This window comes from Hymenobacter telluris, from assembly GCF_017313265.1.
GTDB classification, from domain to species: Bacteria; Bacteroidota; Bacteroidia; order Cytophagales; family Hymenobacteraceae; genus Hymenobacter; species Hymenobacter telluris.
In genome coordinates, this window is record NZ_JAFLQZ010000004.1 from 172,829 (window position 1) to 229,516 (window position 56,688).

At 58.5% G+C, this 56,688-nt stretch carries 48 protein-coding genes and 1 pseudogene (2 of these 49 only partly in view); 31 read left to right on the forward strand and 18 right to left on the reverse strand.

From position 1 onward, the window contains the following. Positions 1 to 1,100: the 5' portion of an alpha/beta hydrolase-fold protein gene (locus J0X19_RS24775; RefSeq protein WP_242582291.1), read on the reverse strand. Its footprint begins 412 nt before the window's first position; 1,100 of the gene's 1,512 nt are visible here — the first part of the coding sequence; it begins with the start codon at positions 1,098 to 1,100; the stop codon falls past the left edge of the window. Positions 1,101 to 1,246: 146 nt separating this feature from the next. On the opposite strand from J0X19_RS24775, the gene J0X19_RS08135 reads away from it, so the two are divergent. The 7 genes from J0X19_RS08135 (at position 1,247) to J0X19_RS08165 (ending at position 7,920) form a co-directional block, all read left to right on the forward strand. Then, positions 1,247 to 1,948 carry an alpha/beta hydrolase-fold protein gene (locus J0X19_RS08135; RefSeq protein WP_206983728.1) on the forward strand — a complete coding sequence of 234 codons (702 nt, stop codon included), beginning with the start codon at positions 1,247 to 1,249 and terminating at the stop codon, positions 1,946 to 1,948. A gap of 163 nt (positions 1,949 to 2,111) precedes the next feature. Then, positions 2,112 to 3,146, forward strand: coding sequence for an ATP-grasp domain-containing protein (locus J0X19_RS08140; RefSeq protein WP_206983730.1), 1,035 nt, complete (start codon positions 2,112 to 2,114; stop codon positions 3,144 to 3,146). Between the two features lie 137 nt (positions 3,147 to 3,283). Continuing rightward, positions 3,284 to 4,381, forward strand: coding sequence for a carboxylate-amine ligase (locus tag J0X19_RS08145; RefSeq protein WP_206983732.1), 1,098 nt, complete (start codon positions 3,284 to 3,286; stop codon positions 4,379 to 4,381). A gap of 218 nt (positions 4,382 to 4,599) precedes the next feature. After that, positions 4,600 to 5,448: a type 1 glutamine amidotransferase gene (locus J0X19_RS08150; RefSeq protein ID WP_206983734.1), complete on the forward strand. Its 849-nt coding sequence runs from the start codon at positions 4,600 to 4,602 to the stop codon at positions 5,446 to 5,448. A gap of 115 nt (positions 5,449 to 5,563) precedes the next feature. Then, entirely contained in the window at positions 5,564 to 6,757 is a 1,194-nt protein-coding gene (locus tag J0X19_RS08155; RefSeq protein ID WP_206983736.1) for a hypothetical protein, read from the forward strand. 24 nt (positions 6,758 to 6,781) lie between these two features. After that, entirely contained in the window at positions 6,782 to 7,216 is a 435-nt protein-coding gene (locus tag J0X19_RS25235) for a contact-dependent growth inhibition system immunity protein (RefSeq protein ID WP_206983738.1), read from the forward strand. 176 nt (positions 7,217 to 7,392) lie between these two features. Beyond that, entirely contained in the window at positions 7,393 to 7,920 is a 528-nt protein-coding gene (locus J0X19_RS08165; protein ID WP_206983740.1) for a YkvA family protein, read from the forward strand. Positions 7,921 to 8,180: 260 nt separating this feature from the next. On the opposite strand, the gene J0X19_RS08170 is transcribed toward J0X19_RS08165, so the two are convergent. Further along, on the reverse strand, positions 8,181 to 8,921 hold the full coding sequence (locus J0X19_RS08170) for a ferredoxin reductase (RefSeq protein ID WP_206983741.1): 741 nt from the start codon (positions 8,919 to 8,921) through the stop codon (positions 8,181 to 8,183). Then, positions 8,918 to 9,565, reverse strand: coding sequence for a sulfite oxidase-like oxidoreductase (locus J0X19_RS08175; protein ID WP_206983744.1), 648 nt, complete (start codon positions 9,563 to 9,565; stop codon positions 8,918 to 8,920). Before J0X19_RS08175 ends, J0X19_RS08170 begins: the two co-directional genes overlap by 4 nt. 615 nt (positions 9,566 to 10,180) lie before the next feature. Between J0X19_RS08175 and J0X19_RS08180 the strand changes: the two genes are divergently transcribed. The 3 genes from J0X19_RS08180 to J0X19_RS08190 all read left to right on the forward strand — a co-directional run bounded on the left by J0X19_RS08180 (position 10,181) and on the right by J0X19_RS08190 (position 14,460). Then, positions 10,181 to 12,439: a S46 family peptidase gene (locus J0X19_RS08180; RefSeq protein WP_206983746.1), complete on the forward strand. Its 2,259-nt coding sequence runs from the start codon at positions 10,181 to 10,183 to the stop codon at positions 12,437 to 12,439. A 62-nt stretch (positions 12,440 to 12,501) separates the two neighbouring features. Continuing rightward, positions 12,502 to 13,107, forward strand: coding sequence for a hypothetical protein (locus J0X19_RS08185; RefSeq protein ID WP_206983748.1), 606 nt, complete (start codon positions 12,502 to 12,504; stop codon positions 13,105 to 13,107). A gap of 63 nt (positions 13,108 to 13,170) precedes the next feature. Beyond that, positions 13,171 to 14,460 carry a metal-dependent hydrolase family protein gene (locus J0X19_RS08190; RefSeq protein WP_206983750.1) on the forward strand — a complete coding sequence of 430 codons (1,290 nt, stop codon included), beginning with the start codon at positions 13,171 to 13,173 and terminating at the stop codon, positions 14,458 to 14,460. Positions 14,461 to 14,563: 103 nt separating this feature from the next. Here J0X19_RS08190 and J0X19_RS08195 read toward each other — a convergent pair whose 3' ends face one another. After that, a complete protein-coding gene (locus J0X19_RS08195) occupies positions 14,564 to 15,319 on the reverse strand; it encodes a glycosyltransferase family 2 protein (RefSeq protein ID WP_206983751.1) in 756 nt (251 codons plus the stop codon). Positions 15,320 to 15,487: 168 nt separating this feature from the next. Between J0X19_RS08195 and J0X19_RS08200 the strand changes: the two genes are divergently transcribed. Beyond that, entirely contained in the window at positions 15,488 to 15,787 is a 300-nt protein-coding gene (locus J0X19_RS08200) for a hypothetical protein (RefSeq protein WP_206983753.1), read from the forward strand. A 147-nt stretch (positions 15,788 to 15,934) separates the two neighbouring features. Then, positions 15,935 to 16,804: a DUF1571 domain-containing protein gene (locus J0X19_RS08205; protein ID WP_206983755.1), complete on the forward strand. Its 870-nt coding sequence runs from the start codon at positions 15,935 to 15,937 to the stop codon at positions 16,802 to 16,804. 157 nt (positions 16,805 to 16,961) lie between these two features. Here the strand turns inward: J0X19_RS08205 and J0X19_RS08210 are convergent, their stop codons facing one another. Continuing rightward, entirely contained in the window at positions 16,962 to 17,837 is an 876-nt protein-coding gene (locus J0X19_RS08210; protein ID WP_242582294.1) for an SDR family oxidoreductase, read from the reverse strand. A gap of 390 nt (positions 17,838 to 18,227) precedes the next feature. Here J0X19_RS08210 and J0X19_RS08215 point away from each other — a divergent pair, with 390 nt between their 5' ends. Together J0X19_RS08215 and J0X19_RS08220 are read left to right on the forward strand one after the other, a co-directional pair. After that, positions 18,228 to 19,097, forward strand: a complete 870-nt coding sequence (locus tag J0X19_RS08215; RefSeq protein WP_206983756.1) for a Rossmann-fold NAD(P)-binding domain-containing protein — start codon at positions 18,228 to 18,230, stop codon at positions 19,095 to 19,097. Positions 19,098 to 19,210: 113 nt separating this feature from the next. Then, positions 19,211 to 20,476 carry a BaiN/RdsA family NAD(P)/FAD-dependent oxidoreductase gene (locus J0X19_RS08220; RefSeq protein ID WP_317194759.1) on the forward strand — a complete coding sequence of 422 codons (1,266 nt, stop codon included), beginning with the start codon at positions 19,211 to 19,213 and terminating at the stop codon, positions 20,474 to 20,476. A 58-nt stretch (positions 20,477 to 20,534) separates the two neighbouring features. Here J0X19_RS08220 and J0X19_RS08225 read toward each other — a convergent pair whose 3' ends face one another. Then, positions 20,535 to 21,953 (reverse strand): hypothetical protein, encoded by a 1,419-nt coding sequence (locus tag J0X19_RS08225; protein ID WP_206983757.1) that lies wholly within the window; start codon positions 21,951 to 21,953, stop codon positions 20,535 to 20,537. Positions 21,954 to 22,325: 372 nt separating this feature from the next. Between J0X19_RS08225 and J0X19_RS08230 the strand changes: the two genes are divergently transcribed. Continuing rightward, entirely contained in the window at positions 22,326 to 22,772 is a 447-nt protein-coding gene (locus tag J0X19_RS08230; protein ID WP_206983758.1) for a PA2169 family four-helix-bundle protein, read from the forward strand. Positions 22,773 to 22,968: 196 nt separating this feature from the next. Here the strand turns inward: J0X19_RS08230 and J0X19_RS08235 are convergent, their stop codons facing one another. Both J0X19_RS08235 and J0X19_RS08240 read right to left on the reverse strand, forming a co-directional pair. Further along, entirely contained in the window at positions 22,969 to 24,846 is a 1,878-nt protein-coding gene (locus tag J0X19_RS08235; protein ID WP_242582297.1) for a DEAD/DEAH box helicase, read from the reverse strand. A gap of 375 nt (positions 24,847 to 25,221) precedes the next feature. Beyond that, a complete protein-coding gene (locus J0X19_RS08240; protein WP_022824769.1) occupies positions 25,222 to 25,413 on the reverse strand; it encodes a cold-shock protein in 192 nt (63 codons plus the stop codon). A gap of 245 nt (positions 25,414 to 25,658) precedes the next feature. On the opposite strand from J0X19_RS08240, the gene J0X19_RS08245 reads away from it, so the two are divergent. Continuing rightward, entirely contained in the window at positions 25,659 to 26,069 is a 411-nt protein-coding gene (locus tag J0X19_RS08245) for an acyl-CoA thioesterase (protein WP_206983760.1), read from the forward strand. Positions 26,070 to 26,093: 24 nt separating this feature from the next. Here J0X19_RS08245 and J0X19_RS08250 read toward each other — a convergent pair whose 3' ends face one another. Then, a complete protein-coding gene (locus J0X19_RS08250) occupies positions 26,094 to 26,483 on the reverse strand; it encodes a hypothetical protein (RefSeq protein ID WP_206983761.1) in 390 nt (129 codons plus the stop codon). Between the two features lie 164 nt (positions 26,484 to 26,647). On the opposite strand from J0X19_RS08250, the gene J0X19_RS08255 reads away from it, so the two are divergent. After that, on the forward strand, positions 26,648 to 30,277 hold the full coding sequence (locus tag J0X19_RS08255) for a UvrD-helicase domain-containing protein (protein ID WP_206983762.1): 3,630 nt from the start codon (positions 26,648 to 26,650) through the stop codon (positions 30,275 to 30,277). A gap of 214 nt (positions 30,278 to 30,491) precedes the next feature. Here the strand turns inward: J0X19_RS08255 and J0X19_RS08260 are convergent, their stop codons facing one another. Then, a complete protein-coding gene (locus J0X19_RS08260; RefSeq protein ID WP_206983764.1) occupies positions 30,492 to 31,172 on the reverse strand; it encodes a zinc-ribbon domain-containing protein in 681 nt (226 codons plus the stop codon). Between the two features lie 169 nt (positions 31,173 to 31,341). Here J0X19_RS08260 and J0X19_RS08265 point away from each other — a divergent pair, with 169 nt between their 5' ends. From J0X19_RS08265 to J0X19_RS08275, 3 genes are all read left to right on the forward strand, one after another. Further along, positions 31,342 to 32,601, forward strand: a complete 1,260-nt coding sequence (locus tag J0X19_RS08265) for a TCR/Tet family MFS transporter (RefSeq protein WP_206983766.1) — start codon at positions 31,342 to 31,344, stop codon at positions 32,599 to 32,601. A gap of 200 nt (positions 32,602 to 32,801) precedes the next feature. After that, positions 32,802 to 33,269, forward strand: a complete 468-nt coding sequence (locus J0X19_RS08270; protein ID WP_206983769.1) for a (2Fe-2S)-binding protein — start codon at positions 32,802 to 32,804, stop codon at positions 33,267 to 33,269. A 102-nt stretch (positions 33,270 to 33,371) separates the two neighbouring features. After that, a complete protein-coding gene (locus J0X19_RS08275; protein WP_206983771.1) occupies positions 33,372 to 35,579 on the forward strand; it encodes a xanthine dehydrogenase family protein molybdopterin-binding subunit in 2,208 nt (735 codons plus the stop codon). Positions 35,580 to 35,740: 161 nt separating this feature from the next. Here J0X19_RS08275 and J0X19_RS08280 read toward each other — a convergent pair whose 3' ends face one another. The 3 genes from J0X19_RS08280 to J0X19_RS08290 form a co-directional block, all read right to left on the reverse strand. Further along, the gene (locus J0X19_RS08280; protein ID WP_206983773.1) at positions 35,741 to 36,244 is read right to left on the reverse strand and encodes a vitamin K epoxide reductase family protein; all 504 of its coding nucleotides are present in this window, start codon (positions 36,242 to 36,244) and stop codon (positions 35,741 to 35,743) included. A gap of 86 nt (positions 36,245 to 36,330) precedes the next feature. Next, positions 36,331 to 37,089: a YwqG family protein gene (locus J0X19_RS08285; RefSeq protein ID WP_206983775.1), complete on the reverse strand. Its 759-nt coding sequence runs from the start codon at positions 37,087 to 37,089 to the stop codon at positions 36,331 to 36,333. 47 nt (positions 37,090 to 37,136) lie between these two features. Continuing rightward, positions 37,137 to 38,330 (reverse strand): hypothetical protein, encoded by a 1,194-nt coding sequence (locus tag J0X19_RS08290; protein ID WP_206983776.1) that lies wholly within the window; start codon positions 38,328 to 38,330, stop codon positions 37,137 to 37,139. Between the two features lie 69 nt (positions 38,331 to 38,399). Between J0X19_RS08290 and J0X19_RS08295 the strand changes: the two genes are divergently transcribed. The 6 genes from J0X19_RS08295 to J0X19_RS08320 all read left to right on the forward strand — a co-directional run bounded on the left by J0X19_RS08295 (position 38,400) and on the right by J0X19_RS08320 (position 46,086). Then, complete coding sequence (locus J0X19_RS08295) at positions 38,400 to 41,909, forward strand: PD-(D/E)XK nuclease family protein (protein WP_206983778.1); 3,510 nt, start codon at positions 38,400 to 38,402, stop codon at positions 41,907 to 41,909. Between the two features lie 96 nt (positions 41,910 to 42,005). Further along, positions 42,006 to 42,440, forward strand: a complete 435-nt coding sequence (locus J0X19_RS08300) for a nucleoside deaminase (protein ID WP_206983780.1) — start codon at positions 42,006 to 42,008, stop codon at positions 42,438 to 42,440. A 112-nt stretch (positions 42,441 to 42,552) separates the two neighbouring features. Further along, complete coding sequence (locus J0X19_RS08305) at positions 42,553 to 42,858, forward strand: hypothetical protein (RefSeq protein ID WP_206983782.1); 306 nt, start codon at positions 42,553 to 42,555, stop codon at positions 42,856 to 42,858. Continuing rightward, positions 42,831 to 43,235 carry a hypothetical protein gene (locus J0X19_RS08310; RefSeq protein ID WP_206983783.1) on the forward strand — a complete coding sequence of 135 codons (405 nt, stop codon included), beginning with the start codon at positions 42,831 to 42,833 and terminating at the stop codon, positions 43,233 to 43,235. The genes J0X19_RS08305 and J0X19_RS08310 overlap by 28 nt, the downstream gene beginning before the upstream one ends. A 95-nt stretch (positions 43,236 to 43,330) precedes the next feature. Next, positions 43,331 to 44,158: a mechanosensitive ion channel family protein gene (locus J0X19_RS08315; protein ID WP_206983786.1), complete on the forward strand. Its 828-nt coding sequence runs from the start codon at positions 43,331 to 43,333 to the stop codon at positions 44,156 to 44,158. A gap of 149 nt (positions 44,159 to 44,307) precedes the next feature. Beyond that, positions 44,308 to 46,086, forward strand: a complete 1,779-nt coding sequence (locus J0X19_RS08320; protein ID WP_206983788.1) for a chloride channel protein — start codon at positions 44,308 to 44,310, stop codon at positions 46,084 to 46,086. Between the two features lie 114 nt (positions 46,087 to 46,200). Here the strand turns inward: J0X19_RS08320 and J0X19_RS08325 are convergent, their stop codons facing one another. Further along, entirely contained in the window at positions 46,201 to 47,391 is a 1,191-nt protein-coding gene (locus tag J0X19_RS08325; protein ID WP_206983790.1) for a cation:proton antiporter, read from the reverse strand. A gap of 190 nt (positions 47,392 to 47,581) precedes the next feature. Here J0X19_RS08325 and J0X19_RS08330 point away from each other — a divergent pair, with 190 nt between their 5' ends. Further along, a complete protein-coding gene (locus tag J0X19_RS08330; protein WP_206983792.1) occupies positions 47,582 to 48,805 on the forward strand; it encodes a BaiN/RdsA family NAD(P)/FAD-dependent oxidoreductase in 1,224 nt (407 codons plus the stop codon). Between the two features lie 177 nt (positions 48,806 to 48,982). Then, positions 48,983 to 50,017: a LacI family DNA-binding transcriptional regulator gene (locus tag J0X19_RS08335; protein ID WP_206983794.1), complete on the forward strand. Its 1,035-nt coding sequence runs from the start codon at positions 48,983 to 48,985 to the stop codon at positions 50,015 to 50,017. Between the two features lie 148 nt (positions 50,018 to 50,165). On the opposite strand, the gene J0X19_RS08340 is transcribed toward J0X19_RS08335, so the two are convergent. Next, positions 50,166 to 50,423, reverse strand: a complete 258-nt coding sequence (locus J0X19_RS08340; RefSeq protein WP_206983795.1) for a hypothetical protein — start codon at positions 50,421 to 50,423, stop codon at positions 50,166 to 50,168. A gap of 229 nt (positions 50,424 to 50,652) precedes the next feature. Between J0X19_RS08340 and J0X19_RS08345 the strand changes: the two genes are divergently transcribed. The 3 genes from J0X19_RS08345 (at position 50,653) to J0X19_RS08355 (ending at position 53,399) form a co-directional block, all read left to right on the forward strand. Further along, on the forward strand, positions 50,653 to 52,104 hold the full coding sequence (locus tag J0X19_RS08345) for a DNA integrity scanning protein DisA nucleotide-binding domain protein (RefSeq protein WP_206983797.1): 1,452 nt from the start codon (positions 50,653 to 50,655) through the stop codon (positions 52,102 to 52,104). 129 nt (positions 52,105 to 52,233) lie between these two features. After that, complete coding sequence (locus J0X19_RS08350) at positions 52,234 to 52,728, forward strand: DUF4112 domain-containing protein (protein WP_206983799.1); 495 nt, start codon at positions 52,234 to 52,236, stop codon at positions 52,726 to 52,728. Between the two features lie 116 nt (positions 52,729 to 52,844). After that, positions 52,845 to 53,399, forward strand: a complete 555-nt coding sequence (locus J0X19_RS08355) for a hypothetical protein (RefSeq protein ID WP_206983801.1) — start codon at positions 52,845 to 52,847, stop codon at positions 53,397 to 53,399. Between the two features lie 158 nt (positions 53,400 to 53,557). On the opposite strand, the gene J0X19_RS08360 is transcribed toward J0X19_RS08355, so the two are convergent. The 3 genes and pseudogenes from J0X19_RS08360 to J0X19_RS08370 all read right to left on the reverse strand — a co-directional run. Further along, positions 53,558 to 54,352: a glycoside hydrolase family 16 protein gene (locus J0X19_RS08360; RefSeq protein WP_317194764.1), complete on the reverse strand. Its 795-nt coding sequence runs from the start codon at positions 54,350 to 54,352 to the stop codon at positions 53,558 to 53,560. Positions 54,353 to 54,748: 396 nt separating this feature from the next. Beyond that, positions 54,749 to 55,681: pseudogene (locus J0X19_RS24780) on the reverse strand (BNR repeat-containing protein); the annotation flags it as partial. Between the two features lie 92 nt (positions 55,682 to 55,773). After that, on the reverse strand, positions 55,774 to 56,688 hold the 3' portion of the coding sequence (locus J0X19_RS08370) for an acyltransferase family protein (RefSeq protein WP_242582300.1). The gene runs 225 nt beyond the window's last position; the window shows 915 of its 1,140 coding nt (coding positions 226–1,140); its start codon lies beyond the right edge, outside the window; its stop codon occupies positions 55,774 to 55,776.

Sequence of the window (56,688 nt, forward strand, 5' to 3'; positions counted from 1 at the left end):
TGGCGCAGCTGCTCGGGCTGATGCTGAAGTTGGGCCAGCGGGTCGGTACCCTCAGGAACCAGGCTGATATAGGTGTCGTAGTAGGCGTTGTATTGGTCGGCGGTGGGGCGCGCTAGGGGGAGCATAGGCGGAAGCGGGAAGGTGAATGGCGCTAGATACTGCGAAAAAACCGCACTGCCCCGATGCCGCCGCTGCTGAAGCCGCTGGCGGCTACTCCAGGGGCTGGTGAAACCACTGATTTCCGCCTGCACGGCCACTCGGGGCGGCTGGGTACCTGGCACGCCGAAAGCCCAGTGCAGAAAATCGGGCAGGATTCGGCCCCAGGTGTGCTGATTGTGTTGCCCGCCTACCACTTCCAGATACCGGATGCGGGCATCGGGCAGGCCCTGGCGGACGAGGGCAGCCATCAAATCCAGGGTGTCTTCAATGGCGTCGATGATGCCGTTGTGGTTTCGGTCGTTGGTTTCGTCGAGGGTGCCGGTTTGCAGCCAGAACTCATGGTCGGGGTGCGCTTCCCGCTCCCGCACCAGGCGGTGCATGATGCGGTCGGCGTCGGTGTAGCCGTCGGTGAGGGCGCGGCGGCGCCACCAGAACGAGCCGGAAAAGGCCCCCGCGCGAGTGGCAATTTCGGGGTGGTGCCACGCAAAGTCGAACGCCGTGAGGCCGCCCAAGGAGCAGCCAGCCGTTACTACCTCGTGCGGGTTGGCGCTGACCCGAAACTGCTGCTGTACGTACGGCATCAGTTCCTGCACCAGAAACTCGGTGTACTGCCCGGCCCGGCTGCCCCGCGCCAGATAGTCGGACTGGGCGGCGGTACCATACTCCTGAATCCGCTCGTGGGCATGAATGGCTACCAGCACGAAGGGTTGCAACAGTTGCTGCCGGTACAGTTGGCGGAGCGTAGCGGGTAGGCGCAGACGCCGCAAATCCTGACCGTCGTTGAGGTAGAGCACGGGGTAGGGCGTGTCGGCGGCTGGGTCGTGGCCGGGCGGCAGCACCACATCCAGTTGAACGTTCCGCCCCAGAAACCGGGAAGGCAATGGGGAAACCCGCACTACCCTACTGGAGCCGGCGCGCTGAGGGGCATTTGGCAAATACATGCACAAAAGTAAAATTGTTGACGGTTACCCTACTCTGCTTCGTATAATTAGCCAAGAAAACCGAAACGGAATAGCGGCGAGATTTTTAGTAGTTTCAATTTATTCTCGTCTTATTGCCATTATCAATCACCTAAACCAGAGCCGCTTTGCAGGAAGTCTACCGCCCTTTTTATTCCCGTACCCTCGGCCACGACGTTGAAATGCTGGTTTTCGGCGACATGGGCTACCCCATTGTGATTTTCCCAACCTCGCGGGGTCGCTACTACGAAGCCAAAGATTTCAAGCTGACCGAAGCGGCCCGTTGGTTTGTTGAAAATCACAAAGTGAAGCTCTACTGCATCGACAGCGTAGACGCGCACACCTGGTACGCCAAGCACCTGCACCCCGCCGAACGGGTGCAGAACCACATGCGCTACGACCAGATGATCGGCCAGGAGCTGGTGCCGATGCTCCAGCGGGAGTGCCACGTGGATAAGATTGGCGTGGCCGGGTGCAGTTTTGGCGGCTACCAGGCCCTCAACTTCGCGTTTCGGCACCCCGAGCAGGTGGCCTACCTATTTGCCATGGGCGCGGCCTACGATATGAGCCAGTTCGTAGACGGGTACTACGACGAGAACTTCTACTACAACAACCCACCCAGCTACATGCCCGACGCCCAGAACGAGCACTTCTACCAAATGAAGATTGTGCTGGGCACCGCCGAAGACGACTTCTGCAAGCCTTCCACCCTTCAGATGTCGGACATTCTCAACCGCAAGGGCATCCGGCACTGGCTGGATATCCGGCCCGGCACCCACGACTGGCCGGTGTGGCGCGACATGTTTCCGCATTATCTGTCACAGATGTGAGAGCTTGGATTTTAGAGTATAGAACGTAGACTGTTAGTTGTCAGCAGATTCTGCTCCGTGAAAGACTCGCTCATTCTAAGTTCTTGATTCTCTTATCTTGGCTCTAAAACCTTACCTCTTTCCACTTTAATCTTGCCCGGTTTCTTCCGACCGGGTCCCGCTTATGAAAAAAATTGGCATCCTCTTCGGACAGGAAAACACCTTCCCGCAGGCTTTCGTCGACCGGGTAAACCAGAAAACCGGCGGCAACGGCATCATGGCCGAATTCGTCAAAATTGGACAGGTGGAGCAGGCCGTGCCAACGGATTACGCCGTTATCATCGACCGGATTTCGCAGGACGTGCCGTTTTACCGGGCCTACCTCAAGAATGCCGCGCTGGGCGGCACAGCCGTTATCAACAACCCGTTCTGGTGGTCGGCCGATGAGAAGTTCTTCAACAACGCCTTGGCTGTGCAGCTCGGCGTACCAGTGCCCAAAACGTTGCTGCTGCCTTCCAAGGAGCGCCCCACCGACACCAGCCACAACTCGTTCCGCAACCTGGAATGGACCAACTGGGATGAGGCGTTTGCCAAAATCGGCTTCCCGGCCTACATGAAGCCTCACTCCGGCGGCGGCTGGAAGAGCGTGTACAAGCTCGACAACATCCACGATTTCCACCGTGCCTACGACGAAACCGGCCAGCTGGTAATGCTGCTCCAGGAAGCCGTAGACTTCACCGACTACTTCCGCTGCTACTGCATCGGGGGCAAGGAAGTGCTGATTATGCCCTACGAGCCCCGCAACCAGCCGCACCTGCGCTACGACACCGAAATGAAAACAACGGGCGCCGCCGGTAAGAAGCTGCTGGCCACCATGAAAGACTACGTGCTCAAGCTCAACCAGGGCCTGGGCTACGACTTCAACACCGTGGAATTTGCCGTGCGCGACGGTATTCCGCTGGCTATCGACTTCGGCAACCCCGCCCCCGATGCCGACGTGCATTCGGTGGGTCAGCAGAACTTCGAGTGGGTGGTGGAAGCGGCGGCCAACCTGGCCATCAGCCGCGCCAAGGCGCAGAAGCCCGGCCAGGATAACCTGACCTGGGGCACGTTTGTGCGCAACGGGGCCGGTGGGGCCGCTGCTCCGGCCAAGAAGGCGCCGGCCGCTGCCGCCAAGAAAGCTCCCGCTAAAAAAGCCACTGAGGCCAAGCCCGAGTAGTGTAAGTCACTGCCATCTAATTCATTATATCTGTCATTCCGACGAAAAAGGAATCTGAGAATAATCGTTTACCGATTTCATTCAGATTCCTTTTTCGTCGGAATGGTAGTTCCTGACCACTCATCCACCACGTAGCTATGCCTGAATTCACGCTCGGAATAGAAGAAGAATTTCAAACAATCGACCCGGAAAGCCGCGACCTACGCTCCCACATGTCGGAGATTGTGGAGGGCGGCAAAGTGGTGTTGCAGGAGCAGGTAAAGGCCGAAATGCACCAGTCGGTGGTGGAAGTCGGCACCACTATCTGCCACAACATTACGGAGGCGCGGGAGCAGGTCACGCACCTGCGCCGGATGGTGATTGAGCTGGCCGATAAAGTGGGGCTTAAAATTGCTGCCGCCGGCACGCACCCCTTTTCGCGTTGGCAGGACCAGCCCATCACGCCGGATGCCCGCTACGACAAGATTGTGGAAGAATTGCAGGAAGCCGCCCGCTCCAACCTCGTTTTTGGGATGCACGTGCACATCGGGCTGGAAAACCGGGACCTGGGCGTGTATGTGATGAATACGCTCCGGTATTTTCTGCCGCACTTGTTTGCGTTGTCCACCAACTCGCCGTTCTGGGAAGGCCGCGAAACGGGCTATAAGTCGTTCCGGACCAAGGTGTTCGAGCGGTTTCCTCGCACGGGTATTCCCGAGCATTTCGGCAGTGCCAGCGAATACGACGAGTACATTGCGCTGCTGGTAAAAACGGGCTGTATTGACAACGGCAAGAAAATTTGGTGGGACTTGCGCCTCCACCCCTTCTTCGACACCATCGAGTACCGCATCTGCGACATGCCGTTGCGCGTGGACGAAACCGTGGCCATAGCCGCCGTGATGCAGGCACTGGTAGCCAAAATCTACAAGCTGAAAAGCCAGAACCTCAACTTCCGGCTTTACCGCAAAGTCCTCATCAACGAAAATAAATGGCGCGCCGCCCGCTACGGCCTCGACGGTAAAATGATTGACTTCGGCAAGGAAACGGAAGTGCCAACCCGGGAGCTGATACTGGAGCTACTGGACTTTGTAGACGACGTGCTCGACGAGCTAGGCAGCCGCCATGAGGTGGAGTACATCCATACCATGCTGGCTATGGGCACCGGTGCCGACCGGCAGTTGAAGGTGTTCCGCGAAACCAACGACCTCAAAAAAGTAGTGGATTTCATTGTTGGTGAAACCAGCTACGGCTTGTAGTCAGGCGGTCATTCCGCCGCCCGAGGAATTTGAGCACAAACCGTTGAACGGAATAACTCAATTCCTTCGGAGCCGGAATGACCGCCTGATTATTACCACTATAGCTCCTTGCCACCTGACTTCTTCGTACTTTTGCCTTTTCCTACCCAGCCTCGTTGCTGGGCGAAAAGTTGATTGTTGTTTTTGAAAAACCCCGTTTTTGCAGCGGGTGTCCTTGTATGAAGTCTTTAAAAATTGCCATTCTCGACATGTACAACAATTTCCCCAACGAGGGAATGCGCTGTATTCTCCAACTGGTGCGCCGGGCCCAGGAAACCAGCCACGTTAGCCTGGCTTACGACGTGTTCAACGTGCGGGCCAACACCGAGCTACCCGATTTAAGCTACGATATCTACATTTCCAGTGGCGGCCCCGGCAGCCCCTTGCCTACCGATGAAGCCTGGGAAAAACCTTACTTCGCGCTTATTGACGGGTTGTTTGCCTGGAATCAGGCGCAGGCCCGCAAGAAGCACGTTTTCCTGATTTGCCACTCCTTCCAGCTGGTAAGCCGGCACCTGGAAGTTGGCCTGCTCAGCAAGCGCAAATCCACGTCGTTCGGCATCTTCCCCATGCACCGCACCGAAGCCGGCCAGAAGGACCCGCTACTGCATACGCTACCGGAGCCGTTTTTCTCAGTCGACTCGCGCGACTACCAGATTACCGAGCCGAACGAAGCCCGCTTGCGGGAGCTAGGCATCGAAATTCTGGCCATGGAGAAAGAACGGCCCCACGTTCCCCTCGACCGGGCGCTGATGGCGCTGCGCTTCACTCCTGAAATTTTTGGTACCCAGTTCCACCCCGAGGCCGACGGCGAAGGCATGCTGCGCCACTTCCAAACCGACGAGAAGCGCGAGCAAATCATTGCCAACCACGGCGAGGCGAAGTACGAGGAAATGGTGCGCCTGCTCCAGGACCCCAACACCATCGAGCTAACCGAATCCATCATCGTCCCGACCTTCTTACAGCAAGCCGTAGCCGCCCTAGAGCCACTGGCGGCAGAGCAGCAACCCGCTGGCGTTACGTTTTAACTTAGGTTTGTCATTCCGACGCAGGAGGAATCTGAGTATAATTCGTTGGTCAGCTTAAGCCAGATTCCTCCTGCGTCGGAATGACAACCTTTTTCATTAACCTCCTCTCTCCACTATGATTCCGGAATACCGAGCCCGCTACAACCAGACTTTTACGCCGGAACGCTACCAGGAAATGCTGGCCGATGTGGAACGGCAGTTGCCGGGCCAACTGGAATTCCGGCTGGCTGAAACCCCGATTTTCGTGCCGGCTCAGCTGCGCGACAAGCTGGTGCAGGCCGGCGACGACATCATTCGGGTGATTCAGCGGCCCGACTTCAAGCAGCTAACCGAGGCGGCTATTCCGCCCCATCAGCGGGTACCCAACGAGGATGCGCACCCCACCTTTCTCACTTTCGACTTTGCTGTCTGCCGCGACGCGCAGGGCGAATTGGAGCCGCAGCTCATTGAAATGCAGGGCTTTCCGTCGCTCTACGCCTTCCAGACCTGGCAGCCCGGCCTGTACGCCGACCACTTCGACGTAGCTGAAGAAGTAACGCCCTACTTCAACGTAACGACGGATGCCGAGTACAAGGCCGAAATGCGCGAATTGCTGCTCGGCGACGGGCCCGCGGAGGAAACCATTCTGCTGGAGCTGTTTCCAGAGAAGCAGAAAACCCGCGTTGATTTCGCCCTGACCAAGCAGTTTTGGGGCATTGAAGCGGTGTGTATCACCAAGATTCGGAAGCGTGGCCGGCAGCTGTTCTACGAGAAAGACGGCCGCGAAATCCAGATTAAGCGCATCTACAACCGCATCATCTTCGATGAGTTGGAGCGCTACCCCGACCTGCAAAGCGAATACCATCTCACCGACGACGTGGACGTAACCTGGGTAGGCCATCCCAACTGGTTTTTCCGCATCAGCAAGTACACACTGCCGCTCATCCAAAGCGCCTACTCGCCGCCCAGCTACTACCTGCACGAGCTTAGCACCTACCCCGCCGACCTGGAAAACTACGTGCTGAAGCCCCTCTTCTCCTTTGCCGGCGCGGGCGTGCGCCTGCACGTCACCGCCGCCGACCTCGACGCCCTCCCCGACAAGCAGAACTATCTGTTGCAACGCAAAGTGACCTACGAGCCCGCCATCCAGTCACCGGATGGGCTGGTGAAGTGCGAAATTCGGCTGCTCTACGTCTGGTTTCCCGATGCTGCGCAGCCCCGCCTACTCACCGGCCTAGGCCGCATGAGCCGCGGCGAAATGATTGGCGTCAATTTCAACAAGGACAAGGATTGGGTCGGCGGTACCTCACCGTTGTTTGAGCGGGGATGAGGTTATAAGAGTAAAAATTATCCTATGCAGGTAGACACAGAACAATCACTTGAACAAATAGAAAATGAGTATTGGGACGAGCCGACCTATGACTCATATTTAGTAAATACATGCCATGGTCTAAGGAAAAAGCCTCTCCAAGATTTTACCGTCGAAGACTTGCGCATAATGATAGGTCAAAACATTAGCCTCGATATACTTATACCAATAGCCTTCGACCAACTGAAACAAAATATAATGGCTGAAGGCAACTTTTATCCGGGGGATTTGCTTCAAAATATTCTACGAGTTGACAGATCTTACTGGCTGAGAAATCCCATTATTCATCGCAGATTGAATAAACTCTATAGAAACAACTTTCCTTCAATTGAGAAAAGAGTAGGCAAGTCGATTACTAAAACTGTTTTTAAAGAAATCATAGACAGTTTCGAAAAATTCAACAGGCTGAATGTGAGCTAATAACCACTCTGTAGAATAGAAACATTAGTTTTTAACTATAAACAGCAAGTAAGACACCAATGCTAAGGCGCGGCTGAAGTTTGCTCAATATCTACCCTCGCAAAGCACTTTACTGTTATTACAGCAGTATAACCCCCTTCACCCTACCCGCGTAAGCCCGAAGAAAACTTCATCATATGAATTCTCTCTTCGAAAAAGGGCTTTCCATCTCTAAAAACGCACTCTTCAGTGTATTTCTCAACCGCGCCGGCAAGCTGCTGGGGCGTCCGTTTCGGGCGGTGCTGGTGCTGAACGAGGTAGCCAACAAGCTCGCCAGCAAAGAAAGTGGCGACAACAAGTTTAAGCAGGTTTTCGACGTGGCCCGCACCCTTATTCGGCTGGTGCGCAACTACATCAGCGGCAGCTACCGCGAAGTGGAAACCGGCACTATCGTGTCGGGGCTGGCGGTGCTGCTCTACACCCTCTCGCCGATTGACTTAGTGCCGGATTTCGTGCCCGTAGTAGGCTTCCTAGATGATTTGGCGCTGATTAGCTGGTTTGTGGAGAAATTCCAGGGCGAAATCAGCCGCTTCCGCGAGTGGGAGAAAACCCACGCCACCGACGAAACCGACGACATTCCGGCCGCCTCCGCGCAACCCGCTTACGCCGCCTCCAACACCAACGCCGAAAATGCGCCGGCCGTAGCCGAAATGGGTCACTCGTAAACCCTGTCGATTCCTTTCCTTATTACCAAAAATGCCCAACCGTAGCTGGTTGGGCATTTTTGCTTATCAGAACTTTTTATAAAGCCCGTCATGCTGAGCTTGCCGAAGCATCTCTACCGCTTCGAACCAACCACGTTCTTCTTTCTGCCTCGACCTTCTCGAGCTTGCCGAAGCATCTCTACCGCTTCGTTGCAATAGCATTGTTCGGTAGAGATGCTTCGACTTCGCTCAGCATGACAGCCTGGAAAACACGCTGCCTTCTAGCTTCCCGTTGGGCCGAACCGTTCGGTACGGATGGCATCGTCGGGGAGGCCCTGGGCTTGGAGTAGGGTGGCGGCGCTTTCAACCAGGCCAGTTGGGCCGCAGATATAGCACTGGGGTGGGCCGGGCAGATGCGCTACGGCTTCGGTGAGCATGGCAGCATCGAGGCGGCGCTGGTAGCCGGTCCAGTTGGCGGGGGCTTGGCGGGTGTAGGTGAGCAGTAGCGTGAAGGCTGGGTCCGTTTGGGCCTGGGCTTCCAGCTCGTTCTGGTAAATCACCTCCTCGGGGCTACGCACGCTGAACAGCAAAACCACCGGATTGCGTAGCCCGGCGCGTTGGCGGTGGCGCAGCATAGCCATCAGCGGCACCACGCCCGAGCCGCCGCCTACCAGTAGCAACGGGGCATCAGGCGCCTTGGCCGGCCACACAAAGTAGCCACCAATCGGCCCCCGCACTTCCAGCTGGTCGCCCACTGCCACTCCTTCAAACAGGTAGCCCGATACCTCGCCTTCCTCGATTAGCTCGACGGTGAGTTCAATTTCGCCGGTTTGCTCCGGGGGCGAGGCAATGGAGTAGCTCCGCTCGGTTTGGTAGCCGTCGGGGGCGGTGAGGCGCAGGTCGTAGTGCTGGCCGGCGCGGTGGGGCGTCCAGTGGGGCAGGCGCAGCGTATAGGTTTTGACGCGCGGCGTTTCGGGCTTGATGGCTACTACGGTGCCTATTTGCCAATCCAGCCGGCTCACAGGCGGAAGCTGGTGGTGGAAGTTTCGGGTTCGTCGTCGTCGGTGCCGTAGCGCTGCTCCTTCCACGGGTCGCCGTACATGCTGTAGCCGGCGTCCTCCCAGAAACCAGGCTCGTCCTGGGCCATAAAGCGCAGCCCCTGCACCCATTTGGCGCTTTTCCAGAAGTAGAGATGCGGCACCACCAGCCGGGCCGGGCCACCGTGTTCGGCCGTTAGCGGCTTGCCTTCATATTCCAGCCCGATGAAAGCTTTGCCGTCGCGCAAATCGGCGAGGGGCAGGTTGGTGGTGTAGCCGCCGTAGGAAAACGCCATGACGAACTGTGCTTCCGGCTTGAGCTGCACGTGTTCCAGCAGCGTATCGAGGCTGACGCCGCGCCATTTGGTGTCGAACTTCGACCACTTCGTAACACAGTGAATATCGGGGTTGAAGCTCTGCTGCGGCAGCGCATTGAACTCGTTCCAGCTCCATTTCACTGGATTCTCCACCGCTCCTTCCAGCCGAAACTCCCAATTGGCCAGATTGATACGCGGTGTGGGGCCGGCCGTGAGTACCGGAAAATCCTTGGTTTCGTATTGGCCCGGTGGCAGCTTGTGCGCGCCATCGGTGGGCCGCTTGGCTTGGAAGCCTTTGTTGATGAATGCCATGCGTGAAGGAAGTTATAAGAGAACAAGCTAGGCCGTTGTGGGCGCACTTTACCTATGAAAAGCAGCGGCAATGTGCTGCCCGGCAAAGTACATAGCAATCAGGTAAGGATACTAATCCAACTTATGAAGCCGTAGCTAGCTTCCTCTTGACAAGCAATAGGAAAAATCGAAGTCTATAGCTGTAAAGAGAACACCAAGCCAAAACCCGTCATGCTGAGCGCAGTCGAAGCATCTCTACCGCTTCGTCTTCACGACAGAGAATTAGTTTGGCGGTAGAGATGCTTCGACTGCGCTCAGCATGACGTTCTGAGTAAGCAATGATTCTCAACTACCTCCTCTCCTAATTTGAGGAAAATTAGACCATTAGCATTTTGCTCTAACCTGCTCGGCTTCTTTCACATTGTGCGGGGCAAACAATAATTACAGGTAATACTCCTATCAGGGCCGTCAGATTCGAAAAATCAGTGAGTAGCTTTGTGTAGCCTTAGCCTGCGGCGAGGCGTTTACTTGGCGGCTGGCTCACGGGCAGGCGCTTATTTACTTCATGGGAGGCGGGATGCAGCTATGCGGCCCGGATTGGTGTTAGCTGCTTACTACTTCCAAAATTCACGCTCTATGCACACCCTTTCCCGGCTGGCGCTGCTGGTCCTTGCCTTTCTTACCCTAACGCCCCAAGCCCGCGCCGACGAAGGCATGTGGCTGCCGTTGCTGCTCAAGCAGCTCAACGAGGCCGACATGCAGAAAAAAGGCCTCAAACTCACCGCCGAACAGATTTACAGCGTCAACCAAGGCAGCCTCAAGGATGCAGTGGTACAGTTTGGCGGCGGCTGTACCGGCGAAATCATCAGCGCCGAGGGGCTGCTGCTCACCAACCACCATTGCGGTTACAGCCAGATTCAGCAGCATTCGTCGGTGGAGAATGACTACCTCACCAAGGGCTACTGGGCCATGAACCGGGAGCAGGAACTACCCAATCCGGGCCTGACGGCTACGTTTATTGTGCGCATGGAGGACGTAACCAGCCAGGTGCTGATGGGCGTACCGAAAACCAACGTGCAGGAAGTGGACCGCGAGAAACTGGTGCAAACCAACATCCAGCGCGTGGCGCAGGCCGCCGTGCAAGGCACGCACTACCAAGCGTTTATCCGGCCGTTCTACAACGGCAACGAATACTATATGTTTGTAACCGAGGTGTTTCAGGACATCCGGCTGGTGGGCGCGCCGCCGAGCAGCATCGGTAAATTCGGTGGCGACACCGACAACTGGGCCTGGCCCCGCCACACCGGCGACTTCAGCATTTTCCGCATCTACGCCGGCCCCGACAACAAGCCCGCGGCGTACTCCAAAGACAACGTGCCTTTTAAGCCGCGTCATCACCTGCCCATCTCGCTGGCTGGTGTGCAGCCCGGCGACTTCACGCTGGTGTTCGGCTTTCCGGGCCGCACCAACGAGTACCTGACCAGCTGGGGCGTGGAGGAAACCTACTCGGTATCGAACCCCGCCAAAATCAAGGTGCGCGACGCTAAGCTGAAGGTGCTGAATACTGACATGGCGGCTTCCGACAAAGTGCGGATTCAGTACGCGGCCAAGTACGCCAGCATTGCCAATTACTGGAAAAAGTGGATTGGCGAGAACCGGGGCCTGAAAAAGCTGGACGCCGTAACCCGCAAGCAGCAGCAGGAGACGGTGTTTCAGCAGTGGGCCAACAGCGGCGACGAAGCCCGCAAAGCCGCCTATGGCACCCTCCTGCCGCAGCTTCAGCGCAGCTACACCGCCGCCCGCGACTACACCCTGGCCCGCGACTACGTAACCGAAGCCGCCCTCGGCATCGAACTGATTGCTGTGACCAACAGCTTGTTGCCGCTGGCCGAAATGGTGGAAAACAAGGTACCCGCCGCCGAGCTGGCCACGGCCGTGGAGAAAGCCAAGAAAGGCACCGCCAATTTCTTCCGCAACTACAGCGCCCCCACCGACCGGAAAGTAGCCGTCGCGCTGCTGCCGCTCTACGCCACCGGCACGCCCACCGCACTGCTTCCAGCCTACGTGAAGGCGCTGCCCAAGCAATTTCCGGGCGCCGCAGGCTGGGCCACCTACGTGAACCAGCTGTATTCTACCTCGCGCCTGACCAGCAACGAAAGCGCCCAGGCCCTGCTCGATGAAGTGGCCAACGGCAACGCCCGTGCCTTGCTCGACGACCCGGCTGCCAAGCTGGCCTCCGCCATCACCAGCAACTACCGCACGGCCATTCTGCCCACCTACACCGCCGCCACCGACAACATTGCGCTACTCCAGCGTACCTACGTGGCCGGTTTGCGCCAGCAGCAGCCCGAGCGCACCTTCTACCCCGATGCTAACTCCACCCTGCGCGTCGCTTACGGCCAGGTGCAGCCCTACCAGCCCGCTGATGGCACCCAGTACGAGTTCTACACCACCCTCGACGGCATCATGGAAAAGGCCGACCCTACCAACCCCGAGTTTGAAGTTCCGGCTCGTCTTGCTGAGTTGTACCAGACCAAGGATTACGGCCCCTACGCATACAAAGGCAGCGTGCCCGTGGCCTTCATTGCCACTAACCACACCACCGGTGGCAACTCCGGCTCCCCCGTCATCAATGGCCGCGGCGAGCTAATTGGCACCAACTTCGACCGGAACTGGGAGGGCACCATGTCCGACATCATGTTCGACCCCGACCGGGTGCGCAACATCACGCTGGACGTACGCTACATGCTATTTGTGGTGGATAAGTTCGCCGGCGCCAAGCACTTGGTCAACGAAATGACCCTGGTTGACAATCCGAACGACGTGAAACCAGAATCGGGCAAGAAAGTGAAGAAGGTGAAAGTGAAGAAAGCCAACGCGAAAACGGCGGCGTAGCTTCTTGCCTGACGATTTAGAAAGACGGACCTTGCCTTAAGGCAGGGTTCGTCTTTTCTTTTATGTTTTCACCTGAAGTATTATCGGAGCTACAGAGTCTCACTCAATTGATTCCAGGTTTGTCCTCTTTACGAATTCGCTATACTACCTCCGCGCTACTCATTACTACTGGAATTATTGACCCGGAAGTGGCGCTGCCGTTTGGATGCGCCCCGTTTGTTGGAATAATTTTATGCTTGGTGTGCCTATGCGTCGTTTTTCTACACGGCTTCTGGATTTGGATTCCGTTCTTGATGATAGGCATTATTGCCTGCGGCTATATGCTGTTCTATGTTAACCGGCGCGTAAATGCCAGTCAGCACATAGCACCCGATTTCATTATAGACACCACTACCCGCTGGATAACCTTACCACCTGTTTATGGTTGGTGGCGGACAACTCCAGTTCCGGGTGTGCGGTTCGAAGATGTGACTGGTATTGAAGCAAAGCTGGTTCACCTTAATACTGGCTATGGTGAGCTTGCCCGGTTGGAATTCTCACTTCGCAATAAATCCTCTCACTCCATTATAAGCCTACCCAGCTACGCCGTTACCCAACAGCTAGCATCGGTTTTGCAGCAGATTATCCTAGGCACGGAAACCTTTCCTTGTTTACCCACACAACAGTAAACGCAAGCAACTGTCACATTTTCACTTATGAATCTACTGTTCCTGCGAGCTACTGTTTTTAGAATGGCTTTGTTGGTTGCTACTCTAGGTTGTTATCTGAGAAGCGCCGCTCTTTTTGCTGCACCGCCAGCACCTACCCAACCGCCCACCGCTGCCACCGTACTGCTCCTGCTCCGACCGGCCGCCGTTTTCGATGGCGAGACGCTGCACTCTGGCTGGGTGGTGCTGGTGGAAAACGACCGGATCCGGGCCGTAGGACCAGCCGCACAGCTAACGGCCCCGGCCGGTGCCCGCACACTGGAACTGCCGGGCCTTACCTTGCTGCCGGGGCTGATTGAGGGCCACTCGCACCTGCTGCTGCACCCCTACAACGAAACGCCCTGGAACGACCAGGTATTACTAGAATCAGAGGCGCTACGGGTGGCGCGGGCTACGGCGCACGCCCGCGCCACGCTGGCCGCCGGCTTCACTACCGCCCGCGACTTAGGCACCGAAGGTGCCGGCTATGCCGATGTTGGGTTGAAGCAGGCCATTGAGCAAGGCGTCATTCCGGGCCCGCGCCTGCTGGTTGCCACCCGTGCCCTCGTAGCTACCGGCAGCTACGGCCCTAAGCTTTCCGCCGACGTGGAGGTACCCCAGGGTGCCCAGGAAGCCGACGGCGTGGATGGCATCATTCGGGCGGTGCGGGAGCAAATCGGTAAAGGTGCCGACGTCATCAAGGTGTACGCCGACTACCGTTGGGGCCCGAACGAGCCCAGCCGCGCTACTTTCTCGCAGGACGAGCTGAACTTAATTGTGCAAACGGCCAACAGTGCCGGCCGCCCGGTAGTGGCTCACGCCAGCACGCCCGAAGGTATGCGCCGCGCCACCCTGTCCGGCGTGCAAACTATAGAGCACGGCGACAACGGCACCGCCGACGTGTTCAAGCTGATGAAGCAGCGCGGTGTGGCGCTCTGCCCTACCGTTGCGGCCGGCGACGCCATTTCGCAATATCGTGGCTGGCACAAAGGCCAAGGCCCGGAACCCGAGCGTATTCGCCAGAAACGGGAAAGCATGAAGCTGGCCCGCCAAAGCGGCGTGCAACTCGCTATGGGCGGCGACGTGGGCGTATTCGCGCACGGCGACAATGTGCGCGAAGCCGAGCTACTCGTCCGCGAATATGGCTTCACGCCGCTCGACGTGCTACGTGGCTTCACCAGCGGCAACGCCCGCATCTTCCAGCTCCCCGACCGGGGCCGCATCCAGCCCGGCCTCCTCGCCGACCTCGTGGCCGTAGCCGGCGACCCAACCCAGGACGTAGCCGCCCTCCGGCAGGTAAAGCTGGTGCTGAAAGGCGGCGTGGAAGTGAGGTAACCACCTGTCATTCCGAGCGGAGCGAGGAATCTGGATGAAGTCGTTGATACCGTTTCACCTAGATTCCTCGCTCCGCTCGGAATGACAGTAGTATACCGGTGTTTTACCCCGGCCGCTCCACGCCTAGCGCCTGTAGCTGCTCGGCGTACTTGTCGTAGATAACCCGCAGGTCGGCGCCGTGCTTGTCGGCATCTACCCCGATGCTGACGTTGCTGGTGTGGAAGCGGTGCAGGTGGCTGATGTGGGGCGAAATAATGGGCAGGTGGCCGGCCAGCAGGAACCGCACATACAGGTCGAGGTCTTCGGCCATTTCAATCGTCTCGTCGTAGCCGCCTACTTTCTCAAACAGGCTGCGCGAGTAGCATACATTGCCTTGGATGAAGTGCTCGGCTTTAAAGATGGCCTTGAGCATATCGGTAGTGGACTCGAAGCGCCAGGCGTAGTAATCTTCGCTGGGCAGGTAGCGCCGCTCTTCATCAACCCGCAGAAAATCAGCCACAAACCACGGCTGACCCGGGTGGCGCTGCACGAGGTCGGCGTAGTGGTAGAGGCAGCGCTGGAGCAGCACGTCGTCGTCGTCGAGGGGGACCAGCCAGGCGTCGGCGGGCGTTTCACGGATCAGCAGGTTGCGGGCGGGGCCGGGTGCCAGCTTGGTTGGCTGGCTGATGACGCGCACCGGGCCGTCTTTTTCGGTGGCGGTGTTCAGCCAGTTGGCGGTGTCGTCGGTGCTGCCGTTTTCAAGAATCAGGTGCTCGTATTGAATGTCGAGCGGAGCCGTGATGGTGGCGCGGACGCTGGCCACGGCTTCAGGTAAAAACTGGACGCGGTTGTAGGTCGGTGTGATAACCGTGAAGTGCATAGCAGGTAGTGCAAGAAGTAAAACGGCCGGCAGCATGCTGGCCTCGGAAGGCTCCCCAACGGCGGGGCTCCCTCTTATTCTGGTAGAAACTGGAAAAAGTTGCCCCCTGCCCTATCTGCTGTCAACTTTATACGCTGCCAGGCGTTAGTTGGCACTCAAGCTCCAGCTATGGCTAAGTTCGTTGTTACGCTGCATCTGCCAGTGGTTTTCTCTGAAGATTTTATAGCCCTCATTCCCCGCCACCGCGCCTTTATCAACCAGTTGATGGAAGATAATGTGGTGGAAACCTACGCCATAAGCGCCGACCGTACCCAAGGCTGGGTGACCATGAGCGGGCAGAATGAGGCAGTCATTCGGGATGCGGTACAGAAATTTCCGCTCTATCCGTTTTTTACCAAGGTGGAAATCCATGAACTGTTTCTCTTCGACAGCGCGCATGCCCGTTTCCCGCGCATCAGCCTAAATTAGGTGAGAAGAGACGAAATAAGTAGCTTGACTTCCTATCTGTTCTTCGGTTACTCCGGCTAAACGCACCCAGCACTAGTTCACCACCAAGTCGGCGCGGTTTATGTAAAGGCGGCCGTGTAGTACCCTTTGTTTTCGCTTATCTATACTATGACGCGTTTTTTTCGGCTTGTGGCCTTTTTGCCTGTGAGTGCCGCGGTGCTAGGAGCCGCGCTGGCCTCCGCTCCTGTCCCCGCCGCCGACCGAATGACCACCGAGCAGTTGATGAGCCGGCTGAGCAGTTCCATCGAAAACCTGAAGACGCTGCGCTGCAACGTGCGCGCCCAGGAGCGCCTCAGCAACGGCAAATATCAGCAGGCGCGCACCCTTATGAAGATGACGTTCAGCCCGCAACGCATCTACCTCAAAAACGCCAAAGGCATTGAGGTGCTGTGGGTAAGCGGCCAAAACGACGGCGACGCCTGGGTGTACCCCAACAGCTTCCCCTACGTGACGCTGAGCTTGGACCCCAACGGCTCTATCATGCGCAAAAACCAGCACCACAGTGCCCTTGATGCCGGGTTTGGCACCATCTCCGACCTTATCCACGGCTCCGCCCAGCGCCGCGACCATAGCTTCGAGCGGAGTTTCCGCTACACCGGCGACTCCACCGTGGCGGGCCGGGCCTGCTACGTGCTGGTGTCCTCGTTTCCGCAGTTCAAGTACGTGACCTACAAAGCCGTAGCTGGCGACACGCCCGCCCGCATTGCCGATAAATTTGGGTGCGGCGAGTACCGCGTAATGGAACGCAACGGCCTAGACCCCGGCGAAGCCATTGCCGTGGGCCAGACGCTGCAAGTGCCCAATAGCTACGGCCGCCGCACCCTCGTCTGCGTCGATCAGAAGCTGATGCTGCCCACGGTAGTGGAAGTGCACGACGACAAAGGCCTGTTCGAAAAGTTCGAGTTCAGCGACATCGTGGCCAACCAGCCCATTCCTGCCGCCGAGTTCACCAAAGACTACCCGGACTACAAGCTGTAGAACGCGGATTTTGCAGATTAGTCGGATTCCGTGGATTTTGTGGACGATTGTAGACGAAACAGGCTTGCCAATATGGCAAGCCTGTTTCGTTAAATAGCATCAGCCCTGAATCGTCCACAAAAACCGCGGAATCCGACTAATCTGCAAAATCCGCGTTTCAGCGACGCATGGCTTTTTCGATTTCGTCCCACATGGGGGCCGGAATGGCTTCGAGCTTGTTGAATTCGCCGGCGCCGTTCAGCCATTCACCGCCGTCGAGGGTTACTACCTCGCCGTTCATGTAGGCCGCGAAATCCGACACCATGTAGGCCGCCAGATTAGCTAGCTCCTGATGGTCGCCGACGCGCTTGAGCGGGACGCTGGCGGCGGGGTCGAGCTTCTTGGCAAGCGGCTCGGGAAAGAGGCGGCTCCAGGCGCCTTCAGTGGGGAACGGACCGGGCGCAATGGCGTTAGAACGGATTCCGTATTTGGCCCACTCCACGGCCAAGGAGCGGGTCATGGCCAGCACGCCGGCTTTGGCAGCGGCTGAGGGTACCACATAGGCTGAGCCGACGGAGGCATAGGTAGTAACGATATTGAGGATGGTGCCGGGTTTCTGGTCGGCAATCCAGCGCTTCCCGAAGGCGAGCGTGCAGTTGTAGGAGCCGCGCAGCACGATGTCCACAATTACGTCGAACGCCTTGTGGCTCAGGCGTTCCGTGGGGCTGATAAAGTTGCCGGCTGCGTTGTTGAGCAGCACATCTACCCCGCCGAATGTGGCAATGGTTTGTTCGAGCAGCGCCTCTACTTCGTTGTACTTGCGTACGTCGCACTGCACGGCCAGTACGCTGCCGCCGGTTTGCTGGCGTAGCTCCTCGGCGGTTTTTTCCAGCACGTCGAGCTTGCGGCTGCTAATCACCACATTGGCCCCCAGCTGCAAAAAGTAGGTGGTCATGGCGCGCCCCAGGCCGGTACCGCCGCCCGTCACGACGATGGTTTTGCCTTGGAGTGCGTTGTCGCGGAGCATGGGTTGGGCGTAGGGATGGGAAGACATTGGGTAGGGAATAGTGGGAAAGGTGTAAGGTGCCAGTAAGCGGCTGCACACGGCGGGTTGTTTCGCCGCTCAAATAAAGGGCTTATTCCAGTAACTGTTCAGCACAGGTCGGCTGGTTTCTTACCGCGCCCCTATCCTTCCTGTTACGGCAGTAATGTTTTCAGAATTGCGCCCCGGGAAGCAAGCCCGCTACCACTAAAACATACCTCTATTACAATCTGCCGGCTCTTCGCTACCGTTCAGCTACCTGGTTATCCTTGGCTGCCACGATAGTAGAGCAAGACCAAGTTCGAAAAAACTCTTAACTAGCCTTACTTGAGCGGCACTGCCGGGCGGCAGCGTTCTACTGCTTCTTACGGCGCGAAGGAAAATTCCTCACCTTTACCTCGCATGACAACGAACTCTCTCTCTGCTACTGCTCCCAGGCCAACCTCCACCATTGCTGTTTTGGGCTGTGGCTGGCTGGGTTTGCCCTTGGCGCAAGCCCTGGTTGCCGATGGCTACACCGTCAACGGCTCGACTACCACCCCTGCTCAATTACTGACCTTGCGCGACGCCGGTATCCGGCCGTATCTGCTGCGGTTAGGTCCCGAGTTTTCGCAAACCGATGCCGACTCCCTGCACGCCATGCTCCACGACGTAGACGTGCTGGTGCTTAACGTGCCGCCCCGCGCCGCCGCCGCGGGCACCTACCCCACCCTGTTGCGCCCGGTGGGGGCCGCCGTGGCAGCAGCCGGCGTACGGCATGTGTTGTTTGTTAGCTCAACCGGCGTGTATCCCGATGAGCCGCGCACCATGCGCGAAGCCGACGCCCTTTCCTCGCCCGACGCTCCTTCCGACCTGTTGCGCGCCGAAGGCCAGTTTACGCCGCGGCGCGGGCAGTGGCTTACTACGGTTGTGCGCCTGGGCGGCCTTATCGGCCCTGAGCGGCCGCCTGGGCGGTTCCTGGCTGGTCGGCACGAGCTAAAGCAAGGCAATGCCCCCGTCAATCTGATTCACCTCGACGACTGTATCGGGCTGTTGCGCCATATTATCCGCGAGAAAGTGTGGGGCTACACGTTCAATGCCTGCGCCGCCCAGCATCCTACCCGCCGCGACTTTTACCCGGCCGCCGCCGCCCACCTGGGCCTGGAAGCTCCCACCTTCAGCACTGAGCCCGCCACTAACAGCGGCAAAACCATCGACACCACCCTCCTGCGCCAAACCACCAACTACCACTTCCGCCACGACGATTTAGTAGCGGCGCTGGCGTATTGCTGATTCAATGATTGGGGGAGAGGATGAAAGGATGATTGGATGTAGAGGAGGCATCCAATCATCCTTTCATCCTCTCCCCTAATCATCCTCCCTCATCCCGCCGTATCTTTGCAACCGTGAAGGATGCAAACAATACGGTAGCCGTGCTGGGTGGCGGCGCAGCGGGTTTTTTTGGGGCCATTGCCTGTGCCGAAGCTAACCCGCAATTGACCGTTTATTTGATTGAGAAAACCGGCAAGCTGCTCAGCAAAGTGCGGATTTCGGGCGGGGGCCGCTGCAACGTGACGCATGCCGCCGATACCCCGGCGCAACTCGTACTGCACTACCCGCGCGGGGCCAAACAGCTTAAAAAACCGTTTCGGCAGTTCGATGCGCAAGCCACTATCCGCTGGTTCGAGAGCCGGGGCGTCCGCCTCAAAACCGAGCCCGACGGCCGTATGTTTCCCGTTACCGATTCGTCGGAAACTGTTGCCCAGTGCCTGCTGGATGCAGCGCGTAAAGCCGGCGTGCAACTCCTTACCCAAACTTCGCCCGAACAGATTGAGCCGCTGCCTGACGGTGGCTTCCGCTTGCAGCTAGTGGGCGCGCACCCCGGCCAGATGCTGGTCGATAAATTGCTGATTGCTACCGGCGGTGCGCCCAAGTCCGAGCAATATGCGTGGCTGCGGGCCTTAGGGCACAGCATTCAGGAGCCGGTACCGAGCTTGTTTACGTTCAACGTGCCGGAGTCGCCGCTGCGGGAGCTGCCGGGCGTGAGCGTGCCGCACGTGCGGGTGCGGGTAGCCGGCGAAAAGCTGGAGTACGAAGGCCCTATCCTGGTGACGCACTGGGGCGTGAGTGGCCCGGCGGTGCTCAAGCTCTCGGCCTGGGGTGCCCGCCGCCTACACGAGCTGAGCTACCAAAGCACTGCCCTTATCAACTGGCTCCCAGAGCATACCGACGACTCCCTGCGGCACTATCTGCGCGAGTTCCGGGAACAACACGGCAAGAAAGTGGTAGCCTCCAACCCGCTGTTTGGGTTGCCGCAGCGCCTGTGGCGGACGCTCACCGAGCAAGCCGGCGTGACCGAGGAAGTGCGCTGGAACGAGCTACCTGCCAAACCGCAAAACCGCCTCATTGAGGCGCTGCTCAACACCGCCCTGCCCGTGCGCGGCAAAACCACTTACAAAGACGAGTTTGTGACCTGCGGCGGCGTAGTGCTTGGCGAAATCAACATGAAGACCATGGAGAGCCGCCGCGTACCGGGCCTCTACTTCGCCGGCGAGGTGCTGGATATTGATGGCATCACCGGCGGCTTCAACTTCCAAGCCGCCTGGACCACGGGGTATCTGGCGGGCCGCGCTATGGCTCAGCCAGCTGTGATACTTAACCCACAGCCATAAAAAAAGCCATCCTGCTGAGCAGAATGGCTTTTTACTGGTTACTTACACTACAACATCGTTAGTACCGATTGTCGTCGTTGTCACGGTTTCGGCGCGACGAATTGTTGTCCATGTCATCGTCTTGGTTGGCGCGGTACTGATTGCGCCGGTCCTGGTCGTGCTGCCAGTCCCGGTTACCGGAGGTATTCCGCATCGACCGACTGTCCGACATGCCCTCGTTCCGGTAGTTGCCGTTGCGCATGTCGTTGCCTTGGTTGCCCATGCCGCTTTGGTTGTACCCGCGGTTCCGGTCGGAGTAATAGTCGTTATCGGAGTTTCTCCGCCCGCTCTCCTGGTTGTAATTTCCTTGGCCGTAACCGCCGCCTTGGTTGTAGCCGCCCTGGCCGTAGTCGTTGCGGCCATAGTTGCCTTGGCCGGAGCGGTAGTCGTTGTCTTGGTTCCGATACTGGCTGCCACCGTAGTTGGAGCGCCGGTCCTGGTCGTAGCCGCGGTTGCCCTCGTACCGGTCGTTGCCGTAGTTGCTGCCGTACCCCGACGACATCCGGCCGTTGTCCCCGTAGCCCCGGTTCCGGTCCCAATCCTGCCGCGAATCGTAGTCGTTGCGCGACGACTGATTACCACCGTTCCAACGCTGCTGGTCGTCGTTGTAGCGGCCTGATTGGTCGTTGTCGCGCATATTGCCCCAGTTTTGCTGGCTGCTCCGGTTCTGGCCGTAGCCATAGTTGCTGCGGTCATTATCGTTGCGGCCCATGTTCCCATACTGGTTGCTGCCGTAGCCATACCCGCCTCGGTCGTCGCGGTCCTGATACGAAGAACGGCCCGAATCGTACGACGAATAGTCGTTTCGATACTGGCCGCCCCGGTTGCTTCCGTATTGCTGGTCGTTGTTGTCGCGGTATTGATTGCCGTAGCCGCCCTGCGAGTTACCGTAGTCGCTACGGCCCATATTGCCGCTCATGCTGTTATTCCACGATTCATTCCGGTCGTTTTGGTCTTGGCTGCCCATACCCATATCATGGCGGCTAGTGGCATCGTGGAGGTGGTTCTGGCTTTGATTTTCCGACGAATTCATTTTGCTTTTTGCTTTGGAGGTGGGAGATTTTGAAGCAGAAGAGGACGAAGGTGCGGCCGGTTTTTTGGCCGCAGTAGAACTAGTATTCTTGGCGGTTGGCGCTTTTTTGACTTCCGATTTCAGCGAAGTAGGGCTGGCTTCTTTGTTTTCCGTGCGCTTCTCGTTGCCGAGGCCGCCTGCCCTCATGCTGGTTTCAGAAGCCGCCAATGACTGGCTGGAAGTGGGGTTACTGCCAGAATTGGTAGCCGACAAACCCGTGGGTGGTGAGCTGGTAGTAGCGGTAGTGGTGCTGCCGGTAGCAGACGAAGTACCTGCTTTTTTATCCGACGAGCCACTGGAAGTTCCAGGCGAAACGCCGCTGCCGGCATTCATCGGATTGAGCTGATCTTTTTGTTCGTTTTCCATAATGGTGGGATTAGGAGGGAAAGAAAAGAACGGAACTACATTTGCCCTAATACGCCACCAATTCGCTCTGGTTGAGGTTTATACCTACTTATTGACGTATAAATTCTTGGTATTTACCGAGTATTCCAGCCTGTATTTCTCCTGCTGGTTGTCTCGGTGTTGCAACCAGTTTATGCAGCAAGGTTGGCTAGCATTGCGGGTATCTCTCCGTCCACTCCCCTGTTTTGCCGTCCCATTTAGCGTGTTATTACCAACACTTCTGCTTTGGCGGTAGCGTAGTACCAAAGGCAACCGGTTTAGGGCAACCCTGCACTTACTTTCGCAGTAAAGGAGTGCAGATTATTCTTCCCCAAACACAAACTCTCTTTCCTCATGGAAGCCAAAGCAACCCAAGCCCTCCTCAACGAACTCCTCGAAACTCTGAAAGACGGCGAAAAAGGATATTCCGAAGCCGTTACCGACGTAGAGGATCATGATCTGAAGGAGGTATTCAAGAAATACGCCGTACAGCGCGACGGTTACCTCACCGAGTTGGAAGACCAGATGCACCAGCTCAACCTGAAGGCTGAAGAAGAAAGCTCCATCACCGGCACCATTCACCGCGCTTTCATCAACCTGAAGTCGGCTATTACCAGCAAGAGCCGCCACGCCATCCTCGCTGAGTGCGAGCGGGGCGAAGACTACGCCAAGAAAGCCTACGAAACGGCCCTGAAAGCTGAAGGCCTCCCCGGCCAGCTGAAATCCATCATCGAAAAGCAGTACGCCGGCATCAAGCAAGGCCACGACGAAATCAAAGCCCTGCGCGATTCTGCTGCCTAGAACGCGGATTTTGCAGATTAGTCGGATTCCACGGATTTTGGTGACGACTGAAGTTTAACTCAATAGATCAACAAACAAAAAGGCTTACCAGAGATGGTAAGCCTTTTTGTTTGTATTGCACGCAAAGCAATTAGACCAAGCGGTAATCGTCACCAAAATCCATGACAATCCGCGTCAATCTGCAAAATCCGCGTTCCTAGTCGCCTTGGTTGTCGCGGCGGCCTTTGTAGCCACCACCGTAGCTGCTGCTACCGCCGCGGTTACCACCGCCGTAGCTACCGCCACCCCGGTTGCCGCCGTAGCTGCCACCGCCGCGGTTACCACCGAAGCCACCTTCGCGGCTGCCGTAGCCGCTACCGCCTTCACGGTTGCCGCCGTAGCTGCCACCACGGTTACCACCGCCGTAGCTGCCGCCGCCCCGGTTGCCGCCGTAGCCGCCTTCACGCCGCTCACCACCGAAGCCACCTGGCCCACGCCGACGGTCACCGAAGTTGCCGCCTTCCTGTTGGGCGTCGCCTTCCTGCCGCGGCGTCGCCACGTTGAAGGAAACCGGCCGGCCGTTGATGTTGGTACGACCCAGCTGGCTAACCACTTCCTCGGTGAATTCCGACGGTACTTCTACAAAGCTGAACTTGTCGTAGAGCGAGATGTCGCCCACTTTGGCAGCCGTCAGGCCGGTGTTTTCGGCAATCAGGTCCACGATGTCGCGGGGGTGAATCTGGTCTTTCTTACCCATCGTCACGAAGAGGCGCGTGTAGCCGGGGCGGGCAGCACCTTGGGTGCGGCTCGCATCGAGGCTTTCCTGGGCGCGCTTATCTTCTTTCATCGTCATTTTCAGCAAGGCCGCAGCCACGTCCAACGACGTGATACCATCTTCCTGATCCTGATCCAGCAAACGCTGCACGCGGCTCACGTACTTATCAAGGTTGCCTTTGGTGATGACATCCTTAATAGAGTTGAGCATGAGCGTGGTTTTCACCTCCGACACATCCTCGAACGACGGCACCCGCTCCTGCTTGATAGTAGCTTTGGTGAAGCGCATGATGTCACGCAGCTTGTAGATGTCGCGGCCACTCACGAAGGTGAAGGCTTTGCCCAATTTACCAGCGCGGCCCGTACGGCCGATGCGGTGCACGTAGTATTCCTCGTCGGCGGGCAGGTCGTAGTTCACTACCACTTCCACGTTCTCCACGTCGATGCCGCGGGCGGCTACGTCGGTGGCCACTAGGATTTCCAGGGTGCCTTTGCGGAATTTGTCGAGGGTGTTCTGGCGCTGCTGCTGGCCCATGTCGCCGTGCAAACCTTCGGCGAAATAGCCTTTGGCCTGCAAATCGCCCACAATTTCGTCCACCATGCGCTTGGTGTTAGCGAAGACGATGCCCGACTTGATGTTGTACATGTCGATGAGGCGGGTCAGCACGTCCTTCTTCTGCGGACCACGCACCTCGAAGTAGCTCTGCTCGATGTTGGTAACCGTCATTTCCTGATGGTTCACCTTCACAATCTGCGGATCCTTCTGGTAGCGCTTGGTCATCTCCATGATCGGCTTACTCATGGTAGCCGAGAAGAACACCGTCTGGCGCTCCTCAGGCATTTTCTTGAGCACCGTCTCGATGTCGTCGCGGAAGCCCATGTCGAGCATTTCGTCGGCTTCATCCAGGATGATCATCTTGCAGTTTTCGAGCTTCAGGGTACCCCGCTCGATGTGGTCCATTACGCGGCCGGGCGTACCAATTACAATCTGCACACCACGCTCCAGGGCGCGGAACTGCCGGTCGTAGGAGCTACCACCGTAAATAGGCACTACGGCCAAACCACGCTTGTACTTGCCCAGCTTCTGGATTTCGCCGGAAACCTGCACCGCTAGTTCGCGGGTGGGGCACAACACCAGTACCTGCACTTCGCGCGAGTTGGTGTCGATGTTTTCAATGGCAGGGATACTGAAAGCGGCCGTTTTGCCGGTACCCGTCTGGGCCTGGCCGATTACGTCACGGCCTTCGAGCAGCACGGGGATGGCAGCAGACTGAATCGGAGAGGCTTCTTCGTAGCCTACTTCCGTAATAGCGCGCTGCATTTCTTCTGAGAGCGAAAGCTCTTCAAATCTTACTTTTTCCATTTTGTGTTTTGATGGAGTGGAGACACTACGCTCTGAAAACAGCGGATTCAGCGACGCTCTTCTCCCACTCTCTCACAACGACAAGTGACGGAAGCAACGGACGGAAGACAAAGCCGGCCAACAATTTTTATACTTAGGCAGCTACAAGCTGCGCGGAACGAGGCCGTTCTCAAATGCGGCTGCAAAGGTAGGGATAATAAAACGCAATTGCTACACTTTCTCTACTATTTCCACTTTGCGTGGCACGTCTGCTGCGCGTTTTAACTCAACAGAACACAAAAAAAGCAGGCTCTTTGGAGCCTGCTTTTCAATCGTATCCGGAAAGCGGATGGACTAAGCCAACTTAACTTTCACAGCGTTCAGACCCTTACGGCCTTGAGCAATTTCGAACTGAACCTTGTCGTTGTCACGGATTTCGTCGATCAACTCGGTAACGTGAACGAAGATGTCTTCGCCAGTCTCGTCCACTTTGATGAAACCAAAACCCTTGGTCTCATTGAAAAATTTTACAGTTCCTGTCTGCATGGTACTTTTGTGATGGATGTTTTCTAAGAAAAGCGGTACTCAACTCCGCTTTCCCTTCCTTACGAAAGTACTCAACTGGACAGCGTAAACCTCTTTTTCTTAAACTGCCTCAAAGATAGAAGAAGTTTCCAACTTCGTAGCGCCATGACACAATATTATATTGTGAACCGGAAATAGGGTTGAGCTTCGGGAGGTGGGCGTTTGTGCGTTCCTTTGCCTTCTACTGTTCGCTTCTCTCCTACGCTATGGAAACGCCCGCCTTCCGCTTCTCGCGCCTCATCACGGTGCAGCCCCACGACATTGATGAGTTCGACCACGCCAACAACGTGCAGTACGTGCAGTGGGTGCAGGACACGGCGGCGGCACACTGGCACACGGCCTACCCGCCCAGCGAAGGGCACTCGTATATATGGGTGGTACTGGAACACCGCATCCGCTACCATCACCCCGCCCTACTCGGCGATGAACTGCGTTGCATTACCTGGATTGGCGACGTGCGCGGCGCACAAAGCCAGCGCTTCGTCCGCATTGAGCGGGCCGCCGATAACAAGCTACTCTGCGAAGCCGAAACCCAATGGGTATTCCTGGACTCGCAGACCAAGCGCCCGGCCCGCGTAACGCCGGATATGGTGGCGCGGCTGTGGGGACCGGTGTAAGGTGAGTTCAGCAGGTCTTTTCAGTTATAATCGTGAAGTTCTATAAAGCTCTTCCAACATACCGAAATAAGCATATTGCCCAGCGACCCATGCACTAACAACCAAAATCACACAGCCTAAAATACTTAAAAGCAGCAGATCAGATTTGCGACCTACTTTCTCTATCCTACTATAGAATAGCAAGTTGACTATAAAAAGAACGATTGTTACACTTAAAGAAATATAAATATTTGCAGTTACGTGTCGATCAATCCACATCTCCAACGACTCAGTTACTGGCGGCCTTACTATTATTGCCAATTCAAAATAAAATGACCATGCGACAATAAATATCAGTGAATTAACAAGGTATTTAATTGTCTGCTTTACAAGTTCTATACGCCTTTTGAATAGCCCAAACAGTAACAGAACCATGAGAAATACCCAAACTGTATATGCGAGGTATATTCCAAACCATATTAACGATGTGATTACTTGATGATTCATATAACGTTTGATTAAATGATTTATAGCAATTTACAATGACCGCAATGTTATTAATTGTTGGCCTGTTTTTGAAATAATACCTCCACAAGATAATGCCCGCCACCTTCCGCATCTACTCTTCTTCTGCCGGCTCCGGCAAAACGTATCAGCTTACCAAGGAATACCTGAAGCTGGCGCTGGGCGACGAAGACCCGGGGTATTTCAAGCGGGTGCTGGCCATCACCTTTACTAACGATGCGGCGGGCGAGATGAAGCAGCGCATCATTGGGGCGCTGCGCAAGTTTGCGTACCCCACTGAGGGCGAGCCGGATATGCTGCTGGCAGAAGTGGCGGCCGAGCTAGCAGAAGAAGGTAAGATGCCGCGCTTTGCCAGCACGGCCGCAGACCAGCAACAGGAAGTCCGGCGGCGGGCACAGGCTACGTTTCGGCTGGTGCTGTACCACTACGCCGATTTTGCGGTGAGTACCATCGACTCGTTTGTGCAGCGTATTGTCACGGCTTTTACCCGGGAGCTGGGGCTGCCGGCCACGTTTGAGGTGGAGCTGGATACCGAGGCCGTGCTGCAAACTGCCGTGGCGGCGCTGCTGGAAAAGGTGAACCGCGACCCAAATTCCAAGCTGCTGGCGCGTACGTTGAGCGAATACGCGCTGAGCCGGGCCGAGGAAGGCAAGAGCTGGAACAACCTGGCGGGTGAGCTGGTGGAATTCGGTGGCTTCCTGTTCAATGAAACCGTGCACGAAGCCGTGGCGCAGCTCCAGACGCTCACGCTCCAGGATTTTCGGCGGCTGCACGAGACACTCCGCAAGCGGCGGGAGCAGATTGAAGGCGAGTTTCGGGCGGTAGGTGAGCAGGCCACGGCGGCGCTGGCCGCGGCCGGCGTTACGGAAACCGACTTGTACCAGGGCCGCAGCGGCATCTTCGGGTACGCCACGAAATGGGACGAGCGCCTGTTGCCCGAAAAGGAAGCGAATAGCTACGTGCGCGCCACCGTGGAGCAGGATAAGTGGTACAGCGGCAAGGTGAAAACCGCCGCTGACCGCCAGCGTGTGGATGAAGCCAAAGCAGCGCTGCTGACCGCCTACGAGCAATTCGAGCAACTGCGCGCCACCGTGTTGCCCGACTATCTGCTGCTGGCCGCCATGCAGCCCTACCTGTTTCACGCTTCCCTGCTCAGCGAAATGAACAAGATTGTGGAGCAGGTGAGCCGGGAGCGGAACATTGTGCTGATCAGTGAGTTCAACCGGCGTATTGCCAGCATCGTGCTTACCGAGCCGGTGCCTTTTCTGTACGAGCGGCTGGGCGAGCGGTACAACCACCTGCTCATCGACGAGTTTCAGGATACGTCGGTGCTGCAATGGAACAACCTGCTGCCGCTGGTGGAAAACGCCGTGGCTACCGACAACCTCAGCCTGGCCGTGGGCGACGCCAAACAGGCCATTTACCGTTGGCGGGGCGGCGAGATGGAGCAGATTCTGCGGCTGCACCAGGGTCAGACCGACGCCCTGATAAACCGCGCCGCCACCCCCGAAATGCAGGAGCTGCTGCGGGAGCGGTACCTCACCCTCGACCAAACCCTGGAGCCGGTTTCGCTGAACGTGAACTACCGCTCGGCCGCGGAAATTGTGGGCTTCAACAACAGCTTCTTCCACCACATTCGGGAGCAGCACGCCACGTTTCCGTTGGTGCAGGACTTGTTTGGCGCGGATTTTCAGCAGACGGTACCGGGGGGAACCTCACGCCCAACGATTACCTCACCCCCTAGCCCCCTCTCCAAAAGAGAGGGGGAACTAGCTCTAGATACTAGTGCTAGCTATACAGCCGAGGACTTCGATTTCACCAGAGCTACCGATTTCGATTTAGAGCTAGAAAAAGATACTAAAACTAGTTCCCCCTCTCTTTCGGAGAGGGGGCTAGGGGGTGAGGTCCCCGCGGGCCAGGGCCACGTAGAAATTCTATTCACGCAGGACGCTGCGCCGGCTCAACTCTACGACGCCGACCACGGCACGTACGACGACGCGCTGCTGCCCGGCTACCCCGCCGGAGCCAGCCTCGACTACGACGAAAGCACCCTCTACCTCACGCTGGCGCTGGTGGAGCAGGCCCTGCGCGACGGGTTTCAGCTGCGCGACATTGCCGTGCTCAGTCGGCGGCGGCGGGGGAGCCGGTTGGTGGCTAAGTTCTTGAAGGAGCGTGGCTACGACATTATTTCCGCCGATTCGCTGTCGTTGGAGTTTGCGGAGGTGGTGAATCTGCTGGTGGCTATTTTCCGGGTGTTCAACCAGCCTGCCGACACGCTGGCGCGGGCCGAAGCCTTGCTGCTGCTCGATAAGGTGGTGCGCAAGCTGGCCCCCACCCCCAACCGGGCCCGCCACATTGCCACGCTGGCCAACGCCGACCACGCCGGCGACTTCTACGACGAGTTCCGGGCGCTGGGCTACGATTTGCGGGAGCAGGAAACCGGCAACCTTGGCCTCTACGAACTCACGGAGCGACTCATCGGCTTGTTTGGGTTGCTGGGCCGCAACGGTGAAAGTGAGTACCTGTTCCGCTTTCTGGATCTGACCCTGGAATACAGCTTGCGCTTCGGCAACAACCTCAATAACTTCCTCACTTACTGGGATCAACGCAAGAGTGCGCTCAGCATCAACGCCCCCGCCGGCCGCGACGCCATTACCATCACAACGGTGCACAAGGCCAAGGGCCTGGCCTATGGCGTGGTGATTGTGCCGTTTGCCGATTGGAGCCTGGAGCCGTTCCGGGCCACGCTATTGTGGGGTCGGCTAACCGAGGCCGACAAGCCGGTGGCGGAAATGCCGGCCGTGGCGGTGGTGCCGCTCTCCAAGGCCCTCACCCGCACCGTTTTATCTGACCAGTATACCGAGGAGCGCGAAAAAACCTTCCTGGAAGGCCTCAACATGCTCTACGTGGCTTTCACCCGGCCCCGGCACCGTCTCTACATCATCACGAAGCGCCCGGAAACCAACCGCAAAGCCAGCTCCGCTGACACGGAGGCCGCTGAAACACCAGGCAACGCCGCCCGCAACGTGGCCGAACTGCTGCATGGCTACCTACGGCACCAAAACCGCTGGCAGGACGAGCAGGTGTCGTTTGTGTTGTCGGAAGGCGGGGTGGCGCCTCTATCCTCCACCAATCAGCAACCAACAACCAATAATTTCTACCTCTCGAACCTGGAAACGGCGCCCTGGGAAGAACGCCTGCGGCTGCGGCGGCACGCCAATACGGTGTTCGATTTCGACGAGCAGGAGCGGCTGGGCGAGTGGAACCGCAAGCTGCACTACGGGCTGCGCCGCCTGGTATTGGCCACCGACGTGGAGCGCGTAGCCCGGCAGCTGGTAGCGGAAGGCCTTATCAGCAACAAAGAGCGCCCCGCCTTGCAGGACCGTTTACACAAAGTGGTGCAGCACCCGCAGCTGGCGCACTATTTCAGCACACAGGTATCGGTGGAAACGGAGCGCGAGATACTGGTAGGCGGCGTGAAACGGCGCGACTACAAGCCCGACCGGGTGGTATTTGGAACCACGGCGCTGACTTCGGGCCGCTCGGGTACCCGCGTGACGCTGGTTGACTTCAAGGTGCCACCGCCGCAGCCGCAGCACCGGCGGCCGTTGCAGCAGTATGCCCAGTTGTTTCGGCAGCTGGGCTACGAGCAGGTGGAATGCGTGCTTTACTACTTTGGCAGTGAGGAAGTGCAGGTGTTTTAGTTGCGAGAACAGGTTTAGAAGTTAATCGAGCGAATTGTCAGAACGGTGTAGAGACGCATACTTGCGTCTCATCGTTGAACAAAATCGGCCGGACGGAGCGCCCGACGAGACGCAAGTATGCGTCTCTACACCGTTCTGACTGCCTTTTTGCTAACTCAAACAGCCTCTTAGTGCCCTGGTTGGAGTCTATTAGTAGCGCTAGCCTCTGCACTACCTATTCATTGAGGGGTTTGAACATCCCTTGGCCGGTGGTGGCGTAGTGCCACTGAAGTTTTGCCACTGCATTAGTAGGAACGGCAGTAGACAGGGAGTCGCGCAGGGCCAAGGCAGCGGAGGCGTCCGATAACTCCCCCCGAAGCGCATTTGTCATCTTGTAATACACGCTGTCGGTGGTCACCTTTGTGACTTGCACCAACCCGTAGCTGCGGCCATCATCGTTTGCTTTGAACTTGTAGCGGGCACCTACTGCCACTTGCTCGTCGCGAAAGGCGTTTTCGGCGGTGCCGGTGGAAGCGGCAGCACTGGCGGCGGAAGACGACTCGCTGTCAGCATCGGGCGGGGTGGTCTTGGCCACCACGAAGATGAACACCATAGCCACGCCGAGGAGTATCAACAGGGCAAAATTGGTAAGCGGAATGCGGGCTTGCGCCTGAATAGCTTGTACGGGAACTTGGTAAGCAGCAGGCATTTCGCGGGCCGTTAGGGTTTGCTTGCAGTGCTGGCACACGGTTACGCTGGTTTTTCCTATCGGGAAAGCCGGAATCCAAAACAGGTGGAAGTAGCGCGAAACAACGGTGCTGGTGAGAGAAGTAGTTGTGCCACAGTGCACACAGGCAACACCGGGCAATGGTACGGTAGTGATACGCGTGTTACCGATTCCGAAGAATAACAGCATAGAGAGTTTGTTATAAAGCTAACCTCTGTTCAAGGAGAGCGGGTGTCAATAAAAATCAAGCAATCAACGGCAAGGAGCCACTAAATAGGTAATTATTTTTGAAGCACCACCATACGCGCAACTCGCTGCGCTGAAGCCGGTACCTTTAGGATTCTCTTCCTCACGACATATGCTAGCACCCCAAACTGGCTCGGCGCGCAAGCCTGCGCTCATTTTTATCTTTATCACGCTGCTGCTCGACGTCATCGGGTTCGGCATCATTATTCCGGTGCTGCCCAAGCTGATTACGCACCTCACGGGCGAACCGCTCAGCGCCGCAGCGCGCTACGGCGGCTGGATGGGCTTTGCGTTTGCGGGCATGCAGTTCCTGTTTTCGCCGGTACTCGGCAACCTCTCCGACAAGTACGGGCGGCGGCCGGTGCTGCTGGTAGCCCTCTTCGGCTTCGGCCTCGACTACCTGTTTCTGGCTTTCGCCCCGAGCATTGGGTGGCTCTTTGTGGGGCGCATGATTGCGGGCATCACCGGGGCGAGTTTCACTACGGCCGGCGCCTACATTGCCGATATCAGCACGCCGGAAAATCGGGCGAAGAACTTCGGGTTGATTGGGGCGGCGTTTGGGTTGGGGTTCATTATTGGGCCGGTGCTCGGGGGCAAGCTGGTTGGGTTTGGGGCGCAGGTGCCTTTTCTGGTGGCGGCCGGCCTCACGTTTCTCAACTGGCTCTACGGCTTTTTCGTCTTGCCCGAATCCTTGGCGCCCGAAAACCGCCGGCCCTTTGACTGGGCGCGCGCCAACCCCATTGGCTCGTTGCAGCTGCTGCGCCGCTACCCGGTTATCTTGGGCATGGTGGGCTCGTTGGTGCTGATTTACATAGCCGGCCACGCCACCCAAAGCACGTGGGCCTACTATACCATGTATAAGTTTCATTGGAACGAAAGCCGGGTGGGCGACTCGCTGGGCGCCGTGGGCCTGCTTACCGGCCTGGTGCAGGGCGTACTCATCCGGTACCTCAACCCCAAGCTGGGCGCTACCCGGTCGGTACTGCTAGGGCTAGGGCTGTATGCTATTGGCTTTGTGTTGTTTGCGTTTGCCCCAACGGGCTGGCTGATGTTTGCGTTTCTGGTGCCTTACTGCCTGGGCGGTATTGCGGGGCCAGCCTTGCAGGGCATTATGTCGGGGCAGGTGCCACCTAATGAGCAGGGCGAGCTGCAGGGCGCGCTGACCAGCTTGGTTAGCCTCACGGCCATTGTGGGGCCACCCTTAATGACCAATCTGTTTTCCTACTTCACTGGCCCCAGCGCCCCGGTGCAATTCCCCGGCGCGCCTTTCCTGACCGGAGGGGTGCTTACCGTTGGGAGTCTGTTGCTGGCCATGCGCTCCTTAAGCAGCTACGAAGCCCCCGTTGAGGCCAGTGCCACAGCGGCAGAGTAAGGCTGGTTTAGCAGGGAAGCCGCTACACTGAGCCAGGCCTCCTACGTACTAACCAGTGGTATATGGCGTTAGCGCGGAATTACAGCTCACTGCCTCGCTGAACGACCTTGCCAGCCAGTACCGTGCGGTAGTTGGCATAGCCAGCTGCGGGGCCTGCTAGCTTGCGCATCTTTTTCGCTTAACTGCCAGTACGTTTTTATATGGATGCTAACTTGACTCTGCTGGTAAACGGGAAGCAACACACCCTTCGCCTCGACCCAGCTACGCCCCTGCTCTATGTACTGCGCAACGACCTGGCCCTGAACGGCCCCAAGTTTGGGTGCGGTTTGCAGCAGTGCGGTGCCTGTATGGTGCTGCTCGATGATGTGGCCTGGCCGAGCTGCCAGCTGCCCGTGCATCAGGTGACGGGCGGCGTGGCCATTACCACCCTCGAAGGCCTGGCCGCCCCCGACGGCACGCTGCATCCGGTGCAGGCCGCTTTTGTGCAGGAGCAGGCCGCGCAGTGTGGCTTTTGCCTGAACGGCATGGTGATGTCGGCGGTATCGTTGCTGCGGCAGTACCCGAAGCCCGATGAAGCGGCTATTCGCAACGGGCTGTTTCGGGTGCTGTGCCGGTGCAGCGTGCAGGCCCGCGCCATCAAGGCCGTGCAACGGGCCGCCGGCGTGTAGCGCCCGTTGCGGTCAGTGCCAATACCTTCCCTCCTGTTCCACTCATCAGCAAGCTCAGCTTCCGCCATACCACGCCCCGTGGGAGCTTAGCGCTACAAGCCAATGCCACACGATTCCGCTCCTATTCCTTCGCGCCGCGACTTTCTGAAAGGGGTTGGCTGTCTGACCGTTGGGTTTGTTTTGTTTGGCGCCAATCCGCTGCTGGCAGCCCCCGGAAACCCAGAGCTACCGGGTAGCTTGCAGGATAATCCGCGCATCAATGCCTGGCTGGAAGTGCTGGCCGATGGCCGGGTGCGGGTACTGACCGGCAAGATTGAAATCGGGCAGGGCATTAGAACCGCGGTGGCGCAAATAGCCGCCGAGGAGCTGGATATGCCCTTGGAACGGGTGGAGGTGGTACTGGCCGAAACCGGCCGCACCCCCGATGAGCGTTACACCGCCGGCAGTGCGTCTATCGAGCAAAGCGCCATGTCGGTGCGCTACGCGGCGGCGGCGGCCCGGCAGAAGCTGCTGATTTTGGCCGCCGCCCAGTTCAAAACCACGCCTGGCCGGCTCACGCTCCGCGACGGGGCCGTGCATGCTTCTACTGGTCGCCAGCTGAGCTTCGCGCAACTACTTGGCGGCCAGCAGCTCACCGATGAAGTACGCCTGCCCATCCAACTCAAGCCCAAGGCCAACTACCGCTACGTAGGCCAATCTATACCGCGCCCCGACATCGAGCAGATGGTGCGGGCCGAGCCGTATTACGTGCAGGATCTGCGGTTTCCGGGCATGGTGCACGCCCGCATCCTGCGCCCACCCAGCTACGAGGGGCGCCTGGCCAGCTTCGACACCAAGGCCCTGCAAAAGGCCGTACCGGGCGTGCTGCAAGTGGTAATCGACGGCAGTTTTGTGGCGGTGCTGGCCGAGCGCGAGTACGATGCCAAGCTGGCCCAGGACTACGGCCGGCTGCACGCCCGCTGGTCGGGGGGCCGTAAGCTGCCGGCCGACCAGCCGCTGGCCGAACACCTGCGCAGCCTGCCCGCCGTGGACAAGCGCACCACCGACAAAGGCAACGTGGACAGCCTCGCCACCGACGCCACGCTGCGCGCCAGCTACTTCAAGCCTTACCTCATGCACGGCTCCATCGGGCCAAGCTGCGCGGTGGCCCTGTTCGACAAAAACGAGTTACACGTCTGGACCCACAGCCAGGGCGTGTATCCGTTGCGCGATTCGCTGGCCAAGCTCTTGAAAATCAACCCCGACAATGTGCACGTAAAAGGCGTACCCGGCTCGGGCTGCTACGGCCACAACGGCGCCGACGATGTGGCGGCCGATGCCGCGCTACTGGCCCGCGCCGTACCGGGCCGCCACGTACGGGTGCAGTGGAGCCGCGACGACGAGCACGCCTGGGAGCCCTACGGCAGCGCCATGTTGTTTGATATGGCCGCCCGCCTCGACCCCAAAACCGGCCGCATTACGCACTGGCAGCACGAGCTATGGTCGGATACGCACAGTACCCGGCCGGCGGGCTCGCCCGAAAAGCTGCTGGCCGCGCAGTACCGCGCCACGCCGCTTTTACCCAAGCCCGAGGACGACTTCAGCGGCGGCATCTACCGCAACTCCGAGCCGTACTACGACTTCCCGGCCGTGCGCGTGGACACGCACTACGTGCAGGGGCCGCTACGGGTATCGGCGCTGCGTAGCTTAGGGGCTTACGGCAATATCTTCGCCTTGGAATGCTTCATGGAGGAGCTAGCCGTGAAATCCGGCCAGGATCCATACGAGTTCCGTTTGCGCCACCTCACCGATGAGCGGGCCAAAGCCGTAATTCGGAAGGTGCGCGACATGGTACGCTCCGAGAAGCTGGCCGCGCGCCAAGGCCTGGGCGTGGCCTTCGCGCGCTACAAAAACAAAGCGGCTTACTGCGCCGTGGTAGCCAAAGTGAGTGTAGCGCCCGAGGAAGACGGTGCCACGATTCGGGTGCTGAAAATCTGGTCGGCTATTGACGCCGGCGAGGTTATTAATCCTGATGGCCTCCGCAACCAAACCGAAGGCGGCCTCATTCAGGCAGCCAGCTGGACGCTCAACGAAGAAGTTCTTTTCAACACCCAGCAAGTCACGACCCGGCAGTGGGAGCAATACCCTATTTTCCGCTTTGATGAGGTGCCGCTGGTGGAAGTGGCCGTGCTGAACCGCACCACCGAGCCACCCCTGGGGGCCGGTGAAGCCGCCCAGGGCCCTACCGCCGCGGCCCTTGCCAACGCCGTATTTCACGCCTGTGGCAAACGAGTCCGGCAACTGCCGATACGGCCCGAGAAGCTGCTTTAGCATGAACAAGATGCCGTTTCTTCACTAAAAACCTGCTCCGTGTGTCATGCTGAGCTTGCCGAAGCATCTCTACCGCCAAAGTAAATTATATACTAGCGCGATAGAGATGCTTCGGCAAGCTTAGCATGACAGACGGAGCGGGTTTTCCCTCTTGAAAATTGCTACCCCTTGCCTAGCAGCTTCTTAACGCCTTTAATTGCTTCGGGCACGGCCAGCGCCAAGGAGGCCACGGACGCTACACTGGCCACCTGGCAGTAGAAGCACAGCGCCTTGTTTTCCTGCCATTCTTCCTGCCCCAGCTTTACGGTGGTCAGAGTATCAAACAAGGTCTTGAGGCCCATAGCTACCGGCAGCAGCGGCTGCTGCGAAGCGCGGTGCAAGCCACCGGCTCCGGCCAGGCAGGCGGTAAGGCCGTACGTGACCATCATGGGAAGGGCGTCGGGCGTGTCGAGGCGCTTGTAGCCGTAGTCGGAGGCGTCTACTTTGTCGGAATCGAAGGGGCCGATGGGCGGGTCGGGCAGGTGCTTGATGATGCCGGTTTGGTAGAGGCTCACGATTTGGCCGGCCGCCACCCCCAGGATGGAAAGGCCGATAATCCAGCGGCGGCGGGTAAGGTCGGCGCTTTGGCCGTTGCGGAGTTCGTAGCTAAGTTGCGTAGGGTTCATGGAAACCGTTTTTTGCAGTGAAATACTGCCAAAGGGTACGGTAACGGCTGCTGTCGAGTTAAAGAGGAGCTTAAAGCTGTGGCTTATCAGCAACAGTCCCAGTAGAAATACGCCTCCTCAAAACGGCCCTCTTTCAACGCCTGCTCATCAATGAAAAAATGCGCTACGCCTGAGTCTCCAAACATAATTTGTTGATCAATGTCGATTTGCAGAAGCTGAATGTCTCTGTTAGACTCAGCTTGATATTGGCGCGGGTCACCCTGAGTAAAAAAAGCATAGCCGCCCAGCTTGTGGCCAGCACTATCTGAGAATTGCTCAAATATCTTCCTTTTATCGTCAGGCAATGATTCAGCATATTCATACCCATCCAGACCACCAAATTTCAGCTTAAACCGGTGGTCTTCGGTTGAGGCGTATTCGCTAGCGTGCTCAAACGTTAATTGATGCTCACAATTGATGGGGCTATAGTCGTAATGATCCGGTGGCAGGAAGCTGTAGTCCTTCCGGATTTCTGTTTCCAGTTGCTCAGGATTAATATACAACACCTTTGATTGGTCCATATCAACGTAATCAACAACTGATATATAGAACTGGAGTAGCCCCGCTGCGGGCAGTATGCCGTTGGTAGGCAACTCCTGCAAATTGATTTGCGCTAGTAGCAGCATGGGTTTCCCGGCGTCGTCAACCGGATAGGGCACTGCCAACGGCAAGTGCGGCAGCCCCCGAAACTTACTGTCGGCGGAAGCGGGCTGGTCGGCGTCCAGCGGAGTAGCCTTGATTTTGATGCTCTCCAATTTGTACTGCTCTAACTGAGTGGCGTAAGGCGCCAGAAAGTCCGGAATCATAGTAGATGCTACTTGGATTTTGAAATAGTGGTGATGCGAAGAGTCCTTTATTGAACTGCCACCTTGCGGTAGCGCAGCCGCTCCGGGTGGTCCTGGTCGGCGTAGAACTCCAGATTATCGGCAATGCCCTGTATCTGAAAGCGTACTTCGCGAGGTTTCTGCGGTGGCTTGAAGCGCGTCATCTGCCGAAAGCGCACCTCCCGCGTGGCAGTGGGGCTGCGCTTATCAATCAGCCGTAAACCCCGTTCTTCATCCAATAGATAGTAGGTGTTTGTCTGCGGAAGGTAGTGGCGACGCACATAGTAGCCTAACTCGTCGGTGTAGCCGTTGTAACGGAACCTGGCGAGCTGCTGTCCTCGTAGGTTCAGGACGAAGGCATTAGGAACATTGCGCATCTGAGGCGGCTCTTCAAAATGCATCGACTGAATTGAACTGTCGGCATCGTATCCGTAGTGGTTTTCGCCGTAGGCATATATCGTGACCAGCGTTGTATCAGAAAGAAAACTTGCCATTACTAGGTCTGCCTTCGATTTTAACAGTACAATGGGCTTTCGACCGGGTAGCAGCAGCTTGTTGCAGGTCAGCATAGCTTGCCCTTTCGGCGAAAACCGGGGCATGCAGTCAGAGCCACCGCCTCCAAAGGTGTTGCTGTTGGATAATTCGCGCACCTGCCCATCCAAGCCCAGCATCAGCACGCATTGTTCCCCCACGTCACTACCGTCCAGCCAAAAGTCAAAGGCAAACACCAGCGCCTGCCAGGGCGGCGCATACGCCAGCAACTGAGGCCGCCGCGGCACGCCTCCTATCACCACATCCTTCGACGCGGCGGAGTAAAAAGCTGGCTTACGCAATTGCTTATCAAGCACCGTCTTGCCAGTGGCGTCGCGGAGTACAATACGGTAACGCGCATCTACGCCTCGCATGGTATCCACCCCACCCGCTTGCTTCCACGTTGCCAGTAACGGCCGGCTCGAATCAGGCTCGGCTGTTAATAGTAGCCGATAACGCTGGTCGTTGATGAGCAAGGTGGTATCGGAAGCCCCCTCTTTAATGGTCCGATAACCCATCCAGTTGGTGGTATCGACGGTCGGCGCGGGAATTGGGGCTGCTGCGGTGGTATCGGGCGGCACGGGGGGCGCGGTGGCGGTTTCGGCGGCGGGTGGGGTTTGATTGCACGAGAATAGCCCCCAACCTAACCCACTGAGTAGAATGGCACTTGCGCAGGCCTTCAAGATGTTCATAACGACAACCACCCGATTTCCGATGCTGGCGCGCCTTTTCTGGGTGGCTGCAAGGTATCTTTACTTTCCATGAATTCGCAAGTCCTTTCCCCCACCGCCCCGCCTACCACCATCACCGACTCGTTTCTCTCGCAGGCCGCTCACGATTTGGTGAGCCGCTATTCGCCCGAGGAGCTGTCGGATTTGGTGGTGGTGGTGCCTACGCGGCGGGCAGTGGTCTACCTCAAAAACGAGCTGGCTATGGCTACCAGCGCCGGCGAGGCGCTGTGGAGCCCCCGCGTGGCGGCCATGGAAGACTACATGGTGGAGCTGGCCGGCGTGCAGGTGGAAGAGCCCATTGCGCTGCAACTGCTGCTATTCGACATCCTCAAAGGCATCGACGCCGACCTGGATTTCGATAGGTTCGTGGGGTGGTCGGGGCTGCTGCTCCAGGACTTCTCCAACCTCGACCAGAACCTGGCCCCCGCCAATAAGGTGTTTGAGTACCTCTCGCAGGCCAAGGCCCTGGAACGCTGGGAACTGGACGATGCGCCCTCGCCGCAGTCGATAACCGGCGCCTACTTCAAGTTCTGGGACGACCTCACGAAAGTGTACCGCCGCTTGCGCCGCCGCATGCTGGAAGACCGGGTGGCGTATCCGGGGTTGGCTTACCGGCTGGCGGCCGAGCGCATGACCGACCAGATAAAGAACGGCCCTACGCCCGCCAAGCACGTTTTCCTGGGCCTCGGCTACCTCTCGAAAGCGGAATTCACGCTGATTGACGTGCTGCACCGCGCCGGCCGGGCCGAAGTACGCTTCGACGCCGACCTGTTCTACCTCGACTTTGACTCACCGAACCGCGCCGGGCAGCACCTGAAAAGCTACCTCAAGCGCTGGGCTCCACCTGAGTCCGGTGACTTTGGCGCGCCCACCGACCTGCTGCGCAGCCTGCCCCGGTACGTGCGCTTTGTGGGCGTGGCCAACGCCAGCATGCAAGGCAAAGTGGCCGGCCAGCTGCTCGCCGAAGCCCGCACCCAGTTCCCCAACAGCACCGTGGCCGTGGTGCTGCCCGATGAAACCCTGCTGCTGCCCGTGCTGCACGGCCTCCCGCCCGATGCCGTGCCCGACTACAACGTGACCATGGGCCTCAGCTTCCAGAGCACGCCCCTGTTCAACCTCGTGGATTTGCTGTTTGAGGTGCACCTGACCGGTATCCGGGAGGGCACCGCCGAAACCGGCTACGGCGTGCCGCGCTACCACCACCTGGCCGTAACCAAGCTGCTGAGCCACCCGTTTTTGCGCCGCTACCAACAGTGGCTCGACCGCCAGCCCGCCAAGAAATACCACGGCCTGCTTGACGGGGTGTGCCGCGAGATTGTGAAGCGCAACGCCGTGCTGCTGCCCGCCACCGAGCTGCTCGACATCGGCAAGCACCACCCGCTCATCGAGGCCCTGTTCAAAACCTGGGACACCTGCGACGATATTATTGACGCGTGCTACGTGCTGATTGACTTGCTGAAACAGGTCTACACCGAGCAGCATTCCGCCATTGAAGCCGAGTACCTGTACCTGTTCTTCACGCTGGTGAAGCGGCTGGATTCGGTGTTCGACTGCCGGGAGCAGCGGTTGTCGGTGCGCTCGTTCCGGCGGTTCCTGTACGAGCAGATGACCCGCACCCGTCTGCCGTTTTCGGGCGAGCCTATTGCCGATGTGCAGGTGATGGGTTTGCTGGAAACCCGCGCCCTCGACTTCGACCACATCATTCTGCTCAGCTGCAACGAAAACGTGCTGCCGGCTCCTAAGCGCCACACGTCCCTGTTCCCCTACGACGTGCTGACCGAGTTCCGCATGCCCACCTACGCCGACCACGAAGCCGCCACGTCCTACCAGTTCTGGCGCCTGCTCCAGCGCGCCCGCCGCGTAGACCTGGTGCACGTGCTGCCCGGCGCCGAAGGCACCCGCACCGGCGAACGGAGCCGCTTCCTGCTGCAACTCCAAAACGACCTCTTACCCCAGAACCCCGCACTGGTGCTGGACGATCTGACGGCGTCGGTGCTAACGGGGCCTCACCCCCCGGCCCCCTCTCCTAAGGGAGAGGGGGAGCTAGGCGCTCCGGTTTCCAGTACGCAAGAGACGGTTGGACAGTACGACGACGGCACTTTACACTGGACTACAGCGAATCCGAAGGCCTACGAGAAAACGAAAGTCTTTGCGCAAGACATGCGTAAAAACCCCACAGAGGCGGAAGATGCCCTATGGCAAGCACTGCGGGGCCGCAAACTGGCGGGAAGCCCCAAATTCAGGCGCCAGCACCATATTGACCAGTTCATTGTTGATTTTGTGAATTTGAATAACTGGCTGGTAATTGAGGTAGATGGTGAAATTCACAACCAGCAAGAGCAGGCCGAGTACGACACCGGCCGCACTTACGAACTGCATAAAAAAGGCTTCCGGCTGTTGCGTTTCAGCAACGAAGAAGTATTAAATCACCTGCCGGCGGTACTGGCAAAAATAGAGAACGTACTAGCAGATAAATCTACCCCGAACCCACCAGGAAACACCCGCGCCGCTGTGGCTCCCCCCTCTCCCCTAGGAGAGGGGGGCCGGGGGGGTGAGGCCCCGCCAGCACGCCCCATCACCAACGACCTGACCCTGGAAAAAGACCACGGGATGCTTCAGGCGCTGCGGGAGGTGCTCACCAAAGGCCTCTCCCCAACAGGCCTGAATGAATACCTGAACTGCTCCCTGAAGTTCTACTTCAACCGGATTGCCCGCTTCCGCGAAGCCGAGGAGGTGGAAGAAGCGCTGGGGGCCGACGGGTTTGGGACGGTGGTGCACGAGGTGCTGGAAGAGTTGCTGGCCCCGTTTCAGCGCAACCAGCAGCCCCTCACCGAAGCAGCCATTCCGGCCCTGATTCAGGCGGCACCGGCGCTGGTAGCCAAGGCCTTGCGTAAAGAGGAAGACGAGCGGCACGCCCGCGCCGACGAGGGCCTCAACCACGTATTGGGCCAAGTGGCCAGCCAGCTGGTACGCCGCTACTTCGAGAGCCTCCTCACCCAGCCTAATGCTCTGCCTTTGCTGATTCAAAGCATCGAGGAAGGCCTGCAAGCTACCGTGTATGTGCCCCTGCCCAGCGGCGAGAAGCTGCCCGTCAGCCTCATCGGTTTTGCCGACCGGGTAGACCAGCTCCCCGACGGCCGCCTGCGGGTAGTGGACTACAAAACCGGCCTCGTGCACGCCCACGAGCTGAAGCTGCAAAAGCGCAACGAAACGCCCGCCGAAGCCGCCGACCGCCTCATCCGCGACGATACCTCGGCCGCTGACAAAGTGCGCCAGCTCTGGCTCTACCGCTTCATGCTGGAGCAGGGTGGCCGGCCCGCCGCCGACGCGGCCATCATTTCATTGCGCAACATTCCGGCCGGTCCGATGTCGGCGGATATGTCGTTTCTCACGGCTGATGGGCAGAGCTTTATGGCGCGTAGCGAGGAGCTGCTCGGCCAGCTAGTCAACCGCATCCTCGACCCCACCGAGTTCATCCGCAAAACCGACGACTTGGAAAAGTGCCAGTATTGCCCGTACCGCGGCATTTGTGCGCGGTAAAATGGTTTAAGTGATTAATAGTTGAATGGTTGCTTGTTCTCATGACCTTTGTGCGGCCAACAATTAAATTATTCAACTTTTAAGCAATTGAAACTCATGGACGAATTCATGCAAGCCGCTATAGCCGAGGCACGGCAAGGACGCAAAGAGGGCGGTATTCCGATTGGCTCGGTGCTGGTGCGCAACAACGAAATTGTAAGCCGCGGGCACAACAAGCGGGTGCAGGAGCTGGACCCCATTGCCCACGGCGAAATGGACGCCCTGCGCAACGCCGGCCGCCAGCGCACCTACCGGGACACCGTGCTCTACACCACGCTCATGCCCTGCTATATGTGCGCCGGCACCATCGTGCAATTCAAAATCCCGAAAGTGGTGGTGGGCGAAGCGCGCACCTTCGGTGAGTCCAGGGAGTTTCTGGAAAGCCACGGCGTGGAAGTCGTGATTCTGGATTCCGAAGAGTGCGTGGAGATGATGCGCGAGTTTATCGAAGCCGAGCCCACCCTCTGGAACGAAGATATTATGGAGCTGTAGCTGAGTTATGAGTTGTCAGTTGCCAGTTGAGAGTTCATTTAACTGACAACCAGAAACTGGCAACGGGCAACTCATAACTCGCAACTCATAACTGATAACGTACCTTTGCCGCATGGAACAAGCCCCGCTCACTGCCTCCAAGAAGTGCCCGCACTGCGGGTTCTGGAGCCGCTGGCAACAGCGCGCCGACGACCGGTGTGAGCGGTGCGGCCTCTACCTGGACGCCCCCCGCATGCGCAGTGAGCTGGAGCGCGAGGCCCTGGCCAACGAGCCGCTGCCGTCCTTCATGCGCATCGAAATCAAGCCCGACGACAGCTCGACCGTCCGCTTCTTGAAGCGCATTATTCAGGGCGGGCAGTTGGTGTTTGGGGCGCTGGTGTCGTTTGTGGTGTGGTTTCTAACGCTGCTGGCCGGGTGAAATGGCCGCGTGAGCTGCGCCACCCGGTATTTGTGGTTGGCACTCTACTCTACTTACTGGTGGCAGCGCGTAAATACGGTGGGCCACGGTTCAGCCATTGGCCGCTGCCCGACGCGGTGCGCTTTCATCTGGCCGATTTGCTGGCCCTCCCGCTGGAACTGACGCTGATACTCTATTTCATGCGGCGCTGGTATTTCCGGCGGCCCAGCTTCGTGCTGCCTGCTTCCTGGATTGTCAGCACCTGGGTGGTTTTTGCGGGGTGGTTTGAAGTGCTGTTGCCCCTGTTTGACCGCCGGGCCACTGCCGACCCACTCGATGTGCTGGCGTATGCAGTGGGCGGTTTCATCTTCCGGCGCTGGCTGAACCGGCCGGCCTAGCATGGAACCTGGCAGGCCACTTTCCGCGTAAAACACGTTTTCGGCCCCGTTGGCGCTCTGCCGCGGGGCTGTTGGTTTTACTGGAATGTCCTTCTATGCTTCGTGATTTGCACCGTGTCCTGAGCACGTATTGGCAACAGTTTCTGTACGTTCTGCCGAAACTGGCGCTGGCCCTTGTCTTACTATTAGTCGCCGTTTTCATTGCCAACCGGCTCAGTAAGCTGCTGGGCACCCGGCTACGCGGCCGTGCCCACGACCCGCTGCTGGCCGATTTCCTGACCGGCATCAGCCGCTGGGTATTCCTGCTGCTGGGCCTGTTGCTGGCCATGCAGGTAGTGGGCCTCTCGGGCGTGGTAACGGGCATGCTGGGCGCGGCAGGATTGTCGGCTTTCGTGGTCGGTTTTGCCTTCAAGGACATTGCCGAGAATTTCCTGGCCGGGGTCATCCTGGCCTTCAACCGCCCCTTCCACCTCAACGACACCGTGCAGATTCGGGACCAGACCGGCCACGTGGAGGCCCTCAACCTACGCACCACCGTTATCCGCACCTTCGATGGCAAGCACGTATTTCTCCCCAATTCCATCGTGCTCAAGGAACCCCTCATCAACTTCACCCGCAGCGGCGACTTGCGGCAGGATTTCCTGATTTCGGTGGATTATGGGTCCGAAGGCCGCTACGAGCAGGTGCGGGACCTGGTTCTCGACTTTCTGCGTACCCAGCCCGACGTGCAGCAACAGGCTCCCCGGGTGCCCTACTTGGTGCTGGAAAAATCGGGGGCTACGACCGTCGACGTCCGCGTGTATTTCTGGTCGTCGTCGGAGGAATACCGCCGCGGAGCACTGGAAACCAAGAGCGAGCTGATGCAGCGCATCAAGAACCTCCTCATCGACAAAGGCTACTCCCCGCCCAGCCTGACCCAGTAGTGGTGAAATTGTGAAGTGGTGAGTTTGATGTGCCAGCGGCGCGGTCCTGTCATCCTTCATCTTTTCACCACTTTTTCAGTATCATGCGTTGAGAGTACGCAAGTCGGCAGTTGGGTTGGCCGATTTGTTTTCACATTTGCCCTACGGGTATGGCCAAAAACATTGTTCACCGGCTGCTTAGTCCGCTGTTGCTATGGCGTTTACGTCACATCAACAACCGAGTCTACCTGATTCTGGTGAGCATTCTGGTGGGTCTGATGGCCGGCCTGACGGCCGTGCTGCTGAAAGGCTCGGTGCATGGCGCGCAGGAATTTTTATATTCCTGGGTGCCGGAGGAAAAACGGGTGTTTGCCCTTTTTCTGTACCCCATCATCGGCATTGCGCTGTCGGTGCTGTTTACCCGGTATTTTCTGGATGGTAACCTGAGCCGGGGGCTGGGGCCGGTTATTTATAACATTGCCCGCCAAAGCAGCATTGTGCCGCGTAGCAAGCTTTACTCACAGGTTGTCACCTCGTTTCTCACCGTGTCGTTTGGTGGCTCGGCGGGGTTGGAGGCTCCTATTTCGGTAACCGGCGCGGCGCAGGGCTCCAACTTGGCCCGGCTGCTGCGGGTAGGCCCGCGCGAAAGGCGCCTGTTGGTGGGCTGCGGCGCGGCTGCGGGGGTGGCGGCCATCTTCAACTCTCCTATTGCGGGCGTGCTGTTTGCGGTGGAAGTGGTGCTGGGCGAGTTGTCGGCTCCGTTTTTCATCCCGCTGCTGATTTCGGCGGCTACTGCCACGGTGGTATCCAAGGCGCTGTTTGCGGGGCAGCCGTTCGTGCTCATTACCACCAGCTGGCCCGTCGATGCAGTGCCGTTCTACGTGACGCTGGGCTTGTGCACGGCCATGCTGTCGGTTTACATGATTCGGGTGTACTTCGCCTCCGAAAAGTTTTTCGAACGGTGGCCGGGTGCTTTTCGGCGAGTGATGCTGGGCGGCCTGGCGCTGGGCGTGCTGGTTTTCCTGTTTCCGCCGCTCTACGGCGAAGGCTACAACATTGTGCAGTCGTTGCTGGCGGGCAAAGGCCAGGAACTGATTAACGGCTCCATTTTCGCGGTGTACCGCGACGAAAACGTGTGGATTCTGCTGGCCGTGGCCACCGCCAGTATGCTGCTGAAGGTGTTTGCTACTACCATTACGGTGGGCGCGGGCGGCAACGGGGGCATGTTTGGCTCGTCGTTGTTTGCGGGGGCGCTGCTGGGTTTCGTGTTTGCGCGGCTAATCAATATGAGCGGTCTGACTACGGTACCGGAAGTGCATTTCATTGTGCTGGGTATGGCTGGCGTGCTGGCCGGCGTGGTGCACGCGCCCCTCACGGCTATCTTCCTGATTGCCGAAATTACCGGTGGCTACGCCTTATTCGTGCCGCTGATGCTGGTTACGAGCAGCTCCTACGTTATTACGCGCTACTTCGAGCCCTACTCGGTGTACACCCGCAAACTGGTGCAGCGCGGGGTGTACATGCACAAAGACCGGGACCGGGGTTTGCTGGCCCAAATGGACGTGCCGCACCTCACCCAAACCGACTTCGTGGCCGTGCACCCCGATGATACGCTGGGCGACTTGGTGCAAACCTTCCGCCACGCCAGCCGCAACATCTTCCCGGTAACCGACCAAGACGGGCAACTGGTGGGCGTCGTCACGCTCGACACCGTGCGCGACGCCCTCTTCGACGACCAGCACTACACCACCACCCGCGTCCGGGACCTGATGACCGAGCCGCCCGCCACCGTCAACACCGACGATTCTCTGCTGGACACGCTCCGTTGCATGGAGCAGCTCGGCGTCCCGGCCCTCCCTGTCGTTGACCACGGGCATTACGTGGGGTTCCTGCTGAAATCCACCATCCTGGCCGGCTACCGCAAGCAGCTGCTCAAGGAAATGGAATAACGGTGAACCAGTGAGATGGTGAACTGGTGAGTTTGACGTTGTATTGGTGCCATTGGCGCAGATTGCGCAATTAGAACGTCGAACTCACCAGTTCACCATCTCACTAGTTCACCACTAGTACTCCCCTATTTCCGGGTCGCGGTTGGCTAGCTGCAAACCAATCATCATCAGAATACCGGTGAGCAGAATGACCACGAACAGGATATTTTCGCCGATTTCGCCGATACGGTACTGGTCGGGGATGCTATAAAACAGCAGTACCGTGATGAGGCCTTTGGGCGCGATAAACAGCTCCGGCACCAGGTCGGTGCGGGCAATGTAGCGCAGGTACACGTAACGGATGGCCGTGAGGATACCCACGATGAGCAGGCCCTGTAATAGCAAGGTGCCACTCATCAGGCCGCTGAGCGTGATACTGAAGCCGAAAAGCAGGAAAAAGAAGGTTCGGATCAGAAACGCCGATTCGGCGGTGATGCTTTTGAGGGGATGCAGCTCGGCGGCTAGCTGCTCGGGGTGCAGCCAGCGTTGTAGCCGGGGGCCGCGCAGTAGCAGGTCGGCATTGTTCACGGCCAGCCCAAACACTAGCACCAGCACCAACGACGAGAGGTGCAGCTTTTTGGCCAGGCTGTAAAGCAGAATCAGAAAGGCCAGAATCAGGAAAAACTTGACGTGCAGCCGAATCCGGCCCAGCAGAAAAGCCAGCGCCGCCGTACTCAGCACCGCCACAATAGCCACCGCCACCACGTCGCGCGAGAAGGTGATAACCGACACCCCCTGCGCGAAGTTGTCCTGCAAGGCAAAGTTGAACAGCATGATGCCCAGGATGTCGGAAAACGTGCTTTCGTACACAATGAACTCCTGCTTTTCGCCCATCAGGTTGGCTACGCTGGGAATGGCAATGGCTGAGCTGATAACCGACAGTGGTACGGCATTCACCAAACAGGTTTGAAACGACGCCCCCACGTAGGCTTGCAGCACCAGCGCAATAGCCACGGCCTGCACCACCAGCATCAGGGACGCCGCCAGAAATGAGCGGCGAATCAGCGGGGCTTTGTCGCGGCTGAGCTTAAGGTCGAGGGCCCCTTCCAACACAATCATAATCAGCCCGATAATGCCGAAAATTTCCAGCACCACATGCGGAATAGCCAGGGCAAAGTCAAAATAATCGGCGGTTTGGCGCAGGGCAATGCCGGTGAGTAGCAGCATCAGCACCGAGGGGACGCGCGTGGCGCGGGCCGCCAGATCAAACAGATACGACAGAATAACGGCCACGCTAAGGCCGATAAGGATGGAGTAGGAACCCATGCAGAAGAAGCGCCCGGCAACAGCCGGCTTGATAAACGCGTCAAGTATACGATGCCGCTGGGTTCTGCGCCGAAAAGGCCACCGCACCGGGGGTACCCGGCTGGCAGCTCAGCCGGCTTAGGCAGTGCCGCACTGCGGTTTATCGTAAGTTTGCACGGTTTCACTTTTCGGGCTGGCTGCCGGTTATTCGATGTCGTTGCCTTCATCTGTTGCAATTATTGGGGGCGGGCCGGCCGGGCTGTTGGCGGCGCAACGCCTTGCCGAAGCCGGCTGCCGCGTAACGGTATATGAGGCCCAGGCCACCGTGGGCCGCAAGTTTCTGGTGGCCGGGCACGGCGGTTTCAACCTCACCAACGCCGAAGATACCGGCCCGTTCAGCGCCCGGTACGGGCAGCAGCAAACCATTTTCAGTGAGTTTTTGCGCCATTTCTCGCCCCAGGATTTGCGCCAGTGGGCGGCGGCGCTAGGTATTGATACGTTTGTGGGCACCAGTAACCGCGTGTTTCCGCTGGCCGCGCACAAGCCCGCCGACTTGCTGCGGGCCTGGCTGAATCGGCTGCGGGAGTTGGGCGTCACGCTCCTGACGCGCCACCGCTGGCTGGGCTTTGCGGGTACCACCGGCCTGCTATTGCGCGACGAAACCACGGGCCGCGAGTCCGAAATCAGCCCCGATGCTACCGTGCTGGCCTTGGGTGGCGCCAGCTGGGCAAAAACCGGCTCCGATGGGAGTTGGGTACCGGCCTTTGAGGCTCTGGGAGTGGAGTGCGTGCCGTTTGCGCCCAGCAACTGCGGCGCGGAAGTGGCGTGGTCCGCTTTTTTTCAAACCAAAGTAGGCCGTACACCGCTCAAAAACATTGCGTTAAGCTGCAACTCACAGCGAGTAAGGGGTGAAATTATGCTCACTGAATACGGTTTGGAAGGCACGCCCGTGTACGCCCTCACTCCTGCCCTGCGCGCGGTCTTAGCCGCCGGGCCGCCAGCCCTGCTTCACCTCGACCTCAAGCCCGACCTCTCCGACGAGCAACTGCTCACCAAGCTACAAAAGCCTCGCGCCGGCCGCTCCCTGCCCGATTTTCTGCGGCAGCAGCTTCGTCTTACCACCCCAATACCCACGCTCCTACGCGAGGTAGCGCCTCCTGAAGCTACCGCCACGCCCGAGGCCCTGGCCCAACTGCTGCGCCGGATACCGCTCCCCGTACAGCGCCTGCGCCCCCTCGATGAGGCCATAAGCAGCGCCGGCGGCGTGGCCTGGCCCGAACTAGACAAGCACCTGATGCTACGCCGCCGCCCCGGCACTTTTGTAGCTGGCGAAATGCTGGACTGGGAGGCGCCCACAGGTGGCTATTTATTGCAGGGTTGCTTCAGCACGGGCGCTTGGGCAGCGCAGGGAGTTGCTAAGTGGATGCGGCAGTAACAGCCCTTAAATTCCAAGTGGTTTGTCGTGAAATATTGATTTTACGTCTATAAGTACCCTTCACTTGTCTATTACTTAGCCTATTTTTAATCATAATTGTTACATTTAAGTATAAAATATTACCCTAACGGTTTCGTAGTATAACGAATCCGTTTTCTGCTCTCAGGTTGCCTGTACATGGCCATTTCAAAACGCACCTCTATTGCTGATATAGCCGAACAATTGGGTATATCTACGTCTACGGTATCAAGGGCTTTATCCGACCACGCGGGCATTAGTGAGGCGACCAAGGAACGGGTGCGGCAGATGGCTCAGCAGTTGAGCTACCGCCCCAACCTGCTGGCGGCCGCTTTGCGCAAAGGCCATAGCCAAACGCTGGGCGTAATTGTGCCGCATATCCGGGGATACTTCTTTCCGGCCGTCATGAACGGTATTGAAAACGTGGCCAGCCAAGCCGGCTTCAACGTGATGATGTGCCAGTCCAACGAGGATGTACGGCGCGAGCAACAGAACATCGACACGCTCCTGGCCGCGCAAGTAGAGGGCATTCTGGTTTCCCTCTCGGCCACTACGCACCAAGAGGTGCAGCATTTCGAGCAGGTGCGGCAGCAAGGCACACCGCTAGTGTTTTTTGATAGAGCCGCCGACCTGGCAGATAGCACAGCCGTGGTGCTCGACGATTTTCAGGGAGCGTATCAGGCCGTTACGCACCTCATCGAGCAAGGCTGCCAGCACATAGCGCATTTTGCCGGGCCCCAGCACCTCAATACCAGCCGCAACCGTTACTTAGGCTATCAGGAGGCATTGCGTGCCCACGGCCTGCCCGCCAACGACGACCTGGTGTACGCGCTGCCCGCCATGACCCACGAAGCCGGCCGGCAAGGCATGGAGCAGTTCCTCAATCGGCACACGCCCCTCGATGCCCTGTTCGGGGCCTACGCCATTCCGACGGTAGGCGCGCTGGAAGTGCTCAATGAACGGGGTTTGCGGGTGCCGCAGGATGTGGCGCTGGCTTGTTTCAGCAACGAGCCGTTCACCAACATGACCCATCCCCGCCTGACGGTGGTAAACCAGCGGGCCGAGCAGATGGGCGAAACGGCGGTGCGGCTGTTGCTCCAACTACTCAAGCGCGGCCCCAGCTACACCCCGCCCCCCCTTGTGCTCAAGCCCGAGCTGATTGTGCGCGCCTCGTCGCTGCACAAGGGCTGGTAAGAACAGAACGAGGATTAGAGCGCACAGCCTAGCAACTGACTATGAGCGAATTGCCAATAAGCAGCTTAGAAAGCTGTAGAAGCTGTTCTCTATTTCCAAATTCCCAACTCATTTCCGAAGCAGCCTTGCTGCACTCAGTAGCCGCCTACTACCGCCTCACTTCTGCGGCTTCGGCGGCGGCTAGTATCTCTTTGGCTTCTTCCAGCAGCCGTTCGCCCTGGTCGAGGTAGCGGCGCGCAATCAGTACGAACAGCACTAGAAACGACAGAATCGGCAGCACCCAGCCCAGCGCGAACCACCGCCAGAACGAGCGGCCGTAGCTGGCGGCGCAGTAGCCCGTGAGCAGCGGCAGTACCGAAAAGGCCCCCAGGAAACCGAATACGGAAAGTAGCAGGTAGAATTGCATAAGCGGCGGGACTACACCATCTAAGATAGGCTTTTCAGGTGCCTTCCACAAGCCCAACTATAGCCTCATTTCCTTTCATAACCGCGCCTACACTTGAAAGTTGAGGTAATCAGTCGGGAAACTTACCGAAGAGGGCCTACCCTGGTGGGCGTTTTTTCGTACTTGCCGTTGTAGCTTCCCATTTTCGCCTCTCTCCGCTCCGCTCTTGCCGAATTCCCAGCTCCCTTCTATGTGGGACCACCAAAGCTTGTTTCGTGTGTCGGCTCAGTTGTTTGCCGATGGCATTTTCAATCTGCTCGACCGTAATCTGAAGCCCGAAGTTTTTCTGTTGGGGCTGGCCTCGGCCCGCGAAACCGACGAGCCGCAGGCCGTAGTGGTGGAGCCGGCCACGTTGCGCTACTCCCCCACTGATTTTGCCGGGGTGAAGTCTTTGGCAGCGGCCCTGGAGCCCGACGGCCCCCGCGACGTGGTGTACCACCTGCACCGCGACGACCACGACCGGTACGAAAAGCTGCGCTGGTACGGCCTGTTGCAGCAAGCCACCCAGCAAACCCTCACCCAGATTTGCCAGGTGCGGGCCGAAGAACGGGTGAGCTTCTGCTCGTTGCCCATCAGCCTGTACGGTTACTTGGTGGTGGTGGTGTTGCAGCTCTCCCGCGAAACCTACGAGGCCTATTATACTCTGCCTCCGCTTAGCACGGGCAGCCGGCCAACGTCGTTGGTAAACGCTACGGTGCAGGAGTTTTTGCAGGATTGCAGCCGGGCCCTGCGCGAATCCGACACCGACGATGACCGGCCCGTGCTCGACCGGGACTACAACGAGGTGCTGCGCGCGGCGGGCCGAAGCTTTATGCTGCGCGCCGCCGCCGGCACCCACGGCCTCTACGATGCCTGCAACGGGGTAGCCGCCCTGCGCCACGAAGGCGACGAAGGCATCGGCACGATGCTAGTGGCGCGGCGCCACCATCCAGCCATTGTCCCGGTTCTCACCCTCGATAGCCCCATCCCGCTGCGCGACCACCGCCGGGTGCGCAAGCTGCTGGAGCTGAGCGAAGACCGCACCGCCCTGGTTTCCGATGCCACCGACGTGTTCGGGCTGGGCTACCTGGTAGCGCCCGACGACCAGGCCTACGAGCCCATCTTCACGGTGCACTTCACCCGGCACTACAGCTGGGAACTCACCCACGACAACCAGCTGATGATGAAGGTAGTATCGAACACGCCCCGCTTACCGCAGGGGCGTGTTGATGCTGCCAACTTTGCCAAAGCCGCCCAGCGCGTATTTCCCTACCTCGACGAGCCCACCACCGAATATTTGTGGGAGCTCACGCAAAGCGCCACCACGCAGCCCACCGGCACTATCTTAGTCATTTCGGAAGGCGCGGCACAGGAAGCTGCGCGCCTCACGCGCCAGAGTTTCCGGGTGGCGCCGCGCCTGATGACGCCCTCGGTGCTGCGCCTGGTAACTAATATCGACGGGGCCGTGCTCATCGAGCCCAACGGGACCTGCTACGCCATCGGGGCTATCCTCGATGGGCTGGCCACCGCCAAAGGCGACTCGTCGCGGGGCTCGCGCTACAACTCGGCCCTTCGTTATGTGGAAAGCAGCCAGTACCCTTGCCTGGTGGTAGTTGTGAGCGAAGATGGCCTGATTGACTTGCTCCCACCGGGCGTTAAGTGATGAAGAGTGACGGGGTAGCTACTGAGTTGAGGTGCTGTTTGGTTGCTGGAATAGCTGTTGCGCGCTAAATAACGTAGAGGGCAGCAGAGCACATCCGATACCCAGTACCTCACCAAGCAATTCCTCAAAATGCCTCCTCCTACCGTCGATACCGATACCCGCCTGCGCTGGGTGGAAAGCGTTTCCCGCCTTATGGACAGCCAGTTCCGGGTGCCCGGCACCACCTGGCGCTTCGGCCTCGACCCGATTATGGGCTTGGTGCCCATCGTGGGCGGTATTCCGTCGTTGGCGGTTTCGGGCGTACTGATTCTGACCATGATGCGCCACGGCGCCAGCGGCAACGTGGTAGTGCGCATGGTGCTCAACGTGCTGCTCGACACCCTTATCGGAGCCATTCCCATCATCGGCAACATCTTCGACTTCGCCTATAAAGCCAACGACAAAAACGTGCGCCTGCTACGCCGCCACTACGCCGAAGGGCGCTACCAGGGCAGCGGCAGAGGGCTGCTGGCCGGGGCGTTGCTGGGCCTACTTATTATTTTCGGCTTGCTGATTTGGGGGCTTTGGTCACTTGGCATCATGCTGTTTCACTACTTTCAGCAACATGATTTGCTGCGCGTTTGACACACAGCATACATGATAAAACGGCTATAGCAGACCTTGGAGCCATTCAAAAAACCAATGAACAGTTGGGGGTAGAATGCCGTTATTTCCCGGCTCCTGTTTCCATATTCTCGCTCATGCCTGTTAAATTCCTCTTCGCAGCCATCCTTTCCTATCTACTCTTCGGTTTCGCCTTTTGGCAGGGTACTAAAACCCGACACCTACTTCCGACTCCGGCTCTTTACTCCTTGACTCCGGTGGATAGTTCGCGCAATCAGCTACTGAAAACCGCCTATTTTACCGGCGTGCTACTCGATTCCCGTCTGGATTCCTCGCCACCTGCCGGCTTAAAGCCGATTCAACTCACCCCCGCGCAGGTGCTAGCCGCCGAAGTTATCCTGCAGGCGTGCGTCGCTAGCGGCAACACGCGGGGCACAGAGCCGCGTATCGAACCCGGAATGTTACATCATTTAGCGGCCTATTATCGGCAGTATCAGGGCTACCGCACCGCGACGGGGCAGACAATCGTTTGGCTCAACGGATTCGCACGTAGTTCAGTAGCAGCCAACGACAGCCAATGGCAAAGGCACCTAGTCCGAGTGGAGGATGGGGGCAAAAACTACTTCAATATTTTTATCGATATAAGCCACAAAGAATGCTTTCATTTCTTTCGCAACTCAATCGGGGGCTAAAAAAACGTAATCAACCCCGCAGTGAGGCGTTGCTATGGCACGGCGCGTAGCAGCCACGAGTTCTTAGCAGCTATTATTCCCCTTAATTTCCAACGGGGCCGATTATCCGGCCTCTGGGAGCGTGTCTCTACACCGTTCTGGATTTATAATCTGACGTTCTAGCGCTGATACACGCGCACGTAGTCCACTTCGTAGCGGTTGGGGAAGGTGGTGCCGTTGAGGGGGCCGCCGTTGTCGCCGCCCAGGGCCAGGTTGAGCAGGATGTAATGGGGCTGCATCATGGGGTTGATGCCGGTGCCGTCCTGGTTTACGGTTTCGGTGAGCAGGGTTTCGTTGAGGAGTTGGTCGTCTACGTACAGGCGGATGGCTTGGGCGTCCCAGTCCATGCGCCACACGTGAAACTGGCTGGCCCAGTCGGCGGCAAAATCGGTTACGGGCTTGGTTTCACTGTCCCATTTGGCGGTGTAGCGCTTAGCGGTGCCGGAGGCCACGTTGGCCAGGATTTTGCCCTTGTAGAATTCCATAATGTCGATTTCCCCGTTGGCGGGCCACTCGCCGGCCACCCCCAACGTCCAGAAAGCCGGCCACAAACCCGAGCTGGTGTTGATGCGCCCGCGCATCTCGAAGCGGCCGTACTGCCAGGCGTGCAAGCCGCTGGTGTTGAGGCTGGAAGAGGTGTACTCGATGGTAGGGCGGCTGGTTTTCCAGTTGGTGCTACCGGGCTGGTAGTTGGGGTTGGGACGTTGCTCTTTGCGGGCCTCGATTATCAGCAAACCGTTTTCACAGCGGGCATTGTCGGGCTGGTACCATTGCAGCTCGTTGTTGCGCTGAAAGCCGTTTTCGAACTTCCAGTTCCTGGGGTCGGGGCGGCCGTTGGTGTTGAACTCGTCGGCCCACAGCAGCTTCCAGCCGGCCGGCGCACTGCCTTGCGGCGCTGTTGCGGGCGGGGCCACGGCAGCCGTGCCGGGTGCGGGTTTGGTTCCGGGCTTCCACTCAAGAATATACACGGGTTGGGCAGACAGCTTTTCCAGCTTCTCCCCGTCGCCCTGGCCGGTGCGCTGCACAAACAGGTACAGCCGGCCGTTTTTCTGCCACTGCTCGGTGTCGTAGCTCGGCTCCCAGTTGCCCACCGATGAATTGTTCAGGTCGGTCAGTGTCCACTGGTTACCTTTCAAATCCGAACACTGCGCCACCGAAACCCGGTCCTGGCGCTCCACGTCCCGGAACAGCAGGTAGGCCGCCGTTTTGCCTTTTTGAGTAGCCACCAGCAACTGCGGCCGCGAAATCGGAATCTTCTTGGTGCCGGCCCCGCTCAAGCTGAACGGCGTGGTCCGCTGCCCGATTTGCGCAGTTTTCCACTTCTTACCAGCTCGGTAGATAAGCTGATACTGCGGCACCTGCGTACCCTGCGGGCGCCAGTAGGTGGCAATGTAGGGCGTGCCCGCCGCGTCGGTGGTGATGGACGTTTGGTTGATCAGCTCACTGTTTTGCGGAATGCGGGCCGCGTATTCGGCGGTGGCTTCGGTGATGGGCAGCTGGTAGGTTTCGCCGGTGCTGCGCTGCCAGGTTTGGCCGCCATCAAGGGAGCGGGCATAGGCCATGTCGTGGTTGGAAGCCACGTCCGGCGACTCCCGCCACACCCACGACACGTGGATGGTACCTTTCCTATCGATGCATGCCTGCCAGTAGGCGTTGCGCTTGCCTTCGCCATCAATGAGCACGCTGTGCAGGCGGGTCCAGGTTTGGGTGGCGGGGGCGTAGCGGTTCAGCACCATGTTGCCGTTGCCGGAGCTACCATCACGGTACACAAACAGCAGGTCGCCGTTGGGGAAGCGGTGAAACTCGGGGTAGGTTACGTTCTTTTCCTGCTGGCCGGTCATGGGCAGCAATTCGGTCAGCTCCAGGCCGCCGGGTTGGGTGCTGCGGCAGTAGCGCAAGGGGTTGCCGTGGTGGTCGAAGGACACATGCAGGTAGCCGCGCCCGTCCACCATCAGGCTAATAACGTTGTGGGCGTCCTGCACCTTGCCTTTGTACTTTGTTTGCTGCACCTGCCACGGCCCAGTTGGCAGCTTGCGCTTGGCCAGCATCACGTACCCCAACGAATCGTAATAAGCGGTGTACTGCTCGCGCTTGTGCGTCACCACGGAGTTCTTGCGGAATACGGCGCCGTTCACGTTGTTGCGGGCCCAGCCCAAACCCACGGGCGTTTGAGCGGCGGCCGGTTCAGTGAGCAGCGCCGCGCCACTGAATAGCAGCGCCAGCAGTGAAAAGAAATACTTCATAAGGGTGTGTAAGGCCGAAGTCGGGGCAAAAAATGTATGCAGCTGCAAGGAATCGAAGCCCTGTTGGCTAAGTCGGAAATACCCACAATGGGCTATTGCCGCGCCAGGAACCGGCTTTTCAGCCACCGCCGAACGGGTTCGTCGTAGAGTTTCAGGCTGGCGTAGGCCACAAGCACAATGGCGCCAAAGGTCAGCAAGGCCACGGGCCACACTTGGGCTAAAGGCCGGTGGCCGTTGCTTACCCAGGCAGTATAGGTGTAGATGAGCGGGTAGTGCGTGATGTAGATGGGGTAGGAAATAGCCCCCAGGACCTCACACAACCGGGCGCCGCGGCCAGCCACTTGCCCACTGGCCCCGAGCCATACCACCACCGGAAACACCAGCAGAATACTTGCCGCATCATAGAGGCCGTTCCACCACAAGTGCTCGGCGCCCCCTACCCGCGGGAAGGCCAGCACCACCGTCAGCAGCAGGCTACACCACCAGAAAGCGTGTTTGACACGGCCCGGCGCACTTACGCGCGCCAGCAGCAACCCGGCAAAAAACGGATACATCAGCCGCGTGAAGCCTACCCGCAGTTGCTCCACGTTCAACGACCAGCCCCCAATCATGTCGCCGGTTGGCCCCGTGACGGCGTAGTGCAGCAGCACCGCGCCGGCCAGCGCCACCAGCACGGCCAGGGCACGGTTGGAGAATTTGCGCACCCACAGCGCGTACAGCAGGTTGGCCACGTACTCGTAAAACAACGACCAGCCCGGCCCATTCAGCGGGTGCATTTCCTGCCAGCCCCGAACGTCCATCGACAAGGGCAGCGGCAGCAGCGTGGCCCCAATAGCCATAACCAGCAGCGTCTTCCACACGGGCACCTCACTGATATCCGGCCACAGCACGGAATCCTGAAAGTAGAAGCACACGGCCCCAATCACCATGCCCAGCACCACCAACGGTTGCAGCCGCACCAGCCGAATCCTGATGAAGTCTTTCAGTGTCAGGCGGTTCCACCGGTC

What these genes read in the sequence shown, in the direction of transcription:
- J0X19_RS08350 (WP_206983799.1), top strand. Translation starts at nt 52,234, where the DNA reads ATGCCTCCTCCTACCGTCGATACCGATACCCGCCTGCGCTGGGTGGAA.
- J0X19_RS08325 (WP_206983790.1), bottom strand. Translation starts at nt 47,391, where the DNA reads ATGGGTTCCTACTCCATCCTTATCGGCCTTAGCGTGGCCGTTATTCTG.
- J0X19_RS08180 (WP_206983746.1), top strand. Translation starts at nt 10,181, where the DNA reads ATGCACACCCTTTCCCGGCTGGCGCTGCTGGTCCTTGCCTTTCTTACC.
- J0X19_RS08245 (WP_206983760.1), top strand. Translation starts at nt 25,659, where the DNA reads ATGGAAACGCCCGCCTTCCGCTTCTCGCGCCTCATCACGGTGCAGCCC.
- J0X19_RS08150 (WP_206983734.1), top strand. Translation starts at nt 4,600, where the DNA reads ATGAAGTCTTTAAAAATTGCCATTCTCGACATGTACAACAATTTCCCC.
- J0X19_RS08355 (WP_206983801.1), top strand. Translation starts at nt 52,845, where the DNA reads ATGCCTGTTAAATTCCTCTTCGCAGCCATCCTTTCCTATCTACTCTTC.
- J0X19_RS08295 (WP_206983778.1), top strand. Translation starts at nt 38,400, where the DNA reads ATGAATTCGCAAGTCCTTTCCCCCACCGCCCCGCCTACCACCATCACC.
- J0X19_RS08240 (WP_022824769.1), bottom strand. Translation starts at nt 25,413, where the DNA reads ATGCAGACAGGAACTGTAAAATTTTTCAATGAGACCAAGGGTTTTGGT.
- J0X19_RS08185 (WP_206983748.1), top strand. Translation starts at nt 12,502, where the DNA reads ATGTTTTCACCTGAAGTATTATCGGAGCTACAGAGTCTCACTCAATTG.
- J0X19_RS08210 (WP_242582294.1), bottom strand. Translation starts at nt 17,837, where the DNA reads ATGTCTTCCCATCCCTACGCCCAACCCATGCTCCGCGACAACGCACTC.
- J0X19_RS08165 (WP_206983740.1), top strand. Translation starts at nt 7,393, where the DNA reads ATGAATTCTCTCTTCGAAAAAGGGCTTTCCATCTCTAAAAACGCACTC.
- J0X19_RS08200 (WP_206983753.1), top strand. Translation starts at nt 15,488, where the DNA reads ATGGCTAAGTTCGTTGTTACGCTGCATCTGCCAGTGGTTTTCTCTGAA.
- J0X19_RS08330 (WP_206983792.1), top strand. Translation starts at nt 47,582, where the DNA reads ATGTCGTTGCCTTCATCTGTTGCAATTATTGGGGGCGGGCCGGCCGGG.
- J0X19_RS08300 (WP_206983780.1), top strand. Translation starts at nt 42,006, where the DNA reads ATGGACGAATTCATGCAAGCCGCTATAGCCGAGGCACGGCAAGGACGC.
- J0X19_RS08285 (WP_206983775.1), bottom strand. Translation starts at nt 37,089, where the DNA reads ATGATTCCGGACTTTCTGGCGCCTTACGCCACTCAGTTAGAGCAGTAC.
- J0X19_RS08225 (WP_206983757.1), bottom strand. Translation starts at nt 21,953, where the DNA reads ATGGAAAACGAACAAAAAGATCAGCTCAATCCGATGAATGCCGGCAGC.
- J0X19_RS08280 (WP_206983773.1), bottom strand. Translation starts at nt 36,244, where the DNA reads ATGAACCCTACGCAACTTAGCTACGAACTCCGCAACGGCCAAAGCGCC.
- J0X19_RS08230 (WP_206983758.1), top strand. Translation starts at nt 22,326, where the DNA reads ATGGAAGCCAAAGCAACCCAAGCCCTCCTCAACGAACTCCTCGAAACT.
- J0X19_RS08340 (WP_206983795.1), bottom strand. Translation starts at nt 50,423, where the DNA reads ATGCAATTCTACCTGCTACTTTCCGTATTCGGTTTCCTGGGGGCCTTT.
- J0X19_RS08270 (WP_206983769.1), top strand. Translation starts at nt 32,802, where the DNA reads ATGGATGCTAACTTGACTCTGCTGGTAAACGGGAAGCAACACACCCTT.
- J0X19_RS25235 (WP_206983738.1), top strand. Translation starts at nt 6,782, where the DNA reads ATGCAGGTAGACACAGAACAATCACTTGAACAAATAGAAAATGAGTAT.
- J0X19_RS08155 (WP_206983736.1), top strand. Translation starts at nt 5,564, where the DNA reads ATGATTCCGGAATACCGAGCCCGCTACAACCAGACTTTTACGCCGGAA.
- J0X19_RS08345 (WP_206983797.1), top strand. Translation starts at nt 50,653, where the DNA reads ATGTGGGACCACCAAAGCTTGTTTCGTGTGTCGGCTCAGTTGTTTGCC.
- J0X19_RS08275 (WP_206983771.1), top strand. Translation starts at nt 33,372, where the DNA reads ATGCCACACGATTCCGCTCCTATTCCTTCGCGCCGCGACTTTCTGAAA.
- J0X19_RS08215 (WP_206983756.1), top strand. Translation starts at nt 18,228, where the DNA reads ATGACAACGAACTCTCTCTCTGCTACTGCTCCCAGGCCAACCTCCACC.
- J0X19_RS08250 (WP_206983761.1), bottom strand. Translation starts at nt 26,483, where the DNA reads ATGGTTCTGTTACTGTTTGGGCTATTCAAAAGGCGTATAGAACTTGTA.
- J0X19_RS08315 (WP_206983786.1), top strand. Translation starts at nt 43,331, where the DNA reads ATGCTTCGTGATTTGCACCGTGTCCTGAGCACGTATTGGCAACAGTTT.
- J0X19_RS08255 (WP_206983762.1), top strand. Translation starts at nt 26,648, where the DNA reads ATGCCCGCCACCTTCCGCATCTACTCTTCTTCTGCCGGCTCCGGCAAA.
- J0X19_RS08335 (WP_206983794.1), top strand. Translation starts at nt 48,983, where the DNA reads ATGGCCATTTCAAAACGCACCTCTATTGCTGATATAGCCGAACAATTG.
- J0X19_RS08205 (WP_206983755.1), top strand. Translation starts at nt 15,935, where the DNA reads ATGACGCGTTTTTTTCGGCTTGTGGCCTTTTTGCCTGTGAGTGCCGCG.
- J0X19_RS08235 (WP_242582297.1), bottom strand. Translation starts at nt 24,846, where the DNA reads ATGCAGCGCGCTATTACGGAAGTAGGCTACGAAGAAGCCTCTCCGATT.
- J0X19_RS08195 (WP_206983751.1), bottom strand. Translation starts at nt 15,319, where the DNA reads ATGCACTTCACGGTTATCACACCGACCTACAACCGCGTCCAGTTTTTA.
- J0X19_RS08140 (WP_206983730.1), top strand. Translation starts at nt 2,112, where the DNA reads ATGAAAAAAATTGGCATCCTCTTCGGACAGGAAAACACCTTCCCGCAG.
- J0X19_RS08260 (WP_206983764.1), bottom strand. Translation starts at nt 31,172, where the DNA reads ATGCTGTTATTCTTCGGAATCGGTAACACGCGTATCACTACCGTACCA.
- J0X19_RS08145 (WP_206983732.1), top strand. Translation starts at nt 3,284, where the DNA reads ATGCCTGAATTCACGCTCGGAATAGAAGAAGAATTTCAAACAATCGAC.
- J0X19_RS08175 (WP_206983744.1), bottom strand. Translation starts at nt 9,565, where the DNA reads ATGGCATTCATCAACAAAGGCTTCCAAGCCAAGCGGCCCACCGATGGC.
- J0X19_RS08290 (WP_206983776.1), bottom strand. Translation starts at nt 38,330, where the DNA reads ATGAACATCTTGAAGGCCTGCGCAAGTGCCATTCTACTCAGTGGGTTA.
- J0X19_RS08190 (WP_206983750.1), top strand. Translation starts at nt 13,171, where the DNA reads ATGGCTTTGTTGGTTGCTACTCTAGGTTGTTATCTGAGAAGCGCCGCT.
- J0X19_RS08320 (WP_206983788.1), top strand. Translation starts at nt 44,308, where the DNA reads ATGGCCAAAAACATTGTTCACCGGCTGCTTAGTCCGCTGTTGCTATGG.
- J0X19_RS08305 (WP_206983782.1), top strand. Translation starts at nt 42,553, where the DNA reads ATGGAACAAGCCCCGCTCACTGCCTCCAAGAAGTGCCCGCACTGCGGG.
- J0X19_RS08265 (WP_206983766.1), top strand. Translation starts at nt 31,342, where the DNA reads ATGCTAGCACCCCAAACTGGCTCGGCGCGCAAGCCTGCGCTCATTTTT.